This is a genomic window from Azohydromonas australica DSM 1124 (assembly GCF_000430725.1).
Classification (GTDB): Bacteria; Pseudomonadota; Gammaproteobacteria; order Burkholderiales; family Burkholderiaceae_C; genus Azohydromonas; species Azohydromonas australica.
The window spans coordinates 1-55206 of sequence record NZ_AUMO01000023.1 but is presented as its reverse complement, the minus strand read 5'-3'; the positions used below and the strand labels follow the sequence as shown (position 1 = coordinate 55206).

General features: G+C 69.6%; 56 protein-coding genes and 4 pseudogenes (1 of these 60 only partly in view). 22 read left to right on the top strand and 38 right to left on the bottom strand.

Going from position 1 to position 55206, the window contains the following annotated elements; all coding sequences use genetic code 11:
* The 14 genes from H537_RS40515 to H537_RS52210 form a co-directional block, all read right to left on the bottom strand.
* A protein-coding gene (locus H537_RS40515; RefSeq protein WP_051241555.1) for a type IV secretory system conjugative DNA transfer family protein crosses the window boundary here: on the bottom strand, positions 1–1370 show its 5' portion. 787 nt of this gene lie to the left of the window's left edge; only the first 1370 of its 2157 coding nucleotides appear in the window; the start codon lies at positions 1368–1370; the stop codon falls past the left edge of the window.
* A complete protein-coding gene (gene virB11, locus H537_RS0101850) occupies positions 1367–2407 on the bottom strand; it encodes a P-type DNA transfer ATPase VirB11 (protein ID WP_028996555.1) in 1041 nt (346 codons plus the stop codon). The genes H537_RS40515 and virB11 overlap by 4 nt, the downstream gene beginning before the upstream one ends.
* A 14-nt stretch (positions 2408–2421) precedes the next feature.
* Positions 2422–3792, bottom strand: a complete 1371-nt coding sequence (locus tag H537_RS48750) for a TrbI/VirB10 family protein (RefSeq protein ID WP_051241553.1) — start codon at positions 3790–3792, stop codon at positions 2422–2424.
* Positions 3789–4640 (bottom strand): TrbG/VirB9 family P-type conjugative transfer protein, encoded by an 852-nt coding sequence (locus H537_RS40505; protein ID WP_051241551.1) that lies wholly within the window; start codon positions 4638–4640, stop codon positions 3789–3791. Before H537_RS40505 ends, H537_RS48750 begins: the two co-directional genes overlap by 4 nt.
* On the bottom strand, positions 4637–5371 hold the full coding sequence (locus H537_RS40500) for a VirB8 family type IV secretion system protein (RefSeq protein WP_051241549.1): 735 nt from the start codon (positions 5369–5371) through the stop codon (positions 4637–4639). The genes H537_RS40505 and H537_RS40500 overlap by 4 nt, the downstream gene beginning before the upstream one ends.
* Positions 5372–5386: 15 nt before the next feature.
* Positions 5387–6097, bottom strand: a complete 711-nt coding sequence (locus tag H537_RS40495; RefSeq protein WP_051241547.1) for a TrbJ/VirB5 family protein — start codon at positions 6095–6097, stop codon at positions 5387–5389.
* Positions 6098–6114: 17 nt separating this feature from the next.
* Entirely contained in the window at positions 6115–7116 is a 1002-nt protein-coding gene (locus H537_RS0101825; protein ID WP_028996554.1) for a TrbL/VirB6 family protein, read from the bottom strand.
* Positions 7117–7131: 15 nt separating this feature from the next.
* Entirely contained in the window at positions 7132–7536 is a 405-nt protein-coding gene (locus H537_RS0101820) for a hypothetical protein (RefSeq protein WP_028996553.1), read from the bottom strand.
* Positions 7536–8564 carry a VirB4 family type IV secretion/conjugal transfer ATPase gene (locus H537_RS48745; RefSeq protein WP_156901300.1) on the bottom strand — a complete coding sequence of 343 codons (1029 nt, stop codon included), beginning with the start codon at positions 8562–8564 and terminating at the stop codon, positions 7536–7538. Before H537_RS48745 ends, H537_RS0101820 begins: the two co-directional genes overlap by 1 nt.
* Positions 8565–8705: 141 nt before the next feature.
* Complete coding sequence (locus H537_RS48740; protein WP_051241543.1) at positions 8706–10016, bottom strand: VirB4 family type IV secretion/conjugal transfer ATPase; 1311 nt, start codon at positions 10014–10016, stop codon at positions 8706–8708.
* Positions 10017–10019: 3 nt separating this feature from the next.
* Positions 10020–10358 carry a VirB3 family type IV secretion system protein gene (locus H537_RS0101810; protein WP_028996552.1) on the bottom strand — a complete coding sequence of 113 codons (339 nt, stop codon included), beginning with the start codon at positions 10356–10358 and terminating at the stop codon, positions 10020–10022.
* A 16-nt stretch (positions 10359–10374) separates the two neighbouring features.
* Complete coding sequence (locus H537_RS0101805; protein WP_028996551.1) at positions 10375–10677, bottom strand: TrbC/VirB2 family protein; 303 nt, start codon at positions 10675–10677, stop codon at positions 10375–10377.
* Positions 10674–11153, bottom strand: coding sequence for a lytic transglycosylase domain-containing protein (locus H537_RS40485; RefSeq protein WP_051241541.1), 480 nt, complete (start codon positions 11151–11153; stop codon positions 10674–10676). Before H537_RS40485 ends, H537_RS0101805 begins: the two co-directional genes overlap by 4 nt.
* Entirely contained in the window at positions 11153–11713 is a 561-nt protein-coding gene (locus tag H537_RS52210; RefSeq protein ID WP_028996550.1) for a hypothetical protein, read from the bottom strand. The genes H537_RS40485 and H537_RS52210 overlap by 1 nt, the downstream gene beginning before the upstream one ends.
* 183 nt (positions 11714–11896) lie before the next feature.
* Here H537_RS52210 and H537_RS50535 point away from each other — a divergent pair, with 183 nt between their 5' ends.
* The gene (locus tag H537_RS50535; RefSeq protein ID WP_156901298.1) at positions 11897–12550 is read left to right on the top strand and encodes a helix-turn-helix domain-containing protein; all 654 of its coding nucleotides are present in this window, start codon (positions 11897–11899) and stop codon (positions 12548–12550) included.
* An 18-nt stretch (positions 12551–12568) separates the two neighbouring features.
* On the opposite strand, the gene H537_RS0101785 is transcribed toward H537_RS50535, so the two are convergent.
* The 11 genes and pseudogenes from H537_RS0101785 to lpdA all read right to left on the bottom strand — a co-directional run bounded on the left by H537_RS0101785 (position 12569) and on the right by lpdA (position 21489).
* On the bottom strand, positions 12569–12850 hold the full coding sequence (locus H537_RS0101785) for a hypothetical protein (RefSeq protein ID WP_028996548.1): 282 nt from the start codon (positions 12848–12850) through the stop codon (positions 12569–12571).
* A gap of 479 nt (positions 12851–13329) precedes the next feature.
* Positions 13330–14373 carry an IS630 family transposase gene (locus H537_RS0101780; protein ID WP_028996547.1) on the bottom strand — a complete coding sequence of 348 codons (1044 nt, stop codon included), beginning with the start codon at positions 14371–14373 and terminating at the stop codon, positions 13330–13332.
* Positions 14374–14445: 72 nt separating this feature from the next.
* Positions 14446–14853, bottom strand: a complete 408-nt coding sequence (locus tag H537_RS40480) for a c-type cytochrome (RefSeq protein ID WP_084150299.1) — start codon at positions 14851–14853, stop codon at positions 14446–14448.
* On the bottom strand, positions 14850–15572 hold the full coding sequence (locus H537_RS0101770) for a substrate-binding periplasmic protein (protein WP_051241534.1): 723 nt from the start codon (positions 15570–15572) through the stop codon (positions 14850–14852). The genes H537_RS40480 and H537_RS0101770 overlap by 4 nt, the downstream gene beginning before the upstream one ends.
* A 49-nt stretch (positions 15573–15621) precedes the next feature.
* Positions 15622–17367 (bottom strand): PQQ-dependent dehydrogenase, methanol/ethanol family, encoded by a 1746-nt coding sequence (locus H537_RS0101765; RefSeq protein ID WP_156901294.1) that lies wholly within the window; start codon positions 17365–17367, stop codon positions 15622–15624.
* Between the two features lie 34 nt (positions 17368–17401).
* Complete coding sequence (locus H537_RS0101760) at positions 17402–18505, bottom strand: porin (RefSeq protein ID WP_051241642.1); 1104 nt, start codon at positions 18503–18505, stop codon at positions 17402–17404.
* Between the two features lie 161 nt (positions 18506–18666).
* Positions 18667–18912: a helix-turn-helix domain-containing protein gene (locus tag H537_RS54850; RefSeq protein ID WP_211234953.1), complete on the bottom strand. Its 246-nt coding sequence runs from the start codon at positions 18910–18912 to the stop codon at positions 18667–18669.
* Between the two features lie 18 nt (positions 18913–18930).
* Positions 18931–19020, bottom strand: a pseudogene (locus H537_RS56995) (AAA-type ATPase lid domain-containing protein); the annotation flags it as partial.
* Complete coding sequence (locus H537_RS56225) at positions 19017–19250, bottom strand: sigma 54-interacting transcriptional regulator (protein ID WP_028996542.1); 234 nt, start codon at positions 19248–19250, stop codon at positions 19017–19019. The pseudogene H537_RS56995 and the gene H537_RS56225, both read right to left, overlap by 4 nt.
* Entirely contained in the window at positions 19250–19756 is a 507-nt protein-coding gene (locus H537_RS56220) for a sigma 54-interacting transcriptional regulator (RefSeq protein WP_028996541.1), read from the bottom strand. The genes H537_RS56225 and H537_RS56220 overlap by 1 nt, the downstream gene beginning before the upstream one ends.
* A gap of 293 nt (positions 19757–20049) precedes the next feature.
* A complete protein-coding gene (gene lpdA, locus H537_RS0101740) occupies positions 20050–21489 on the bottom strand; it encodes a dihydrolipoyl dehydrogenase (RefSeq protein ID WP_028996540.1) in 1440 nt (479 codons plus the stop codon).
* A gap of 497 nt (positions 21490–21986) precedes the next feature.
* On the opposite strand from lpdA, the gene lipA reads away from it, so the two are divergent.
* From lipA to H537_RS0101710, 7 genes are all read left to right on the top strand, one after another.
* Positions 21987–22976: a lipoyl synthase gene (gene lipA, locus H537_RS0101735; protein WP_028996539.1), complete on the top strand. Its 990-nt coding sequence runs from the start codon at positions 21987–21989 to the stop codon at positions 22974–22976.
* A 373-nt stretch (positions 22977–23349) separates the two neighbouring features.
* The gene (locus tag H537_RS50525) at positions 23350–23967 is read left to right on the top strand and encodes an IS4/Tn5 family transposase DNA-binding protein (protein WP_084150297.1); all 618 of its coding nucleotides are present in this window, start codon (positions 23350–23352) and stop codon (positions 23965–23967) included.
* Positions 23948–24307, top strand: coding sequence for a helix-turn-helix domain-containing protein (locus H537_RS0101730; RefSeq protein WP_156901290.1), 360 nt, complete (start codon positions 23948–23950; stop codon positions 24305–24307). Before H537_RS50525 ends, H537_RS0101730 begins: the two co-directional genes overlap by 20 nt.
* Before the next feature lie 36 nt (positions 24308–24343).
* A complete protein-coding gene (locus tag H537_RS52200) occupies positions 24344–24490 on the top strand; it encodes a hypothetical protein (RefSeq protein ID WP_156901288.1) in 147 nt (48 codons plus the stop codon).
* A gap of 639 nt (positions 24491–25129) precedes the next feature.
* Positions 25130–25330, top strand: a complete 201-nt coding sequence (locus H537_RS55320) for a hypothetical protein (protein ID WP_156901286.1) — start codon at positions 25130–25132, stop codon at positions 25328–25330.
* Positions 25331–25336: 6 nt separating this feature from the next.
* The gene (locus H537_RS40470; RefSeq protein ID WP_156901284.1) at positions 25337–25939 is read left to right on the top strand and encodes a DNA/RNA non-specific endonuclease; all 603 of its coding nucleotides are present in this window, start codon (positions 25337–25339) and stop codon (positions 25937–25939) included.
* A 193-nt stretch (positions 25940–26132) separates the two neighbouring features.
* Positions 26133–26597 (top strand): hypothetical protein, encoded by a 465-nt coding sequence (locus H537_RS0101710; protein WP_028996536.1) that lies wholly within the window; start codon positions 26133–26135, stop codon positions 26595–26597.
* 143 nt (positions 26598–26740) lie between these two features.
* Here H537_RS0101710 and H537_RS40465 read toward each other — a convergent pair whose 3' ends face one another.
* A complete protein-coding gene (locus H537_RS40465; RefSeq protein WP_211234952.1) occupies positions 26741–27187 on the bottom strand; it encodes a Cif family virulence factor in 447 nt (148 codons plus the stop codon).
* A 112-nt stretch (positions 27188–27299) separates the two neighbouring features.
* A complete protein-coding gene (locus H537_RS54290; RefSeq protein ID WP_238446580.1) occupies positions 27300–28148 on the bottom strand; it encodes a cytochrome P450 in 849 nt (282 codons plus the stop codon).
* Between H537_RS54290 and H537_RS55315 the strand changes: the two genes are divergently transcribed.
* From H537_RS55315 to H537_RS0101660, 8 genes are all read left to right on the top strand, one after another.
* Positions 28068–28319 (top strand): SDR family oxidoreductase, encoded by a 252-nt coding sequence (locus H537_RS55315; RefSeq protein WP_238446579.1) that lies wholly within the window; start codon positions 28068–28070, stop codon positions 28317–28319. The two genes, H537_RS54290 and H537_RS55315, sit on opposite strands and share 81 nt — an antisense overlap.
* Positions 28320–28569: 250 nt before the next feature.
* Positions 28570–28788: a hypothetical protein gene (locus tag H537_RS0101695; protein WP_156901282.1), complete on the top strand. Its 219-nt coding sequence runs from the start codon at positions 28570–28572 to the stop codon at positions 28786–28788.
* A gap of 484 nt (positions 28789–29272) precedes the next feature.
* A complete protein-coding gene (locus tag H537_RS40455) occupies positions 29273–29797 on the top strand; it encodes a hypothetical protein (RefSeq protein WP_051241529.1) in 525 nt (174 codons plus the stop codon).
* A gap of 125 nt (positions 29798–29922) precedes the next feature.
* Positions 29923–30528: a TetR/AcrR family transcriptional regulator gene (locus tag H537_RS0101685; RefSeq protein ID WP_028996534.1), complete on the top strand. Its 606-nt coding sequence runs from the start codon at positions 29923–29925 to the stop codon at positions 30526–30528.
* A gap of 103 nt (positions 30529–30631) precedes the next feature.
* Positions 30632–31333: an SDR family oxidoreductase gene (locus tag H537_RS0101680; RefSeq protein WP_028996533.1), complete on the top strand. Its 702-nt coding sequence runs from the start codon at positions 30632–30634 to the stop codon at positions 31331–31333.
* Positions 31334–31374: 41 nt separating this feature from the next.
* Positions 31375–32799, top strand: a complete 1425-nt coding sequence (locus H537_RS40450) for an MFS transporter (protein ID WP_051241528.1) — start codon at positions 31375–31377, stop codon at positions 32797–32799.
* A 722-nt stretch (positions 32800–33521) separates the two neighbouring features.
* On the top strand, positions 33522–33668 hold the full coding sequence (locus H537_RS52185) for a hypothetical protein (protein ID WP_156901280.1): 147 nt from the start codon (positions 33522–33524) through the stop codon (positions 33666–33668).
* Positions 33669–34255: 587 nt separating this feature from the next.
* On the top strand, positions 34256–34780 hold the full coding sequence (locus tag H537_RS0101660; RefSeq protein WP_028996531.1) for a hypothetical protein: 525 nt from the start codon (positions 34256–34258) through the stop codon (positions 34778–34780).
* A gap of 85 nt (positions 34781–34865) precedes the next feature.
* Here the strand turns inward: H537_RS0101660 and H537_RS50520 are convergent, their stop codons facing one another.
* Positions 34866–35132 carry a YHYH domain-containing protein gene (locus H537_RS50520; RefSeq protein WP_238446578.1) on the bottom strand — a complete coding sequence of 89 codons (267 nt, stop codon included), beginning with the start codon at positions 35130–35132 and terminating at the stop codon, positions 34866–34868.
* Positions 35133–35312: 180 nt separating this feature from the next.
* Here H537_RS50520 and H537_RS40445 point away from each other — a divergent pair.
* Both H537_RS40445 and H537_RS0101650 read left to right on the top strand, forming a co-directional pair.
* A pseudogene (locus tag H537_RS40445) lies at positions 35313–36400 on the top strand (PDDEXK nuclease domain-containing protein).
* Between the two features lie 195 nt (positions 36401–36595).
* Positions 36596–36802 (top strand): hypothetical protein, encoded by a 207-nt coding sequence (locus H537_RS0101650; RefSeq protein ID WP_028996530.1) that lies wholly within the window; start codon positions 36596–36598, stop codon positions 36800–36802.
* Between the two features lie 264 nt (positions 36803–37066).
* Here H537_RS0101650 and H537_RS0101645 read toward each other — a convergent pair whose 3' ends face one another.
* A complete protein-coding gene (locus H537_RS0101645) occupies positions 37067–37717 on the bottom strand; it encodes an FMN-dependent NADH-azoreductase (RefSeq protein WP_028996529.1) in 651 nt (216 codons plus the stop codon).
* A gap of 119 nt (positions 37718–37836) precedes the next feature.
* Here H537_RS0101645 and H537_RS40440 point away from each other — a divergent pair, with 119 nt between their 5' ends.
* A complete protein-coding gene (locus H537_RS40440; RefSeq protein ID WP_084150291.1) occupies positions 37837–38865 on the top strand; it encodes a LysR substrate-binding domain-containing protein in 1029 nt (342 codons plus the stop codon).
* Between the two features lie 736 nt (positions 38866–39601).
* Here H537_RS40440 and H537_RS40435 read toward each other — a convergent pair.
* From H537_RS40435 to H537_RS40430, 8 genes and pseudogenes are all read right to left on the bottom strand, one after another.
* Positions 39602–40081 (bottom strand): annotated as a pseudogene (locus tag H537_RS40435) (IS701 family transposase); the annotation flags it as partial.
* A 90-nt stretch (positions 40082–40171) separates the two neighbouring features.
* Entirely contained in the window at positions 40172–41494 is a 1323-nt protein-coding gene (locus H537_RS0101630) for an Lcl C-terminal domain-containing protein (protein ID WP_169516933.1), read from the bottom strand.
* A gap of 173 nt (positions 41495–41667) precedes the next feature.
* Complete coding sequence (locus H537_RS0101625) at positions 41668–43608, bottom strand: preprotein translocase subunit SecA (RefSeq protein ID WP_028996527.1); 1941 nt, start codon at positions 43606–43608, stop codon at positions 41668–41670.
* Complete coding sequence (locus H537_RS54285) at positions 43605–45758, bottom strand: site-2 protease family protein (RefSeq protein ID WP_028996526.1); 2154 nt, start codon at positions 45756–45758, stop codon at positions 43605–43607. Before H537_RS54285 ends, H537_RS0101625 begins: the two co-directional genes overlap by 4 nt.
* A 28-nt stretch (positions 45759–45786) precedes the next feature.
* Positions 45787–47658, bottom strand: a complete 1872-nt coding sequence (locus H537_RS0101615) for an RND family efflux transporter (RefSeq protein WP_028996525.1) — start codon at positions 47656–47658, stop codon at positions 45787–45789.
* Positions 47655–48500: an efflux RND transporter periplasmic adaptor subunit gene (locus tag H537_RS0101610; RefSeq protein WP_043458013.1), complete on the bottom strand. Its 846-nt coding sequence runs from the start codon at positions 48498–48500 to the stop codon at positions 47655–47657. Before H537_RS0101610 ends, H537_RS0101615 begins: the two co-directional genes overlap by 4 nt.
* 1 nt (position 48501) lies before the next feature.
* The gene (locus tag H537_RS0101605; RefSeq protein WP_028996523.1) at positions 48502–50034 is read right to left on the bottom strand and encodes a TolC family protein; all 1533 of its coding nucleotides are present in this window, start codon (positions 50032–50034) and stop codon (positions 48502–48504) included.
* Between the two features lie 97 nt (positions 50035–50131).
* On the bottom strand, positions 50132–50863 hold the full coding sequence (locus H537_RS40430) for a SapC family protein (protein ID WP_043458012.1): 732 nt from the start codon (positions 50861–50863) through the stop codon (positions 50132–50134).
* 236 nt (positions 50864–51099) lie between these two features.
* Here H537_RS40430 and H537_RS0101595 point away from each other — a divergent pair, with 236 nt between their 5' ends.
* From H537_RS0101595 to H537_RS48715, 3 genes are read left to right on the top strand one after another with little or no spacing between them, the layout of a single operon-like run.
* Entirely contained in the window at positions 51100–52260 is a 1161-nt protein-coding gene (locus H537_RS0101595; protein WP_051241526.1) for a DegT/DnrJ/EryC1/StrS family aminotransferase, read from the top strand.
* Positions 52261–52286: 26 nt separating this feature from the next.
* A complete protein-coding gene (locus H537_RS40425) occupies positions 52287–54131 on the top strand; it encodes an O-linked N-acetylglucosamine transferase, SPINDLY family protein (RefSeq protein ID WP_051241523.1) in 1845 nt (614 codons plus the stop codon).
* Complete coding sequence (locus H537_RS48715) at positions 54128–54805, top strand: LbetaH domain-containing protein (protein WP_156901279.1); 678 nt, start codon at positions 54128–54130, stop codon at positions 54803–54805. The genes H537_RS40425 and H537_RS48715 overlap by 4 nt, the downstream gene beginning before the upstream one ends.
* Positions 54806–54831: 26 nt before the next feature.
* Here H537_RS48715 and H537_RS54280 read toward each other — a convergent pair.
* Positions 54832–55206 (bottom strand): annotated as a pseudogene (locus H537_RS54280) (IS4 family transposase); the annotation flags it as partial.

Sequence of the window (55206 nt, the reverse complement as noted above, 5' to 3'; positions counted from 1 at the left end):
GCCTCGATGGAGCGCGCGATGTGCGCCGAGTACTCGCCCATGAGCTGCCCCATGCTCTGGAAGAGGATGAAGAGCCGGATGCCGTAGCTGCGCAGGTAGCCGCTGCCCTCGGCGATGATGTCGATGCGCCCCGGCGCGGTGAACTCGTCCATCAGGAACAGGCACTCGTACCTGAGCGCCGCGTTGGCCGCGGGCTCCTCTCGCACGTTCTGATTGAGCGCGACCGTGAAGAACAGGCGCAGCAGCACGTGCCCGGCCTTGAGCTTCTGGAAGGGCATGACCGCGTACACCGTCATGCGCTGGCGGCGCAGCTCGCGCAGGTCGAAGTCGTTGGCGCTGGTGGCCGCGTCCACGATCGGGTCGGCGAAGGCCAGCAGCGGTTCGGTGAAGGTGGACACGATGCTGCCCAGCGTGTCGTCGGGCGCCCCCAGCACGCGAAAGAACGCCGCCGTGCAGTCGTAGGAAAGCGGGCGCCCCTGCTGCTCGCGCTCGCGCATGAGGCTCAGCAGGTACTCGCGCCGCGGGCGTCCGTCGCCGCCGGCCACGCGCAGCATCTGCCCGATGGTGCGCGGCATCTCGGCCTCCGGGGTCTCCAGCAGGTACAGGCCCAGCGCCACGAACAGGTCGCGCGCGTTGCCGGCGAAGAAGTTGCCGCTGCCGTTGGGGTTCTTGTCGTCGTGCACGTAGAGCGCGTGGCTCATCTCCAGCAGGTCCGTCAGCCGCAGCAGCGCATCCTCGCGCACGTAGGCCAGCGGGTTGAAGCGCACCGTCTCGCCGCGCTCGTCGAAGGGCGCGAAGCGGAACACCTTCTGCCCGTACCGGGCCCGGAAGCCCGAGGTCAGCCGCCAGGCCTCGCCCTTGGGATCGAGCACGACGGCCGAGTGGTCCCAGTGGAGCAGGTTGGGAATGATCAGCGCCGTGCCCTTGCCCGAGCCGGTCGGGGCCGCGGCCAGCACGTGCATGTCATGGGGCAGCATCAGGTACTGCCCCTTGTAGCGGCCGATGATGACGCCGCGGCCCTCGCACAGCCCGGAGCGGATCACCTCGCGCGGCGTGGCGAAGCGCGCGTCGCCGTGCAGCGGGCGCTGCCGGCGCGAGGCCCGCACCACCAGCACCGGCACGCCGACGTAGGCCAGGCCGAAGGCCGCCGCCACGGACACCACCAGGCGCTTGTGCTGCACCGGGTCGTCGCCATGCTGCTGCCAGTACCGCGGCAGGCTGTCGATGCGCGCGCGCAGCGGGTTGTTCTTGTTGAGCAGCAGGAACAGCGCGCCGGAGAGCCACACGGCGCCCAGCGTGGCCAGGCAGAACACGAGGGCCGCCAGGCCCGCCAGGAAGGCAACGCGGCGATTGATGCGAGGCTCGTTCATTGAGTGAACCTCCGCGCGAGCTCCAGCTTGCGCTGCGGGTCGTAGTGGACCTCGCGCACGTGGCGCCCGCTGCCGTCGTTGCCGAACTGCACGATCACGTCGACCGTGAGCGCCAGCAGCCGCTGGATCTGCTCGAAGCGCATGCCCGCGCCCGCCGGGGACTGCTGGATCATCAGCGCCATGCGCTCGCGGGCCAGGTCGCAGGTGCCGGCATGCACGCTGGTCATGCTGCCCGGGTGCCCGGAGGCCGCAGCGCTGATGAAGTCCAGGCACACCTCGTCGCGCACCTCGGCCACGATGATGCGGTCCGGGCGCATGCGCAGGCTGGCCTTGAGCAGCTGCTGTGCCGTCACCCTGGCCTGGCCCCGGGCCGCGGCGCTGAAAAAGAGGTGGACCGCGTTGGGATGGTGGGGCAGCAGCAGCTCGGCCGCGTCCTCGATGGTCACGAGGCGCTCGTGGCGAGGGATCTCCTCGGCCATGGCTTTCATTATGTACGTCTTGCCGCAGCCGGTGTGGCCGCTCACGACGATGGTCTGGCGCTTGTGCACGGCCAGCGCCAGGAACTCCTCGAAGCGGCCGGCGTCCTTGAGCGCCAGCAGCTCGCGCTCGAAGCCCTGGATCTCGCCCGCGTGCCTCACGACGCGCGTGAAGAGGCCCCGCAGGTCCGCCAGCCGCGGCACAGTCGTGTCGGGGCGGCGGATCGTGATGGAGGCCGTGTCGAACGCCACCGCCGGCGGCACCACGAACTGCACCCGCTCGCCGCCGGGCAGTGTGGCCGCCAGCAGCGGCGTGTCGGCGTCCAGGAGGTCCGTGGGGGAGCTGAAGGTGGCCACCGCACGGCCCAGGTCCAGGCACCAGCGCAGGTCCATGGCCGGCGCCTCGTGGCAGCTCCAGCCGGCATGTCGCGACAGCACGAACACCTGCCCCGGCCGGTTCAGGGCCACCTCCTCGACATCTTCCCGGTCGAGGAAGGGCTGCAGCGGCTGCAGCAGGAAGCGCACCGAGGCGTCGTGACCTGGCGCCTGGTAGTCCGGCATGGCGCGGCCTCCCGTCACCGGTCGCCCTGCGCGGGGCGCAGCGCGTACACGTTGTCGAAGCGGATGTCCTGGCGCACGTACACGCCCACCGTGCCGCCCTGCGTCGCGGTGATGCGCGGCGGGATGTTGATGGTGGCGTCGAGCACCTTCTCCGCCAGGCGGCTGCCGGTCTGCGCGGTGCCGCCCAGCACGACGTTGGTGCCGCCGCCGGTGGCGTCCGACTGCTTGTCGGCGATGACGATCTTCACCGCGTCGTCGATGAGCGACAGCAGCAGCGAGGCGCCGATGCGCTCGCCCCAGCGGTTCTCCACCGTGCCGCCGATGCCGGCCTCGCCCAGTGCGCCGGTGCCCGGCGCCTCCAGGTCCACCGTGATGCCGGTAGGCGTCTTGAGCCGGCTCCAGATCACGGGGATGCGCGTCTCGCCGGGCTTGATCTGCACCAGGCGGTAGTCGCCCTCGACGCGCGTGCCAGCTTCCAGCAACAGCACGCGCTGCTCGCTGTAGACGTCGCGTGGCACGATGCAGGAGACGTCGCCCGCGGTGGTCGAGATCACCCGCACGCGCAGGTTGCAAAGGAAGAAGGAGCCGCGCGTGAGCGTGAGCGCCGGGTTGGCGAGCTGGCCGGCCCAGACCTCGCGCGTGCCGCCGCCCTGGGGTGGCTGCGGCGCGTCGGGCACGGGAATGCCGCGCACGGGCGGCTGTCCTTGCGGCAGCGGTGGCGCGGGCACGCCGGGTGGCAGGGCGGGTGTGCCTGGCGCGGCGCCCAGCGGCAGCGCCGTGGGGATCATCCCGGCAGTGCCCGCCTGGCGCGCCTGGGCCTGCTGGATCATCTGGCCGAGCTGCTGCCGGTAGTCCTGCAGCTGCCGACTCGTGGTCTCCAGCGAGTCTGTCTGGGCAGTACCGCCGGGGACGGCGGCCACCGCCATGCCGCTGCTGCCGCTACCCGAGCGCAGCATGATCGGTGCGTCCCGTGGGTCGCGCGGCCTGGGCTTGGGTGGAGGCGCAGTCGCGGCCAGGCCGATGGGCCGCACCTCGTCGTCTCGGCCCGGGATCACGTCGGGCACGGTGTAGGCGCGCGGTGCCGATGAAGGGGCCGACGCGGGCGCCGCGGCGGCGGTGTCGAAAAGGCGCAATCGGGCTCCCGCGGCCACGGCCGGCTTGAGGTCGTCCTTCTTGGCCTGTGCCTGCGCCGGGGCGCCGGCCCGCTTGAGCAGCCAGTACAGGCCGGCGCTGCCCGCGCACGCCAACGCCAGGCAGGTCAGGGCCGTGGTAATGCGACGCCTGCGCGTCAGGGCCGAGCGCTGCCGGTTGGCCACGCCGATGGCGGGGATGGCAGCTTCGGGTGCCGGCGTGTCCGCGCCGGTGTCGGGGGCGGGGCTGGTCATTGGGGGCTCGCTTGCTTGAACTGGCCGGTCCTGGGATCGCGCACCAGGCGCTCCACGCCGTCGATGCCGCTGCCGGCCACCGGCGCTCGGCCCTCCAGGTTGAAGGCCTCGTTGGTGAGCTCCACCACGGCGCTGCCGTGGCGCAGGCGCAGGCGGCGCACCACGCGGTCCACGCTCCAGAAGCCGCACACCGTCGTCGGCGTGGTGGCGGCCTCGCTGCCGTCGGGCTGCACCTCGAAGGGCACGGGCAGCGGCGCGTTGCCGGGGAACTGCATGTACGTGAAGCGCCCGTCGTCGAACACCGCCCTCGGCACGATGTCGCCGCTGCCGCGACCGGTGGCCACGCTGTAGCTGCTGTTGAGCACCCGCGGGCAGGCCGACATCCGGCGCTCGAGCACTTCCGCGGGCTGCGGTGCCAGGGCAGCTGCGGCGGCCAGACGCTGCGCGGCCGCATCGGGCTGCGGCTCGGGCGGCGGGCGCACGATCAGCCGCGTCACGGCCCGCGCCGGCGAGGGCACCGGGTCGAAGCTGAAGCTGTAGCTGCGCCGGTTGGTCTTGACCGCCACGGCGTTGGCCATCGAGCTGGCGCTGGTGGGCTTGACCATCAGGTCGCTGCCGCCCTTCTCGGCCGCGATGCACCAGGCCGACTCCGGCGTGCAGTTGGAATCCAGGCCCGTGGCCGGGTCCAGCACCAGCACCTCGCCGGGTTCGAACTGCACATGGGTCGGCACCCCGCGCGAGACGCTCACATGGATGACCTGCATCGGGTCGTAGACCACCTCCCGGATCTGCTGCGCCGTGGCCGCCTGCACCAGCAGCACGGCGGCCAGTGCCGCGGGCCGCTTCACGGCTGCGTCCCCTGCGCGCCGACGGCAGGCGTGGCGGCCGTCACGATGGGGTCGGAGCGGTACGCCGTGACGACATAGCCCAGCGGGTTCTCCTGCCGGTCCTGTGGCGCCATGGGCACCTCGGGCCGGTACACGTAGTGCAACGTAGCCACGTGCTGCGTGGTTTGCGGCGGCTGCGCCCGGCCGCTGTAGGAGACGGTCTTCTCGTAGGTGACGACGATCGACTCGCTGCCGTCGGGCACGCCGCCGGCCGGGCGCGCGCTGATGATGTTGACGCGGTGCAGCTCAGCGTTCCTGCGCACCTTCTGCACACCGGCGTCACCATCGAACTGCCTGTCGTACGCCGCGAACACCTCGGGGGTGCTCATGCGCTGCACGGCGTCGTGATCGGCCTGCAGGTGGTCCCAGGAGTAGCCCTCGCGCGCGCGCACGAAGTCGCGGGCGTTGCGGATGTCGAGCAGTTCCTTGGCGGGGATCTTCCGGACGTCGGCCTTCTCCATCACCATGGAGGCCCCCGTGTACCGGTCTACCACCACGACCACCGGCACCTGCCGGGGCGGCTCGGGCCACAGGCGCGGCGCGGCATAGGCGGCGCCCACGGCGACGATGGCTGCGGCCATGACGGTGTTCAGGCGCCGCTCGAAGCGCCCCACGAGCGACTGCACGATGGCTTCCCACTGCGTGTCGCCCGGCTGCACGGCGGCGACCGGGCTTGGGTGTTGCGTGTCCATGGGCCTGGGGTCCTTTCAGTGCGCCGCCAGCGCGGGCAGCCGGGTGGGCAGGTCGAGGTTCGCGTTGGTGCGCTCCTGCAGCCGCGACAGCTCGACTTGGCGGTCGTTCTCGAGCTGCTGCTGCAGCAGCTGGATGCGGGTGGTCTCATGCGCCAGCAGCGCGTTCTCGCCCTCGATGCGGGCCTGGAGCTCGCTGACCATCTTGGGATCGGTGGTCTGGCGGATGGCGTCGATGAGGCCGTTGACGTAGCCGATGCGGCTGTTGGAGATCGTGATGGCCTGCCGCAGCAGCGCCTGCGACTCGTAGGGCCGCGCCAGCGTGGACTGGCAGGCCAGGCGCCGCTGGCCCTGCTGGTCCAGGCAGTTGTAGGTCATGGTCGCGTCGCGCAGCGCCCTGGCCGCGGCGCTCAGGCCCGCGTAGCCGTCGAGGGCCACGGCGTTGGTGCGCTGCACGGCGTCCAGCGGCACGTAGTCGTCGAGTGCCCGGTTGCGGTAGATGCCGCCGAAGCCGCGGTTGCCGGTGATGCTGTCGTAGTGCAGCTGCATCTGCCGGATCTGCTCGACCTGGTTGCCCAGCTGCTCGACCATGTGCAGGAGCTGCTGCAGGAAGTTGAGGTTGGCAACGTTGTCGTACACCGGTATGCCCTGCGGGAGCGCAGGGGTGCCGGCCAGCGCGAGCAGGCCGGCGGCTGCGGCGCGGGCGAGGCAGCGCCTGGTGGTGGCCATGGATCGCTCCTGCGGTTTCAGCCGTTGCGGCCCCGGGCCGCGATGCGCTGGTACAGGTGCTGGGCCCCGGCCGCGGCGCGCGTGGCCAGGCCCGTGCCGTGGTGCACCGTGTTGGGTGCACCGGCGCTCGGCGTCGGCGCGCTGCCGCCACGGCCCACGCGGGCGGCGACGACGATCTGCTGCACCATTTGCGCGCCCAGCTGCAGCGGCGAACCGCCGGAGAGGGCCGCGGCCCACGAAGGCGCCTGGTACAGCACCACGGCCAGCGCGGCGGTGATGATGAGGTAGGTGGAGGCGACGGCGACGATGTTGATCTTGTCGAAGTCCTGCAGCGTCATGTCCACCACCGTGGTCGTGATGTTGAGCGACACGCCAAGCACGAAGAAGACGACCCAGGTCAGGATGACCGACGACACCAGCAGCCCGAGCCACTGCCAGAAGTACTGCTTGGACTGCTCGTGGACGAGGCACATGATGGCCGCCGGCCCCAGGCACAGGCAGAAGGCCAGGCACATGCGGCTCATGGTGGCGGCTACCAGGGCGACCACCTCAAAGAGGCCGGTGCCGGTGGAGAAGAGGAGCGCACCGAAGAGGGCGGCAATGGCCTTCATTGAAAGATCGGCGGTTTTGAGCGTCTGCAGTAATAAGAGAACTGCCTTGTCGTCAAAGGCCTGCAGTGCATCCCATACGGTCTGTGCGTTTGCTGCTTCGGGGACTGCCGGAATGAATATCGTCACCATGCCGTCGCTCATGTCGCGGGCCACATCGATGACGACCGTCCGGTACACGTTGGCGATGGTGGCGATGCCAACAATCAGTGCCAGGATGAACAACTGGTGAACGATGGTCTGCGAAGCCTCGGGCACTTGCTTGCGCGCGATGGCCCAGGCCAGCTTGATGGCCTTGATGGTCACGAGGGCGGCGCCGGCGGCCGTGGCCCACGTCATCACGCCGCCGACCGTGCCGGCAACGTAGTTGTCGAGCACGGCGTCCACCTGCGCACCGTAGTAGTCGATCATTAACAACTCCTCGGGTCAGTCCTGCAGGGTCATCGGCGCGGGGCCGTCGTAGTCCACGCACTTGGCCTCGGTGTCAGGGCGCGAGCACAGGCGCCACCGGCCGCCGGTCTTGAGCACCCAGGCGCGGCCGCGCCGGTCCTGTCCCTTCAGGTAGGGGCGGCAGTCCGGGGTGATCCAGCGCAGCGGGCACTCGCGCAGCCCGTCACTGGTATCAATGACGTACGTGCTGCTTTTGAAGCTAGATCCCCAACGGTTAGGCAGGCGCGTGTTGCGGATGTCATCCGATTTCGGCCCGGGCGGGAGTTCCACGCGCCGGGCACCGCCCGGCATCTCGCGCACCGCCTCGTTTGCGATGGCTGCTGCATCGGCGCAGGAGAAGGCCACCGCGGCGGCCAGGGGCACGATCAGGCGAAGCTTCATCACGCGGCCCTCCGAAGGCGTGCGGCGTGCGGCTGCTGCACGCCAAGGACGAGCTCCCGTAGCCTGGGCAGCCACCGCTTCGGGTCGTCGCCGCACTCGGCACGCGCTCGGTCCAGGGCGGCGAGCTTCTCGGTGTCGGCCGACAGCACGGCCAGGTGGTGCTGCATGTCTGAGAGGTCGAACTGGCACACGGCGCTCTGGTCGCCCTGCACCACGAGGAATCGGTGGCCGCCGCGGTGGTGGAGGTTGGCCAAGAGGTTGAACTGCTGCTCGTTGAGCCCTAGCCCTTCGATGTAGTGCTCGCGCCTGGGGTGGGTGTCGGGCAGCAGCAGCAGCGTGGAGGTCTGGCTGGCCAGCGCCGGGCCGATGGCCGAGCCCAGCACCTCGCCGGGGGTCTGCGTGTCGTAGGCCAGCAGCCCGCCCTTCTTGCGGATCGTGCGCACGGCGTCCTCCGCGAAGGCTGCGATGTGCGAGTCCTGCACCGCGCGCCAGAACTCGACGATGAAGGCCATGAGCCGGCGTCCGTCGCCGATCACGTCCGCGAAGTACTGCAGCAGCGCGAGCATCACCGGGCCGCGGATCTCGGGCAGGTCCAGGAACCGGGTGTAGTCGATGCCGACGATCTCGGCCTGGTCCGGTGGCGGCAGCGCGCTGCCCGCACCGTCAAACACCCAGCCGTGGACGCCGCCGCGGCACCAGCGCCCGATGCGGTCCCAGATGTTGTTGCCCGCCTCGCGCGGACCGCGCGTGGGCAGGTTCTGCCGGATCGTGGTCATGCCGCGCAGGTGCGCCGGCATGCGGGACATGGCCCGCACGGCGTTCTCGATGTGCTGGCGCTCCACCGGCTGGAACGGCATGGTGGCGTCCCACAGGCAGGCGAGCACCAGATTGATCCAGGCCGCGACGCGCTCCTCGGTGGGCGTGTGCTGGAAGGGCTGCAGTCCCGTGGGCTGGCCCACCTGCATCTGCAGGTACGTGCCCCCGAGCGCGCGCACGGCGATCTCGCAGCTGCGGTCCTTGTCCAGCACCACGATTCGCGGCCGAGGGCTCCAGCGGCGCGAGAGCACCGCGATGGCCCACTGGATCGTCGTCTTGCCCGTGCCGGTCTTGCCGTAGATGCCGAACGTGCCGGGCCACTTCTGGCCGATGTTGACCTCGCCCCGGGGCGACTAGTGCAGGCTCAGGTAGAAGGGCTGGCCGGAATCCGTCATCAGGATGATCACGGCCTGGCCCCAAGGGTTGCCATCGCGCTTGCCGCTCGCGAAGCCGTGCGTGCACGCCATGGCGGCGAACACGCGCGAGGACAGGTCGGCCTCGCGCGGCTGCAGCCAGAAGTTCGTCGGCACCTGGGACCACCACGCAGCGTCGGGGATCATGTCCACCTGCGCCATCTCCAGACCGGTGGCCCGGCTGATCGCCCCCTTCACGCGCGCCGCGGCCGCCAGGGCCTGCTCGGGCGTGTCCCCGAACACGGCCTTGTTGTAGAAGAACTGCAGCATCCTGTAGCGGCCGGCCTGCACGTCGTCCATGGCGAGTTTCAGCTCGACGATCTGGCTCTCGGAGCGGTCGGCGGCGGACAGCAGGTGGCTGTACTGGCGCTGCAGCGCGTCCAGCGCGCTGCGCCGGTCGTAGAACCTGCCGGCGATGGTGTCGAGCCACTCCACCGGCACGTACAGCGCGGCGTCGAGCAGCCCGCACTCGGGTTCCTCGATGTACTCCTTGATGCCGAGCATCGCGGCGTAGCGCACCCAGTTCAGGCTGCGCAGTTCCACCAGGCCGTCACGCCCGGACACGCGCACGGCGGGCAACAGCGCACACAGCGGCGCGCGGGTGTGCCGCATGGGCTGCGTGCGGCCGTTGACCAGCAGCGACAGGAACTCCAGCACCTGCGAGAAGCGCACGCCGTCGCGCCAGTAGCTGCCCAGCAGCACCGGCTCGAAGGGCTGCAGCATGGCCAGCGCCGACTGCGTGAGCCCGTCGAGCACGTGCACGCTCTCGGCCTGGATGCGGGCGAAGTCGTCAGCCGTGCGGGGCCTGGATCCCTCCTGCTCCAGTCGGAAGGCGATGACGATGAAATGCTCGCGCATCAGGAAGGGGGATGCCGCCAAGTGTGCGTCGTAGTCGTCGTTGAGCTCGGCGGCATAGCCGTCGCCCTCGACGGGGTCCAGGCGGTCGTAGGCAAAATGCTGCGACTGGTACTCGTTGAGGGCGATCTCGCCCTCGGCGTTGAGCGTGGCCAGCAGGTGCGCCTTGGTCTCGTGCAGGTCGAGCACCACGTGCGGCTGGGCCGTCTCGAAGGGCACGGGCTTCCTGAGCCGCAGCACGCGGAAGTACCAGCCTTCCGAGCACTTCACGTCGTGCTCCGTCACGAGGCTGCCGGTGGGCAGCATCACCGAGGCGGGCATCTCGTGCCGGGCGCGCTGCCACAGGTAGGGCAGCGGCAGCTTGAAGCCGGGAAACTTGAGCCAGTCCAGGAACATGGTTCAGCGCCGCTGCTTGCGGTAGTCGATGGGCGAGTACGAACGGCAGCCCCACAGGCGCCGGTTGCTGCACCACAGCGTGAGCTGCGCGGCGATAAGCCACTGGCGCACGCGCTGGTCGTCCTTGCGCGTGATGCGGCGCAGCCACAGCAGCGCGGCGATCACGGCCGCCACGACCAGGGCCGCGCACACGTTCAGCACGGGCCACTTGAGCGCGGCGCCGACGATCCACAGCCACATGGCTGGGATGGCGCCGCCCAGCGACAGGTAGATGGCCGGAAGCAACGGGATGCCCTTGATGAGGGCGGGCCGGGTGGCGCCCTTGTGGATGCGCTCTGCCATGGCAGCCGCAGGCCGATCAACCCATGAAGTAGGCGCCGAGCGCCGCGGCGCTGCCGGCCAGGGCGCCGCCCCAGATGAGGTGCGCCACGTCGCTGAGCCGAGTGCCCTTGTTGGCAGCCATCTGGTACCCCGCCGCGGCGGCGCAGATGGTGAAGATGCCGCCTCCAACGGCCAGCGCCAGCGTGCTGCCCTGGTTGATGACGTCCAGCGCCTTGGTGCCGAAGCCGGCGTGTGCCAGGCCCGGGGCCGCCATGACGACGGCCACTTGCAACTTCAGCGCATGGTCCTTGGATGCCCGGGCAATGGAGGAGAGTTTCATGGCGACTCCTGCGGGGAGGGAACGGTGGGCATGGCGGCAACCGGTGCTCCGACGACCCGCGAGACATAGTCGTTGGAGAAGCCGCCTCTGAAGTTGCCGGCGTTGTAGCAACTCAACGCCTGGCGCAACGCCGTTTGCGGATCGCGCCCGGGGGCGCGTCTGAAGCAGTCGATCAGGACGGCCTGTGCCGCTGCCGCATTGCGGCACGCATCGAACACGGTTCGCTCGTCGAGCCCCAGGGCAGGCCAGTTCCTGACGTTGATCTGCCAGGCTCCGGCATCGAAGCTGTAGCCTTGCGCGCGCAACCAGCGTGCCGTCACGACGGCCTCGGCCAGCGTGCGCGGCTGGCGCTGCAGGCGCGCGCCATTGACGTGAATCGCCAGCGGCTGCTGCGCGGACTCGGCTCTCGTCAGGCGCAACATCGTTTTCGGATGCACGTCGGGCGCGCAGGCGGCAATAGAGGCGAGCAGGTCCATCAGGAAAGCTCCGCGCCGCATGTGGGCGACTCCGTGCCAGGCGTCGGCTGCGTGGCGAGCCAGGCGAGGTAGTCACTGTCGTAACGGAGATCGATCCAGGCACCGAACATCGTGCGGGCCTGGTCCCTGTACCACGTGGAGGTCCATGTGCCATCCGTGAACCAGACCTGCATCAGCAACTGGCCGCCCATGCCGATGTCCACGCTGCCTGCCATGCGGCAGCTGCTCGACAGCACGCGGCCGCACTCGTCCTTCACCACGTCCAGGTACTGGGGCGGACAAGCCGTCGATGGGGAGGTGAAGTTGACGCTGGCGGTATTGCTGCCGCCACCGGCCATGGCACAGGTCGGCCAGGGCTTGCCCCGCGCTGCGCGACGAAGGGCCTCGCGCACGTCAGGAATGCACTCGGGAATGGTCTGCCATGAACCCGCAATGCACAGAAGCACCTTGCATCCGTCCAACGCGTGAGCCGGGATCGGTAGGGCTGCTACAGCCAGTAGAGCCAGAACAAGGGCCGTGCGAGGACGCAGGACTGCATCCTGGAAGAAAAACCAGTTCATTCGTCGCTCCCTTCCTAAATCCGGAACGGAAATCTGAATAGGTCTTTCTTCTTGGCGGAAATGAAACTCCAAACCTGTTGAACTTGCAATGGTGGGTACTTGTGCACCTTGCAACAGGTCGTGACGCGAAGCTCAGGCCTATGGCCGCTGGCCACAATGGCGCGCGACCTACCCAGGAGTGCCATGCCTGCGAAGAAAACACCGCTTGTTACTTCTGCCACGAAGAAGATACCTGGCAAGACTGCAACGAAAAAGGCATTAGCCAGGAAGGCAGCGAAAAAGGGGCCTGCCAAGGCGGCGAAGAAGAAATCAGATGAGTCTGCAACCAAGAACCCAGCGAACAAGCCGGAATCGGATGCGCATCCGTGGCCCATGGGCGCACGGTGCATCAAGCAGCTGCTCGATCGTCACGGAGTTCCGAAGCACCGACACTCATCTCTGCTTGGCGAGATCCTGAGCGTCGGCTACGGCCAGGCGCACCGCAAGGTGACTGGCGAGGCGGCTTGGCCACTGGAGGACATCGCGAAGGTGGCGCAGCACTTCGCCGAGTCCGTGGCCGACGTGGTGGAGCTTGGCGAAGGGGACGGTTTGCAGGAAGCCGTGCTGGTGTGCGGCGCGCTTCGTGTGCCGTGCCGGGTGTGGCTCGGCAAGATCGTCGACCCTGCATATCCACCACAACTGGTGGCTGTCGGGGCACCAGGAAACTGGCTGGTGGTGTCGTCCCTGGAGAGCAGGGCCTATCCGATGCTGGCCGTGCAAAGGCTGGTGGTGCAGGCGCCCCTTGCCCCACCAAAGGAAGATATACCGCCGCGTAGCAGACCGGCCGAGCAGCATTGATACCGCCGCGGACTTCGGTCAGAAGAAGCGGTGCAGATGCTTTAGTGGTTTTTCCATGGAAAGGTCTGCCGTACCGACAGGTTCTCCCTGCGCTTTACTATCCGGACAGGCTGCCGCTTCTTGGGCGTCTATCACTCGCGCGATGTGCTCGGCGCGCTGGTAGCCGTCGAAGTACATCTGGTACGGCAGTGTCCGAATGAAGTTGCGTGCGGCTTCAGAGCGGCGCAGCAAGCGCTCGAAGCGGTCCCACTTGCCGGCGCGGGCCAGGCGCCAGGCGGCCAGCTGCGGATCCGTGCCCATGGTGTCCCACCTGCATGGCTTGCATCGGTAGCCCAGGTTACGCTTGCCGGCTTTTCCACGGGGACGCCATGGACCCGCCGACGGGACAAATTTCGGGAAACCCGGCGGCGGCATCAAGCAACAGAGAAACCCTTTACGTCAATCGCACGGGTTCAATCCTTGGCATGAATTCGACGAATGCCTCGGTGGCGCCGTTCGCCATGTCGAATCCTCGGCGCAAGAAGCACCGCTGACGTTCCAGCTCGCGTGACCGTGCTCTGGACGTAGCCTGGTCCGTTCAGGGCAGGGCCGCCCTGTTGGGGACACAGGCTCGTGGCCACGTCAAAACGATCGGGTCTGGACGCTGATGCGAAACCGCCCAATCGTTCATGCCCCGGGATCGTCCTGCGCCAACTGTTCCTTGACGGACTTGCGCGCCGGCCGAGGTGCCGCAACGACGGCGAACTCCTCGGCATTACTAACACCTGTGCAAGTAAGCCTCATGCTGAGGCTGAGGCGTAGCGGCAAGTCGGTGCGTGGAAGAAGCTCGCAACCACCCGGGGCAGCTTCTGGAGTCGATGCAAGGTGCGGTACACCGTTCGCTTGAGCTCGTCCTTGGTCCGCGCTGTCGCTTTGGCCACGCGGGCCTTCACGTGACCCCAGACGAACTCGTCGGGATTGAGTTGGGGCGCGTACCCAGGCAGGAAGAACAACTCGAGCCGCTCGGCGTTGTCCTCGACGAATTGCCTGGTCAGCTTGGAGGTGTGTGCGGGGTGTCCGTCCACCACCAGGAAGATCTTGCGGTCCATGCCCGTGATCAGGCGACGCAGGAACTCGCAGAAGACTTCGCCATTGAGCCGGCCTTCGATCGTCATGAAGCGCAGGTGACCCTTGGCGGAGATGGCTGAAAGCATGTTGAAGCCATATCGCGCGCCGGTGGCCTCGACCACCGGCGTCTGAGCTTTGGGCGCCCAGGTCGTGCTTGCATGAGGGTCTGCCCGAATCCCCGACTCGTCGGCAAACATCACCAGCGCTCCTTCGCGCTTGGCGCGTGCCGCGATCCTGGGATATTCGTGCTCGCGCCAGTGCGCCACCAGCTCGGCATCCTGCTGCCACGCCCGGTACAGCGACCGCTGCAGTGAAAAACCCAGACGCCGCTTCATCATCCGCCCCAGCGCGCTCTCGCTCAAGCTCACGCCAAAGCGGCACTGAATCAGCTCGCCGATGATCGCCAGCGTCCACAGCGCCACCTCGAAGTCGAAGTCCAGTGGTGTGTGCTCGCGCAGCAACTGCGCCAGCTCCTGCATCTGCTGTGCGCTGAGCTTGGTCGGTGCCCCAGGTATGGGCTTGGCTGCCAGCGCATCGCTGCCGCCGCTCTGATACGCCTGCAACCAGCGGTAGATTGTGCGACGGTTGATCCCCAGGCCCGCGGCGACGACTTCCGGGCTCTCGCCTTCCTCCACCCGCTTGACTGCATCCCGGCGCAGCCGCTCCAGCATGTCGTGCGGGTAGCTGCGCGCATCAATCGTCTTCTTGCAACGCATGCCCCATTTTACCAATGAGGCAATACTTGCGCATGCCTTAGTAAATGCCGGGACGTCAGCACGCCCCGATGCTCACCAGGTCGGCACGTCGTCCGCACGTTGCCGGTCGGCTGCCTTGACACGCTGGCTCTCGGCGCGAAGAAACGTCACGATCTGCCAGATCTCGGTTTCGCTCAGCGCACCGGCGAAGCCGCCCATTTGCGTATTTGGGCGGCCGTTCGTGATGGTCTGGAACATGTAGGCATCGCTGTTGGCACCTTCGGGTCCCCACGCGCCGCGGACGAGTTGGGGCCCCTTGCCACCCTTGCCGCGCGAGTTGTGACATTGCTGGCAGTTGCGGCCGAACAGATCTTCACCGAGGCGGGCTGCCTGCGCATCGCCGGCGAACGGATTGATGCGCTCCTGTGCGTGTCCTGGCATAGGTGTGGCATGAAGCGTGGCGAGCAGGAGCAAGCCGTGGAGCCAAGAAAGTGGTTTCATGGTGCTTGTGGAGGTTCGGTTGGAAAGCCGTGGCGGTGGGCCAGGCGGGCGAGCGTGCCATCGGCATCGAGCTCGGCGATGGCCATCTCGATTGCGGTGCCAAGAGCTGCTTCGGCAGCCGGCGTCACCACCGTCATCGCCGTGCGCAGTGTCGGATCGTCTGGCCCACGCCCGTTGGTGGACGGGCGCGGCTGTGCCCCGGCCACGGCCGCAGACCACACCAGGGCCGCGGCAACATCGCCGCGCGCGAGTGCTTCAAGCAGGGCGGCGTTGTTGGGGTAGGGCGATCGAGGCAGCCCTTGCACGTGCAGGTACAAGTCCGCAGGCGTCGCTGTCACGACTCCAATGGAGCTGGCCTGACGCACGAGGGCATTGGTCGGTGCGGGGCGAGCCGGCGGCGCGGCCCACATGTAGCGCAGGACGGCATAAGGCCGGCTCTGCCGCCATCGCGAAGGCTGCAACTCGTCGCCGGAAGGCACGCTGAAGAAGACGTTGCATCGGCCTTTGTCGAAGCTCTCCCTCAGGGCTTTGGGCAGGCCGCCGCGACGCGGCACATCGACCCATGCGAGCTGCAGCGGCCGCCCAAGCTTGTCCGCCAAGGCGCGAGCCAAGTCGACGTCGAGCCCAAGGTCCGGCGTGGTGGCCGATGAAAACGGCGGATGATCGCTGTCCAGGCAGGCGACCAGCGGCAGCGGCGTTGCCGCCACGCCGCTGCTCATTGCTATCGCCGTGCCGCACATGGCGAGTACGGAGCGAGCGTGCATGAGTTCACTCCGACAGGCCAAAGACCATCATCCCGCCGCCGCGGTTCTGCCGTTTGAACAACTCGTCATACACCAGCGGCCAGATGCTGCCGCCCCCCGGGCCGTAGACGATTGCCACGTACTGCTTGCCGTCCGCGGTGAAGGTGGTCGGGTTGCCATGGATGCCGGTACCAACGTTGAAGCGCCACAGCGTTTCCCCGGTGTCGTCCTTCATCGCGGAAAAGTAACCCTCGGCATCGCCTGAGAAGACCAAGCGCCCGGCGGTGGTCAGCAGGCCGCTCGTGGCGGGCGTGCTTTGCGGCCGGGTCCACGCCAGCTCACCGCTGGTGGCGTCAAACGCCTTTACACCGCCGGTGTACGGGTTGGCCTTCAAGACCTTGGACGACAAGAACCACTCGCCTCGCTTCCATTCCTGCTTCTTCGCCTGCAGATCCATGGAGCTGTCGATGAAAGGCACGTAGACATAGCGAGTCAGCGGGCTGTAGGCCGCGGGGTGCCATTCCTTGCCGCCGTCGAGCACCGGCGCGACGTCCGTGACCGGCCGGTCGTAGCGCGGTACCTTCTCGGGATTGATGATTGGGCGGCAGTTGTCGCCGAAGCCCGTGACCCAGTTGACACGTGCTATCGGCACTACCCACTGGCATTTTCCGTTGGTGCGGTCGATGGAATACAGGTGGCCGTTGCGATCGGCATGTAGCCAGACCTTGCGGCCTTTCTGGTCATCGACCAGTATGACCTCGTTGTTACCGTCGTAGTCCCAGGCGTCGTTGGGCGTGTACTGGAAGTGGAAGCGGAGCTTGCCGGTATCGGCGTCCAGCGCCAGTGTCGAGTTGCTGTACAGGTTGTCGCCCTTGCGCACGCTCGCGTCGAAGTCCGGTGTCGGGTTGCCGGCGCCCCACAAGATCAGGTTGGTCTTCGGGTCGTAGGTGCCGGTCAGCCAGGCCGAGACGCCGCCGGTCTTCCACGAATCGTCCGCCCAGGTCTTTGCGGCAGGATCGCTGGCGCTGATTGGGCGCGTGAAGGTTTGCCAGACGATCTTGCCGCTGTCAGGATCCAGGGCGGTGATCTTGCCGACGTTGCCGCCGACGTCGCCGCCCGAGTTGCCCACGACAATCAAGCCCTTGGCGACCAGCGGCATCGAGGTGTAGATGTCGCCGGTCTTGTAGTCGCCCAACTTGGCTTCCCATTCGAGGGAGCCATTGGTCGCATTCAGCGCGACCACGTGGCTGTCGAGCGTGGCCATGTAGACCTTGTCCTTGTAGACGGCGACGCCGCGGTTGACGGCTTCGCAGCACAGCCGCGGGCCCAGGTCGCCGGGCAGCGAGCGCTCATACTTCCAGATCATGCGGCCCGACGGGCCGTCGAGGGCAAACACCTTGTTCTGGCTGGCCGTGACGTAGACCCGTCCGTTGACAACCGTGGTCTGGCTGTCCTGTGCGTCGTTGACGCCGAAGGACAAGTTCCACTTGGGTACCAGCTTGCGCACGTTGTCGACGTTGATCTGCGTGAGCTGGCTGAAGCGGGTGTTCTGGTAGTCCTTGCCGTAGTGCAGCCAGTTGTTGGCGTCCTTGTCGGCGTGGCGCAGCATGTCGTCGCTGACGTAGTTGGGACGCCACTTGAAGCCGGCTTCGAGCACATCGACGCCCAGCGGCGGTTCGGCCTCCTGGGCCTGGACGGTGAGCAGCGATGCGGTGGCGCAGGCGAAGGTAAGGGCGAGGCGCAGTGCAGCGCGGAAGGTTGCGATGTTCATGGGCGTTCCTGGCAGAGGCATGCAACCGTCATGGTCAGAAGGTCTGGTTGATGCCGACGTTCACGAACGTCGTCTTCCCGCCAGGGGCGAAACTGCCGTCGGCGACGATGCTGGTTTTCAGGCTGGCCTGTGACTTGGCATCGACGTAGGCAGCCTGCACGTACAAGGTCGTTCGCTTGGACAGCGCGTAGTCGTTGCTGAGTACCAGGTTGCGCGTATGGTCCTCGGAGTGGAGCTTGTCCTTGTTGTCGTAATAGGCCAGCGTCACCGTGTTCTGCGGGTTCCATTTCCAGTCGACGCCCGCGCCGATGGCGTCGACCTTGGAGGTGCGCAACCCGTCGGCGTTGCTGTTCTTGCCTTGCAACCAGTTCAGCTTCAGCGTGAACGCGCCGAGCGGCACGGCACCGCCAAGGCCGGCTTGTTCGATGTTGCGGTTGCCGCTGGCCTGGTCCTTCATGGCCTGGTAGGAGGCTGAAAGCACTACCGGCCCATCGTAGGCCGCACCCACTGCATAGGCACTGTTGCGTGAGCCATGGCCCGGCTGTTCGCCAGGTGAGTAGAGCACGCCGAAGCTCACCGGGCCGATGGTGTTGCGGTACTGGATGGCGTTCTTGAAGAAGATCCCGACGTCGTTGTTGCTGTTGACTGCGTCCGGGCCGGCCAAGGCTTCGAGCTGGTTGTAGGCCCAGGCGTAGAGGTTGGAGAACTGCTCCTTGAAGGCACGCGGTTCGGTGTTCAGGTGCGCCAGCAACGCCGGGCCGTACTGGCGCCCGATCGTCACTGAGCCCCAGTCGCCAGACAAGCCGAGGTTGGCCTGACGGCGAAACAGGATCGTTCCGCTGCCGGCGCTGTCGCCGGTGCCGTGCAGTGCACCGGTGTCCGTGTCGAAGTGCGACTCGAGGTTGAAGAACGCTTTCAGGCCGTTGCCCAGGTCCTCGGTACCGCGCAGGCCCCACACGCTTTGGCGCAGCCCGCTGGTCTCGACGCGTGTCAGGCTGCCGCCGGCGCGGGATTTCGACTGGGTCAGCACGCCGGCGTCGACGATGCCGTAGAGCTGCACCTGCGTGTCGGCCAGGGCCGGTGCGGAGCACTGAGCGCAAAGCGCAGCCGCTGCCAGTGCTCGCTGGATTTTCTTCATGGTTGTCTCCTCAAACATATTGGCTTCTTGCCTCGTGCGATAGCGGAGGCGAGGCCGTTTGGCAGGTTCCGTGCCAGTCGATGTGCCAGGGGAAAGCGGCTTTTGCCTGCGACAGGTGTCTCAACCGGCGACAGACCGCGCGACACTTGTTTGCGACCGTGCTACAGCCGGTTGGGTGCCGTGATCCCGTATCGCTTCATCTGCCGGTAGACCGTGGCCCGGCAGATCTCCAGTTCCTGCGCCGTGGCGGTGACGTTCCACTTGTGGCGCCGCAAGGCGTGCAGCAGGCGCCCGGCGTCAAGGCCCAGCTCCTGCCCCAGTTCCGCGTCGCGCTCGGAGGCGAGGAACCGCACCGTCATGCCGCCGCTCTCGCGGCCGATCTCGGCGGGTAGATCATCCGGGGTCACCGGCGCGTCGCCCGCCAGCGCCAATGCGTAACGCAGCGCGTCGCGCAGCTCGGGGACGTTGCCGGGCCAGCGGTGGCTCGTGAGCAGAGCGAGAGCTTGTGGCGTCAGACTGCACGTGCGGCCGAGGCGGCTGGCCTCCTCGGCGAAATGGAGTGCATCAGGAGGGCCATGTCCCGGCGCTCGCGCAGCGGCGGCAGCCGCAGGACCGTGCCGGACAGTCGGTAGTAGAGATCCTCCTGGAACTGTCCCCGATCGCTGGCCACGCGCAGGTCGCGGTGCGTGGCTGCAACGACGTTGAGCTTCACCGCGATGGGCTGGTCGGCGCCCGGCGGCAGCACTACCGACTCAAAAGCACCCGCAGGAAGCGGGTCTGCAAATGCAGCGGCATGTCGCCGATCTCGTCCAGGAAGAGCGTGCCGCCGTCCGACTGTGCGATCAGGCCCGTCATGCCCTTGCTTCTGCCACCGGTGAAGCAGCCCGGCGTGTAGCCGGAAAGCTTGCTCTCTATCAGGGTTTCCGGGACCGAGGCGCAGTTGCCGGCACCCGTCTCACCTTGGATCAGCAGGCTGACTTGGCTGTCGACCGAGCGCTTGGCCTGGCTAACCAGTGTCTGCATCCCGGGATCGTCGCCGGCCAGCCGATCCGGCGTACCACGGCGTGCGCCCGCCGCAGCCGCCGGCGCGGCGCTGCGCGACGGCATGGCAGCTGCTGCCGTACCCGTGCGGGTACACGGCGGAATCACCGCCGGAAAGAAGCGTTCGTTGTGGAAGGGATAGCGGCCCGCCACTTTGCGGGCGGCGGGCGCGTTTCCGCGCGCGAGCGCCCACAGCGCGTCGAAGCCCATGTCCGCGGCGGCGCGGCGTGCGCACGTCCAGCGCCTGGGCAGCACAGACCAGCTCGCCGTAGCGGTCCGGGTAGGCGACCGGCGCGATGTCGATCACCGCCAGCCGGCTGACACAGTTGGGTGCCCGCAGCGCCATCGCCACCTTGCCGCCCATGCTATGTCCCATGATGCTCGTGTGCTCGATGCGGCGCGCGATGTCGTGCCAGTGGTGTGCGGCGCCGAACAGGCCGTGCAGCAGGAGCACGGGCGAGCCGTGCCCCTGGCTGCGGGCAAGCAGCACGCAGGGGACCATGTCAGCGCCGGGACTTGCGCGGCATGAACAGGTCCGTGATGGAGCCGTCCACGATCTCGGCCGCCATGGCTACCGACTCGGACAACGTCGGATGCGCATGCACCGCGTGCGCGAGCTCGTCGATGCCCAGGCCCTGCTCCAGCGCCAGCACCGCTTCGGCCAGCAACTCGCCGGCATGCACGCCAACGATGCCGGCACCCAGCACACGCCCCGTGCCGGGCTCGACCAGCAACTTCGTGAAGCCGTCGTCGCGGCCCGCACCCAGCGCGCGACCAGAGGCGGCCCAGGGGAACACGCCGCGCTCGTAGGCAGTGCCTTCGGCCTGGGCCTGCGTCTCCGTCAGGCCCATCCATGCCACCTCGGGGTCGGTGTAGGCGATGCTCGGGATGGTGCGCACGTCGAAAGCGCTGTCCAGGCCGGCAATGTGCTCGGCGGCGACGCGGCCCTGGCGGCTGGCCTTGTGGGCGAGCATCGGCGCACCGGCGACGTCGCCGATGGCATAGATGCCCGGCACGCTGGTGCAACAGTGCCGGTCCACCGGGATGAAGCCGTGGGCGTCGAGCTCCAGCCCGGCGGCTTGCACCTGCAGTGCGTTGCCATTGGGCCGGCGGCCGATGGCCAGGAGCACGCGGTCGTAGAGCTGGGGTTCGGCCGGTGCGGCGCGGCTCTCGAAATGCACGCGCAGGCCTTCGGGGCGCGCCTCGATCTCGCGCACGCGTGTTGCGCACAGCACGGCCTCGCAGCGCTTGCGCAGCCTCGTCTCCAGCACCTTGACGAGGTCGCGGTCGGCGCCAGGCAACAGGCCGTCGGCCATCTCGACCACGGACACGCGCGAGCCGAGCGCCTCGTAGACGGTGGCCATTTCCAGCCCGATGATCCCGCCGCCGACGATCAGCAACCGCTTGGGCACATCGGCCAGCGCCAGCGCGCCGGTGGAGTCCATGAGCCGCGGATCGTCCACGGCCAGTCCCGGGGGCACGATAGGAGAGGACCCGGCCGCGACGATGCACTGGGCAAAGCGCAGGCGGCGTGGCCCCTCGACCGTCTCGACCAGCAAGTGGGTGGGCGAGGCGAAGCGCGCGCGTCCGTGCAGCATCCCGACCTTGCGCTGGCGCGCAAGCCCCGCCAGCCCGCGCGTGAGCTTGGCGACCACCCCGTTCTTGAAGCTGCGCAGTGCGGGCAGGTCGATCTCCGGCGGCGTGAACCGGATGCCGTGGGCCTGCATCGCCTGGGCATCCGTGATCACCTTGGCGGCATGCAACAGCGCCTTGGACGGGATGCAGCCCACGTTCAGGCAGACCCCGCCCAGCGTGGGGGCCTCATCGACGATCAGCACCTGGCGGCCCAGGTCGGCGGCGCGGAACGCGGCCGTGTAGCCGCCGGGGCCGCCACCCAGCACGACGACATCGACGTCGGGAAGATCGACGGGTTCAGTGCTCATGTTCATGTCTATTCAGTCCAAAAAAATTGCTGCCATTGCACGCGTGCGGTGACGGCAGCCAAGCCGTGCGGCCCACCCTCGCGGGTTCGCAGCGAGGAGACAAGAGGGCCCGGCTTGGGTGCGCCGGGCTGGGCGACGCTCAGAGGCCGCGGCGCTGCATCGCCTCGGGGATGGGCCATCGCGGCTGCGATGCCGTTGGCGAGGCAAGCGCTCTTTTGCACGGCCCGTGCCAACGTGTTGGCGCTCGGCGGATGGAGCCTCGCGGCAAGGCACTTCAGAGGAGGGGCGTGCGAGTCCGCGCCATCGGCGATGGCCGGCAGGCCTCGCCGTACGCACGACAGCTGTCGCGTGCGCCTGCGACAGCGCGACAGCTGTCGCGCTGAGCCGGCGTGGTGTTGGCCAGAGCGGGCGAAGGGAAGGTGCGCTGGCCCTCTGGAACCGGCCTTGCGCGGCACGGGACTTGCGCCGGCTGCCGCACTTCAAACGGAGACCGACCCATGGCAAGCCAGCCTTCCCCCTACGACCCCAGGGCCAAGCAGAAAGCGCAGGCCAAGACCTCGCGCATTCCCATCAAGGTGGTGCCGGCCGAGGTGCTCAAGAAGCCGGAGTGGATTCGCGTGAAGGCGGGGTCGCCCACCACGCGCTTCTACGAGATCAAGCAGACGCTGCGCGAACACAAGCTGCACACCGTATGCGAGGAGGCCTCCTGTCCGAACATCGGCGAGTGCTTCGGCAAGGGCACGGCGACCCTCATGATCATGGGCGACAAGTGCACGCGGCGCTGCCCGTTCTGCGACGTCGGCCATGGCCGCCCGGACCCGCTGGACGTCAACGAGCCGCAGAACCTGGCGCAGACAATTGCGGCTTTGAAGCTCAAGTACGTGGTCATCACCAGCGTGGACCGCGACGATTTGCGCGACGGCGGCGCCGGCCACTTCGTGGAGTGCATCCGCAAGACGCGCGAGCTCTCGCCGCAGACGCAGATCGAGGTGCTGACGCCCGACTTCCGCGGCCGCCTGGACAAGGCACTGGACATCCTGAAGGTGGCGCCGCCGGACGTGATGAACCACAACCTGGAGACCGTGCCGCGCTTGTACAAGGAAGCGCGCCCGGGCGCCGACTACCGGTTCAGCCTCACGCTGCTGCAGCGCTTCAAGGAAGCCGTCCCCGGCGTGCCGACCAAGAGCGGTCTCATGGTCGGCCTGGGCGAGACGGACCAGGAAATCCTGGAAGTCATGCGCGACATGCGCGTGCACGGTATCGACATGCTCACCCTCGGCCAGTACCTCGCACCCAGCGGCCACCATCTGCCGGTGCGCCGCTACGTGCACCCGGACACCTTCAAGATGTTCGAGACAGAGGCCTACAAGATGGGTTTCACCCACGCTGCCGTGGGCGCGATGGTGCGCTCCAGCTACCACGCGGACCAGCAGGCCCGCGAGGCGGGTGTCAGGCCCGGGAGTGGCGCGCTCCTGCGTGCGAGGTGAAGCAGTTCTTCTGCGCGGTCCCATGGGGCACGTCGATGAACTTGCGCCCAGCAGTTCCAGCTACACCGTCACCGAAGGCTGCACGTCGGACGCCCTGGTGACGATCCCGAAACGTAAGCACGCGGTGAAGCTTGCTTTTACCCACTGATTTTTCAGCCGCCACAAGAGGTTAGCAACGCGTTGCTTGCTTTCTTCCCGGGTTCGGCGCCATGTCTCAGCCTTTCAGCTCTGTCCGGCGGAGGCTGCGATGGTGACACCCCAAGCTGTGCAGCAGAGCCAGCCACCCGAAGGTACGTAGGGTGGCTGAATCGACCAAGAACTGGACGAGAGCGCTTTCCAAGACGTGCGGCTGGGGCGGTGACTGCGAGTGCTGATGTCGCAGATGGCTCAGGGCCCGGGCCAGAGCTTCTCCCTGGTGTGCCAGGACTGGACCAACACCAAGGCAGCCTACCGCTTTCTCGGCAACGAGCGGGTCAACGAAACCGACATTCTTGCCGGTCACTTCGCAGCCACACGGGGGCGCATCGCAGCCATCAGCGACGGCCTGGTGTTGATGCTGCACGACACAACCGAGTTCTCCTACCGGCGTGACGAGGACCATGGCGTTGGACTGTTGGGGACGACCTATGGCCGTCGGGATGCCAAGGGGCGTCTTCGATATCGGCGGCACGGGGAATGCTTGCGTCGGAAACGGCAAGGCGGGATCGGGCCGCGCCGCTGCCCTGTCCCGCTGGTCCGGCGGGCCGCGGACGGCTTGGCGGCCAGACTGGCAGCCGGGTGCCCGGCCGGCGCCGCTGCCACTGCCGGCGCAGCACTGCACGAGGCGCGCGCCCGCGAGGCAGGCGCCGTCGGCATCGCCAAAGCCGCGCCGCCGGCCCGAGCGCCGGTTTCCCGGCGCCGGCGGCGCTATCGCGGCACGGCCCATCTCTCGGTCAGCGCAATGGCCCGGAGCGAAAAATGTTCAAATATATTTGAACATCATTGCAGCTAAAGAAAAAATAAAACGAATGCCCCGTGCCCCGAAGCTCACCAACGACCTGCCCGCCCCGGTCGCCAAAACGCTGCAGGAGTTGGGCGCCAACCTCCACCTGGCGCGCCAGCGGCGCGGGCTCTCGACCCGCGTGCTTGCGGCGGAGATCAACGTCTCGGTGCCGACCGTCATGACCAGGGAGGGCGGGGAGGCCACTGTCAGCATCGCCGTCTACGCCGCGGCGCTGTCCTTCTATGGCCGCCTGGAGTGGCTGCCCGACCTGATAGCGCCCGAGTTCGACCGGAAGGCCCTGCGCATCGAACTGGCCGGCATCCGGCCCAGGTCGGGAGGCAGGCGCTAGCCTGTTGCCCCGGTGCAGTAGAAAAAGGAACCAGGCATGCCTCAGAGCCCGGTGAAGATGATGCTTGACGCGGCCTTCGGGCGGCAGCATCCAGGCAGCGCCGGCGGCACGGACGCCGCGGTGCTCCAGGCGGTTGCCGAGGCGGCCGCGGCCTGGTGGATCGCGCGCAGGCCCGACGGATAGTCGCTGGCGAAGCATCTGGCCGATCCGGCGGTCAATTGCGAAGGCGACCACGAGCGAGAGTTGGCTGTCGCGGCAGCACGCTGGCTATCGCGCCGGCAGTGAAGCGCACGAGGCGGGCCGGGCCCGGTGCCGTGCGCACTCGCTGCAGGTCCTGCGCAACGCGTGCCGGTCGGGCCTTCCTCACTGCCGACGGTACCGCGGCGCAGTGGACTGCTGACCCCAGGCCCTTGCTTTTCCTCACCTCGCTGCCAGTCGGCCCGCGACCGGCCTGCCGCCGCCTGTCGCTCCTGGCGGCGCAGGCAGGGTCCACGGTGCCGCGCCGATCAACGCCACCCCGGCCATCTGCAGCGGCGTCAACACGCGGCCACACACCAGCCAGTCCACCACCACCGCGGTGGACCTGGTAGACGAACCGCAGCACGGCAAGCGCCCCCGCAGGCGGGTGACCTCGTGCAGGTGCCCGCGCGCGGCCCCCCACGCCAGCAGGGCAACGAGCCCGGACACGCGGCCTGCGACCTGGGGCATGCACGGCCGCGCCTGGTGGCGCCGAGCCGGCATGGCCAGTATGGATGCCGGTGCGTGCCTTGCCGGGCGTGCCGCCGTCGCTGGCTGGCGCAGCGGCATGTCTAGTTGAGCGCCATGAGAACGAACCTGCTTGCGGCGGCCCTGCTTGCTGCTGTCGCGCTTTCCGGCTGCGACACCCGTATCACCCAGCCGAAGACGCCAGGCACGGCATCTGCACCTCCCATCACTGCAGCGCCCAAGGCCGAGCCCGTCACCGGCTTCAAGGGGTGCCGGAAGTTCTTCCCGGGCGAGCTGCCGCGTGTGCCCGACCTGTAGGCCAGGGTGCCCCGCGACCTCTGCTACGACGCCTTTGCCGTGCTTCACTCGGGTCGTTCGAAAACGCCCATCTTTGTCGTCGAACGGCTCACTGCAGCGCAGTTGGCCGATGCCAGCGACGAGGAGCGCACGAACAAATTTTTCACCGACGCGCGACTGCCCAGTGCCGAGTGCGCCACGCTGGACGACTACAAGGGCTCGGGCTTCGACCGCGGCCACATGGCGCCAGCGGCCGACATGCCTACCGCTCAGGCGATGGCGCAAAGCTTCAGCCTGGCCAACATGGTTCCGCAGGCGCCGGAGAACAACCGCAAGACCTGGGCAGGCATCGAGGGCGCCACCCGGGCCTACGTCAAGCGCGCGACTGGAGCGGTCTACGTGTTCACCGGCCCGGTGTACCCCAGCGCCGGAGCCCAGGTGATCGGCAAGGGCAGGGTGTGGGTGCCCAAGCAGCTCTACAAGCTGGTCTACGACGCCGACACGCGCCGGGCCTGGGTGCACTGGGTTGAGAACGAGAACGAGGCGAGGGCGGGCAAGCCCATCACGTACCGGGAGCTGGTGCAGTGCACGGGGATCGAGTTCCTGCCCGGCATCTCGCCCAAGGACTGAAGCGCGCGTGCGCAGGTGCTCTGCCGGTGCAGTGGCCGCTTTGCCGTTCTGGGCCTGCCCGGCTGGCCTCGGGCCTCACGTCCGGGCCTCGTGCCACCATCGTTGCTTCCACAACGCGAGACCCCAGTCACGGGTGTGGCTGTGTGAAACAGCGTCTCACCCGTGGCGCGGCCGGGTAGCAAAGTGCCGCGCCATGTCCTCGATGCCCGACCAGCAACCCTCAAGGCTGCTCCAGACCCTCCACGGCCGGCTGTCGCGCCGCTATGGCGCGCCCGGTGTGTGCCTGCGCAACTTCCCCAGCCGCTGGCTGGTGTTCCGCACCGCGGACCTGGCAGCCGGCCTGGAAAGGCCGGTCATCGATGTCGAGCTGCCAGAGCACGACAAGGCCAAGGAGCTCGCGGAGATGGACTCCAGCGCGCAATGCGCCGTTGGCGAAGACCACGATGCGACCCTGGTGCTGATGTACCTGGCCAGGCGAGTGCGGCCGGGGCAAGACCCGCATGCTGCGCCCCCGGCGACGGTTCTGGCGATCACGGCATGGAGCCTGTCTCACCCCACGGCGTTGACCGGGCGCGTCAAGCTCGATGATGCCGGCACTCCGCTCTGGATCGGCGTGCCCGACGCGCTGCCTCGCGCCGGAAAGCGGCGCACCTGCTGACACGTGGTGCGGCCCTGGGCGCAGCGGGGAGCGTTTGCCGCTCGGCCAGCGCAAGCCTCCTGGAGGTTGGTGAGTCGCGCGGCAAGCCGCTCCCGCGGAGCCAGGACGGAGACCGCGGGGCGCAGCACCGGGGGACCAGGAGTTCAGGCGCCGCTGTCGTTTGGATCGGCGGACCAGTGCAGATGTTGCGCCTTCCAGGCGCCGCTGTGGCGCTCCAGGAACACCGAGACCCGGACGGCGGGTCCCGGTTTGTCACGCCGGTAGCGCACCCGGCCCACTACAGCGGCGGCCTCGCCGTGAATGCTGCAGGCGAGGATCTCGGTATCCAGCCCGACGATGTCGCCGGTCGCGAGGAACCAACCCACCTTGGCGAAGTGATCCTCTAGGTTCAGCGAGTCGCAGCCCGAGTGGTTGTCGAAGTAGACGAAGGTGCCCCCGTCCACGTGGAGCCGGCGCAGGGCGTCGAGGTCACGACGCAGGAAGCAACCGTTGTAGGCATCGAAGAAGCCGCGGGCGAGTTGGAGCTCGGTCTCGTCCATCACACGTGCGTTCGAAAGTTGCACCAAGGTCAGCTGGATGCGCTCGAGCACGGTGCGTGTCCCGGCCCGATTGCTGGCTCTGCCGGGCAGCCGCTCGGCAAGCCGATGTTGTAGCACCCAGCAGCCTCTTCGCTGGTACCGCGAGACGCGGCGCCGTCCTGGTTCAGTGATCACGGCGCAGCCGCAGCGCTGCTTTCAGCCCGGCAGGGCGCATGCTGAACGCATAGAGCTCGCGCACGGGCGCGCCGCCCGGACCACATACCTCCTCCAGCTCGAAGTGGCGCAGCAGCATGGCCAGCAGCATCTTCATCTCCACCAGCGACAGGTAGCGCCCAGGGCAGATGCGCGTGCCGGCGCCAAAGGGCATGACCGCACGCCGCGTCGATGCCAGCTGCCGGCTCCACTGACCGGGCAGCCAGTGCTCGGGTAGGAACGCCTCGGGCTGTTCGAAGTGCGCCGCATCCGGTCCCGCCGCACGGGTTTCCAGCATCACGCCCGTGCCTCGCGGCAGGGCCACGCCGGCCACCACCGTGTCGCGGCGCGTCTCCAGGGCGATCACGGGGCCGACCGGGTACAGCCGCATCGCCTCGGCAATACAGGCCTCGACGAAGTCCAGCTGCTCCAGTTGTGCCAGCTCGGTAGCGATGTCTGCGCCATCGAGCGCCTCGTCCACCTCGGCGCGCGCCCGGTCCGCTGCCTGCGGTTGCCGGTGCAGCAGGTACAGCACCCAGGCCAGGGTCTGCGCCGTCGTGTCCTCGCCGGCCAGCAGCATCGTCAGCACGTTGCCTCGCAGGTCCTCGTCGCTGAAGCCGCTGCCCGACTGGTCGCGCGCGACCACCAGCGCCTGCAGCAGGTTGGCCGGCTGCCGGCGCAGCTCGGGCTGCCGTTCCAGGCCTGCGCGTGCCTGGGCGATGAAGCCGTCGATGGCGGCATGGACCTGCCGCATGTCCAGCTCGAAGCGCCGGTCCTCGGCGAAACGGATCCAGTGCCAATACGGCAGCGGCGCGAGCATGCGCTTTTGCGTCATGCGAAAGAGGTCGCGCAAGTGCTGCTGCAGCGAGTCCTCGGGCGCGCCAGCGAGGTGGCCGACGTGGTCGCCTTCCTGTGCTCGCCCAGGTCCCGGGCCATCAACGGCGACGCGATCGCGGTGGGTGGCGGGGCGCCGTGCAGCATCCATTACTGAGGGTGGGCCGACACCGTACCTTTCGTGGCGGGTGTGCGGCCATTGCCCATCCCTTTCCTGGCACCTGGTCGACGCAACACCGGGACCAGGTTGCCCAGCGGCGCACAAGCGCAGCCCGACAAACCGGCGCAGGAGCGAAGCGTGACTTTGGACGCACCGCCGGCCCGCACCAGGGGGGAGGTGGAGAAGGCCCCGAGTCCAGGCCGTGCCACTTGGCTGTAACGTGGGCCGCAGACCGGACGATATGCGGTTGTCCGGATTCGAAAAGGAAACGGCGATGTCTCCTCCTTCTGACGAATCCCAAGCAGGTGCCGGCGCGTCCCAGTCCGAGCTCGCCTACGGTGGCGAAAGCTCCATCGAGGCGCTGCAACGGTTCGAGGCCGAATGCGGCTGGAGCGATGCCCTCAGGCTGTTTGCCGAATTCGGGTCAGCGACCGCGGCGGGCGCTGACGGCAACGCGAACGATTGAAGCCCATCGAGCTGCAGCGAGCCGCGCGGCATGGCAAGCCGTGAACGGCATGCAGGCCTGACCGTTCGAGACAGAGCTGTTGCATCTCGGCCTGCTGGCTCGGGCCTTGCGCCGTCCCGGTTGGACCGCCTGCGTGATCCAGCGCGAGCGGTGACGGGTTGGGCAGCCGGCAAGCGGGCACTGCACCGCGCAGGAAGGGAGCAAACGCCCGCTCTGGCCGCCCGGGAGCCATGCTACGGCCGCGGCTCTCGAAGTGGCGCTTGCGCTTTCCCGATGTCTCGGGACTGCAGGCGGCCGCGGGTGCGGCCGACCGCGCGCCACAGGCGGCAGCGTCGCGATGCTGAGGCGGCGGCCGGGCACATGCGGTTTCGCGGCGTGCGACGCCACATGGTTGGCCCGGATGGGGTGGAAGCACAGACCATGGCATGTTGCGCGGACAGCGCCGTCGTGGCGCGACAAGAAGACAGCCAAGGGAGACACGCCGATGGTCCAACCCCGCCTCGCCATGGTTGTGCTGCTTGCCGGCGCTTGCGGTGCGCCGACATGGAGCCAGGAAGCCGTCGCCGCGCGCATCGCCGACGTGGCCCTGCCCGGGGCCGCCGGTGCTGCAGAGGCTTCCCCGTCCACGATCCGGATGTTCACCGAGTCTGAGAGCGGCGGCATCCAGCGGGTCGTTGCCAAGGATGCGGCCGACGAGATGAAGGTACGGCTCGTGCGCCGGCGGCTGCGTGACATCCGCAATGCCTTCCTGCTCGGCGACGTCGCGTCCCCGTCATCACACCCGCTCGTTGCCGACCTGCCGGCGCGGCTGCGAGATGCCGCGCCGGGCCGCGTCCTGGTGGGCTACCGCGACATCCCGGCGGGGGGCGAGCTCACCTACTACAGCCGGGACGCCGGGTGGGTGAACGCGTTGCACGGCTGGTTCGACACCCTGGCGTCGGACCCCAGCGCCGACGCCGTCGTGGCTCATCTTCCCGGGCGTCGTCGCCCCGTCCCATCCTCCAGGTAGCGCCGGGTCGCCACGACGCCTGTCCAGGGCTGCGCAGGCTGGGCATCGCCGGTGCGCAGGCCACTCCTTGCCCTTGCAATGCGCAGGAATATGATAATCATCATATTTGGCGCTACACTGCCGCCATGGACCGCCAGCCCAGCCGCAAGGAACTGACCCACGAGCGCATCGTCGAGACGGCCGCGCGCGCCATCCGCCGTGCCGGCTTCCAGGGCGTGGGCGTGGCCGACATCATGAGGGAGGCCGGCCTAACGCACGGCGGCTTCTACGCGCACTTCGACTCGCGCGACGCGCTGCTGGTGGAGGCACTGGAGCGCGCCGGGCGCGACAGCGCCGCGCGCATGGCCCAGGCGACGGCACCTCGCCGCTCGCGCGGCGCCAGTCCCCTGCGCGCGCTGGTGGAGAGCTACCTGTCCGAGGTCCACCTGCGTGCCACCGAGCAGGGCTGCCCGGTGGCCGCGCTGGCCAGCGAGATGCCGCACCAGGCACCCCAGGTACGCGAGGCCGCGGCTCAGCGCGTGCACGCCCTCGTCGCCCTGGTGCAGCAGGCGCTGCCCGCCGCAGCGCCCAGGGGCAGCGCCGAGGCCGTCGCCAGCCAGCTGGTGGGCGCGCTGCAGCTCGCGCGCGCCCTGGGCGACAACGCGCAGGGCAAGGCCCTGCTGACGCGTACCCGCCAGGCGCTGCTGACCCAGTTCGATGCCACCACGCCCTCGGCAGACGCCATGAGCTGAAACCCTTTCCCGCCACCACCGCCGGTGGCGTCCATCGGCTGCCCCGAAATATGACGATCATCATATAAATGGGTGCTTTTCCCTTTCGTCCCAAGGACCTGCCATGAAGCTCGACAACGCCACCGTCCTCATCACCGGCGCCAACCGCGGCCTCGGCCTCGCCTTCGCCCGGCATGCGCTCGCGCGCGGTGCGCGCCGCGTGCTCGCCGGCGCGCGCGACCCGCACAGCGTGACGCTGCCTGGCGTCGAGCCTGTGCGTTTGGACGTGACGCGGCCCGAGGACGTGGCCGCCGCAGCGCAGCGGCATGGCGACGTCACGCTGCTGATCAACAACGCCGGCATCGCCGAGCTCGGGACCTTCCTGGCCGAAGACGGCGAGGCGTCGGCGCGCCGGCAGATGGAGGTCAACTACTTCGGTCCGCTGCGGCTGAGCCGGGCCTTCGCGCCGGTGCTGGCGGCCAGTGGTGGCGGCGCGCTGCTCAACGTGCTGTCCGTGGCCAGCTGGGTGCACGGCATGGACCTGGCCGTCTACGGTGCGACCAAGGCCGCGGCCTGGGCGCTGACCAACGGCCTGCGCCACGAGCTGCGCGCGCAAGGCACGCAGGTGCTCGGGCTGCACATGGGTTTCGTGGACACCGACATGACCCATGCCATCGAGGCGCCGAAGTCCAGCGCCGACGACATCGTGCGTCGCGCCTTCGACGCCCTGGAGGCCGGCGCCGAGGAAGTGTTGGCCGACGACCTCACACGTGCGGTCAAGCAGGGGCTCTCGGCCGAGCCCGGCATCTATCTGCAGCCGCGCTGAGGCCCGCGTCCCCGCGCATTCCAGCTATCCGAAGGATCGCCATGACCGCCCGTACCCAGCCCGCCCCGCTCGTCCACCCACCCCCGGCCACCCGCGCCGCGGCACCCTGGCCGGTGTTCTGGGTGGCGAGCATTGCCGTGTTCCTGGTGTCGCTGGACACCACGATGCTCTTTGCGGCCTTCCCGGCGCTGCGCGTGGCCTTCGCCGGCGCCTCGCCGGCCGAGCTGTCGTGGGTGCTCAACGCCTACACCGTGGTCTTCGCCGCCATGCTGATCCCGGCCGGCGGGCTGGCCGACGCGCACGGGCGCAAGCGCATCTTCATGCTCGGCGTCACGCTGTTCCTGGCTGCCTCGGCGGCGTGCGGCCTGGCTGCGAGCGTGTGGTGGCTGGTGGCCGCGCGGGTGCTGCAGGCGGTGGGCGCAGCGCTGCTCACGCCCGCGTCGCTGTCCATCGTGCTGGCGGCCTTCCCGCAGGACAGGCGCGCCGTGGTGGTAAGCCTGTGGGGCGCGGTGGGCGCGCTGGCGGCGGCGGTGGGGCCGAGCCTGGGCTCGCTGGTCATCGACGGCGTGGGCTGGCCCTGGGCCTTCTACCTGAACCTGCCGCTGGGCGCGCTGGCGCTGTGGCGCGGCGCCCGGCTCATCGCGGAGTCGCCGCGCCGGCCGGGGCAGCAGCGGCTGGACGGCGTGGGCATGGCGCTGCTGATCGTGGCCGTCGGCGCCGTGGCGCTGGGCATCGTGCAGGCTGATGCGCCCACGTGGAGCCATGCCGACGTGGCGGCGGCCATCGGCGTGGGGCTGGCATCGCTGGCGGGCTTCGTGGCCTGGGCGCGCCACACGCCGGCGCCGCTGGTGGACCTGGCGCTCTTTCACCACCGCACCTACCGCTGGGTCAACGTGGCGACGCTGGCCTTCGGCGCGGCCTTCGCGCTGATGTTCTTCGGGGTGTTCTTCTACCTCACCGCGCTGTGGCACTACCCGCTGCCGCGTGCCGGGCTGGCCATCACGCCGGGGCCGCTGCTGGTGATGCCCACGGCCATCGTCACCGGGCGGCTGGCCGCGCGGCTGGGCCACCGGCCCTTCCTGGCCGGCGGCGCACTGCTCTATGCGCTCAGCGGCGCGTGGTTCCTCACGGTGCCGGGCCTGGAGCCGGCGTACCTGACGCAATGGCTGCCGGGACTGCTGCTCAGCGGCCTGGGCGTGGGCATGGTGCTGCCTTCGCTCACGGCCGCCGCGGTGAGCCGGCTGCCCAGCGGCCACTACGCCGTGGGCAACGCGGTGAACCAGGCCACGCGCCAGGTCGGCTCCGTGATCGGCGTGGCGCTGACGGTGCTGCTGGTGGGCCACGCCGGCGTGCAGCGCGGCGACTTCTCGGGGCTGTACGTCCTGCACATCCTGCTGGCGCTGGCAACGGCCGCCTGCTGCCTGGCGGTGGACACCCGCCCCGCCGCGGCGGTGCCTGCGCGCTGAGGGCTGCGCAACGGGGGCTTCGGTGCCCGGGAGCGCGCTCCGTCGCTGGCACGCGCTCGGGTTCGTCCCGTCGGACCCGGATGCCAGCGCGGGTCGCAGCACGCCGGCACGATCGCGCCCATCGTGACGTCAGGCACGGCGCCCGGGATGGGTGCGCGTGCACTGCATGGGGCGGGCCATGGTGCCCAGGGGCCTGGGGAAGGCCCGAGCGGGGCAACCCCGACAGGGCAAGTCAGCACGGCAGCGCACGGCCCGTCCCCCTACGATGCTTTCAGGCCCGCTGCTGGCGCCGCTCTCGACAACGCTCCACCGTGCCAGGGGGTGCCATGGCTGGCGCGGCAGCGGCTCATGGACCCGGGACGGCTTCTCGCCAAGCTCTGCCACCTCATCCGCACCGACGATGAACAACCTCCACACTGCCAGCGTCCGCGCTGATCGGACCCATCCCGAGTACGCGAGGGCGTTTGCCGAGCTGGAGTGGTTGGCCATGCGAGGGCAGCTGACGCTGGCGCAGCTGCGACGCGAGGTCCGCGTCCTGCGCGAGCGGTTCACGGGTGGACGGCCGGTGGTCTTGTGCATGCCGCGCCAGCAGTGCTGAAGCGGGACCAACGCAAGCAGCGTCAACGCGCCGGCCGGGCAATCCGTTGAACCGGCAAGGGTGCCAGCGCAACCAGCGGAACTTGCGTTGGTGCCCAGGACGACGACGTACAAGGAGGCTGCAATTGAGCAAGGGCAAGCATGGTGCGGTTGCTGCAGTGACGCTGGCGCTGGCCATCGTGTCGGCCGTCGGACTGGCGGCCATAGGCGTCGCAGGCGAGGACCACGTGGCGGCGATAGCGGCCCCGGCCACCGCCCGGTCGCTGCGCTGAGCCGGAGCTGCGTGGCGGTGCCGCAGCGCCGCCCATGGCGCATGGTGTAGCCCCGCACATTCCCTTTCGGGAAGGCTAGGGCGAAACTGCCTGTTTTTGAGGCAGCGTTGCGTGGCGCCTGATGGATCAATGACTTGGCTGCGCCGCGGGCAGGTACGCCACAGGGTTGTCCACAGCGGCAGGGGGTAACTTGCGAGGACGGCGCAAGAGCGCCGGTTCAGCGCGCGGCGAGCACCCGCAGCGCATGCGCGCTACGACCCGGCGCGACTGCGCCGGTTTGTGCAGACGTTCAGGCAGGCCATGCCGCCCCGCCTGCTCGATGGACCCACCGCTGGAGCCCGTGGGGTTCCTGGCTGCGGTGCTGGCCCTGCCGTCCTGCGCCGGTCTCCCGTGCAATGCCGGGTTGACCTGCCGCCACGGCTGCTGCCATTTCGCCCACCGCGACATGGCACGGCGGGCCGTGGAGAGCTCCGGCGCACGGTAGCTGCGGCGCCGGCGGCGTTCCTGCGCAAAATCAGCTTTCGTCGAACCGCAAACGCTTCGCCAGCCAGCATCTGCAGCGAGGACGGCGACGCAAGGAGAAAAGAATGGCCCGAAACCGCATTGCCGCCCTGCTGCTGCTCGCTGGCGCGCTTCCCGCCTGGTCGCAGGCCGCCGATGCCGGGCGCGTTGCCGAGGTGGCCCGGCGCGGCACGGAGGTCATGCCGTTTGACCTGCAGGCAACGCTCCACATCTTCACGGAAACGGGCGACGGCGGCGTGCAGCGCGTGGTGGCTCGCAATCGCGGCGATGCAGTGCAGGCGCAGTTGGTGAGGCAGCACCTGCAGCAGCTGCGCGGGCAGTTCCTGCGTGGCGACTTCTCGGGACCGGAGCACATCCACGGTGCCGGCATGCCGGGACTGGCGGCGCTGAAGGCTGCAGCACCAGGCAGCATGGCCATTGCGTACCGCGAAATCCCGGATGGTGCCGAGCTGGTCTACCGCGCTCAGGACCCGGCGCTGGTTGGCGCGCTGCACCAGTGGTTCGCGGCCCAGGTGTCGGACCACGGCTCCGATGCAGCAGTGGGGCACCATGACGGGCACCACCACCACGACATGCCGGCTGGCAAGTAGCGTCAAGCAGCCCCCCTCCTGTCCCGGGCTGTCCTGCCGGTTGCAGTGGCCGCCTCGATGACCGTCCCCGGATCCTGGCGGCGGGTCAGCAGCCCGCGTAGTTCTTGCGGCCGCTGCTCGTGATGGTGTAGGTCCCACCGCGGGGGCCGACGTGGCACGCAGGCGATCCGGACGGGGCGGGCGGGCCAGCGGTTCCCTGTCCAGTGGCGGATGCATCGCGCAGCCCGCTGGGCGGTCGTGATGGGGCGGCCTGCCCGCGGTGGCAGTGGTAGTCGCCGGTCTTGCGGTCATGGTGGCAGCCTTCGGCATTCAGGCCGCCGCCGTGCGCGGCTGCGTGCGACGAGACGGCCATGAAACCCGCCATGGCGAAGCCGATATCCCTTTCATGTTCTTCCCTCCTGCGCCCTGACGCCCCACCTTGCCGGCTCCCCGGTTCACGCTGCGGATCCTGGCATGGCAGCGACCCCGGCCAGCGACTGTCAACGCGCTGGGTACGATCGCGGTGTTTCTCGACCATGGATCCCCAGGAAGCATGCCGCGCAAGCCACCGGCGTCCGCGCAGAACGCCACCAGCAGCCCGATCGCTGCAGACATCCGCCAGCTGATCTGGGAGGCCCGGGCCGGGCTGGCGGCCACGCTTAACTCGGCGCTGACGCTGCTGTACTGGCGCATCGGCCACCGCATCCGCACCGAGGTGTTGCAGGGCAGCCGCGCGGGCTATGGCGAGCAGCTGGTCGCAACGCTGGCCCGCGAGTTGGAGGCCGAGCACGGCCGCGGCTTCAGCGCCAAGAACATGCACCACATGCTGCGCTTCGCGGAGGTTTTCGAGAGCGAGGAGATTGTCTACGCACTGAGTAGACAATTGAGCTGGACCCAGCTGCGCACGCTGATCTACATCGACGACCCGCTCAAGCGGGACTTTTATCTGGACATGTGCCGCAGCGAGGGCTGGAGCACCCGCACCCTGCAGGGTCGGCTTGACTCCATGCTGTTCGAGCGCACTGCGCTGTCGCGCAAGCCCGACGAACTGCTGGCCACCGAGCTGGCAACGCTGCGCGAGGAGGGCGAGATGAGCCCGGACCTCGTGCTCAAGGACCCCCCTACATCCTGGACTTCCTGGGACTGCAGGACCGCTTCCTGGAGAAGGACCTGGAGGATGCGATCCTTCGCGAGCTGGAGAACTTCCTGCTGGAGTTGGGCGCGGGCTTCACCTTCGTGGCGCGCCAGAAGCGGCTGCAGATCGACAACGAGGACTTCTACATCGATCTGCTGTTCTATAACCGGCGCCTCAGGCGCCTGGTGGCCATCGAGCTGAAGCTCGGCGAGTTCAAGGCGGCTGACAAGGGCCAGATGGAGCTGTACCTGCGCTGGCTGGCCAGGCACGAACAGGAGCCGGGCGAGGCGCCGCCGCTGGGCATCATCCTGTGCACCGGCAAGAAGCGCGAGCAGATCGAGCTGCTGGAACTGGACCAGACCGGCATCCACGTGGCCGAGTACCTCACCGGGCTGCCGCCGCGGCAGCTGCTGGAGCAGAAGCTCCATGAGGCGATTGCGAAGTCCAAGGCGCGCCTGGACAGGCGCTCGGCGAAGTCGTTGCCGCAGGAGGACGACCCGTCGTGACAACTGCTGCCGCGGCCGATCGGCGCCAGACAGCGGTGCCGCCTGAAAAACGTTGATCCTGCATCCGCTTTCGCGTGATGACCGTCGAGTTGCCGACCTGCGCGGGAGGCCCGTCCCGTGTGTCGGAGACGGCCTACACATCGTGGAGGTGCTGGCTGGCTGCCCGATGAATGGCTGCCGCACACACTGCTTGGCATGAGCAATCCCTGGCTGAAGAAGAATCCTTTCCTGAGCATGTGGTTGAGCGGTGCCAACGCGGTAGCGGGTGCGGCACAGGGCCGCGCAAGGAGCAGCGTGAAAAGGAGCGCCGCCACCGCCACGCGCCAGATGACCGAGGCCATGGTGACTGCCTGGTCGACACCATTTGCCGCGTCGAAGCCGCGGCGCAAGAAGCGCCGCTGATCTGCAGGCTCACGTCGCGGTGTTTTCGATCAGGCCTGCTCCATTGGAGCCGTGACCACGCTGCCGGCGACGCGGGGTTGGTGGCCACGTCAGGACGAAAAGGCCGCGACGCTACTGCTATACCGCCCTGACAGTCATGCCGCCAGGGCTAGCCATCCACGTGGTGGACGCAGAAGAGGAACGGATCGAGCGTCGGCCAGATGAATCCCAGCGGGAATCGTCGCCAGGACTGGGGACGTGCTCATCTGCGCAGTCTCACCCGGCTCAGGCGCGCAGGGCGGCTTGCGGCTGGTTGGCCGCTTTGGCCGTGTGGGCCGCGATGGCGGCATCAGCCTGGGCCATGGCCTTCGCGCGGGTCTCCTCGCCCATGGCCAGACCTTCGGCACGCACGATGCGCACGTCGGTGATGCCCAGGAAGCCGAACACGGCCCTCAGGTAGCTCTCCTGGTGCTCCATCGCCTCCATTGCCGGGATGCCGGCGTACTGGCCGCCGCGGGTGGACACCACGATCACCGTCTTGCCGCCGGCCAGACCTTCGGGCCCGCTGGCCGTGTAGCGGAAGGTGCGGCCGGCCTGCGCGATGCGGTCGATCCAGGCCTTGAGCTGGCTCGGGATGCCGAAGTTGTAGAGCGGCGCGCCCACCACGATCACGTCAGCGGCCAGGAACTGGCTCACCAGGCGCTCGGACACGGCGTTCTCGCGGCGCTGGGCGGGCGTGAGCCCGGGCGCATCGCTCGCCAGGCGAAAGCCGAGCGAGTCGGCATCCAGGTGCGCAGGCGCGTCGGCCACGAGGTCGAGGACCTCGACGGTCGTGCCCGGTTGGGCCGCCTGCCAGCGCTCGACGGTGCGCCGCGTCAGCTCACGCGAGGCGGAAGCGCCCGCGAGCGGGCTGGAATCGATGTGCAGCAGTTTCATGGCAACTCCTTGTCGGGTCCGAGCCATCCTCGGCTCGCTTGACGACAAGTGTCGAGGCAGAACGATCAAGCGATAAGGCAGCAAAATCGTGCCTCACCGTTCCACTGGCAGGACAATCCATGCAGGATCTCAACGACATGCTTTTCTTCGCCGAGGTGGTGGACCGCGGCGGGTTCGCAGCCGCCGGCCGCGCACTGCATGTGCCGAAGTCGCGCCTGTCGCGCCGGATCGCCGAGCTGGAAGAGCGGCTGGGCGTGCGCCTGCTGCAGCGCACGACGCGCAAGCTGTCGCTGACCGAGGCCGGGCAGGTCTACCACCGGCACTGCGTCACCGTGCGCGAGCAGGCGCAGGCCGCCGACGAGGCCCTGGCCAGCGTGCGCGCAGAGCCCAGCGGCACCGTGCGCATTGCCTGCCCCGTCACGCTGGCGCAGACCACCGTGGGTCCGCTGCTGCCCCGCTTCCTGGCCGCGCATCCGCGGGTGCGGGTGGACATGCAGGTCAGCAACCGTGTGGTGGACCTGGTGCAGGAGGGCGTGGACATCGCGCTGCGCGTGCGCACCGTGGTGGAGGACAGCGCTTCGCTGGTCGTGAAGAACCTCGGGACCACCCATGGCATCCTGGTCGCAAGCCCGCAGCTGCTGCAGCGCTTGGACACGCCAGCCGAGCCCGAAGACCTGCGCGGCCTGCCCACCGTTGCGATGTCCGCCGCGGACGGCGTGGCGCGCTGGAGCCTCGTGGGGCCGCACGGCGAGTTCTTCGAGCTGGTCCACCGTCCCGCTTACACCGCCGACGACCTGCCCACGCTCAAGTTCGCGGTGCTGCAGGCAACCGGGATCTGCGTGCTGCCCGACTACCTGTGCACCGACGAACTGCGCGATGGCCGGCTGGCGCCGGTGCTGCCCGGCTGGGAGCCGCCGCCAGCCCGCGTGCTGGCGGTGTTCCCTTCGCGCCGCGGCATGGTGCCGGCGGTGCGGCGGCTGCTGGACTTTCTCGGTGAAAACATGTCGGGCGAGCGCATCGTGAGTGAAGCTCATGTGACCGTCGCCGCTGCGCAGCGGCCGGCCGCCGGCGCACCTGGTCGGGCCGGGCGTGGGGCAGCCAAGCCATCACGGCGCCGATGCCGTCGGCGCGCACCGCCTGCTCCGTGACCCAAAACGCTTCGGCCGGCGTGTGCGGCTGCACCACCAGCACGTGGGCTTCGGAAATGCCCCAGGCCCGCCAGCCGGCCATAAAGGGCTGGTGCGGCGCGCCGATGACCAGCACCTGGCGGTCGGCGCCGCAGACCGAGGACACCGAGGGCAGCAGCAGCTGCACCTCGGCCAGCGAGTACTGGGGTTGCAGCAATTCCGTTGCGCAACCAACGGGCCAGCCGCCACCAGGCAGCTCGCGATCCAGCGCGGGGAAGCCCGTGGCCACCACTGAGCCGCCAGGGGGGCTGAGCTCGTCTCCCCGCCACAGCACCGCGGCGATGCCGTCCGGCAGGCCCAGCACCCCCGCGGCCCGTGATGGGCCGGATGCGGGCGAGGGAATGGATGCCGGTGTCATACACTTGATGATACTGTATAAAAACACATGCAATTGGCGTTCCTGTAGATGCCGCTGCATCGATATCGGCGGCACGGGGGATGCTTGCGTCGGAAACAGCAAGGCGGGATCGGGCCGCGCCGTTGCCCTGTCCCGCTGGTCCGGCGGGCCGCGGACGGCCTGGCGGCCGGGCCGCCGCCGCTGCCGCTGGCGGCGCAGCGCTGCACGAGGCGCGCTACCGCGAGGCGGGCGCCGCCGGCACCGCCGAAGCCGCGCCGCCGGCCCGAGCGCCGGTTTCCCGGGCCGGCGGCGCCATCGCGGCACGGCCTATCCCCCGGCCAGCGGAATGGCCCGGAGCCATCGAGCTTCGTCAGCGACCCAGTCTGCTGGCAGGTACAGCGCTCGATCGATGAAGGCGTAGCCCCTGGCACCCGAATAGCCCAAGAACACGCCGACTTGGCAGTTCTCGATGCGGCCCGCGGTGCCCGAATACTGGCGCTGCAAATCTGCGCTCTTGTGGCCCTTCTTCACAAAGCCCGTCTCGTCGAAAACCAGCACGCCGTCGGGATCGGCCAAGTGCTCGATCACGTAGCTGCGCAACACGTCGCGCAGCGTGTCAGCATCCCAGCGCATGCGCGCCAGAAAGTCCTGCACGCCGTCCGGCGAGGTGTCCCCAGCGGCCTCGACCAGATGCCAGCCGTTCTTGCGCTCCAGCGGCGCGAGCAACCCTTCAAGATAGGACCGCGCGCGCCGGCGCAGTTCAATGCGCCCAAAGCATGGAGCAATCTGGCACTGCAGTTCTTCCCACTGCAGTGCCCAAGCGCTGAATCGTGCGTCCATGGTCAGGTCCTCGCATGACGAGTCCAGACCCTGGCGCAGCAAGCCGGCTTCCTAAAAGCCCGGCTGTAGTACTAGCGCGCCGGCCCCTGCTCACTGCCCTGCGCGAACCAGGCGCAGGCGGCGGTTGCCGTTAATGACGGCGGGTCCTACCTGGCCCTCATTGAAGTCCACTACCCATGCCATCGATGCACCAGCCGGTGAGGAAGTCCAGAACGTGGAGGACGTGCTGGGAAAACGAAGCCGGTTGATCGCTGGGGCTGCGCAGGTGGGTTGCACCAGCGAGGCCAGCTCGTTACGGTTGGGCACGCGCCAGTCATCATGGCCGTGGCCCGCACCCGCGGCGTCCGCGTTGACTGCGGCGGCGCGACCAAGGGCAGCAGCAAAGCTGGCATGAACGGTGGGCGTGCCGGTGCCGCAATCGGTACCCGACTGGCCGTCGGCACAGCGCTGCCACATCAGCCCGGTGCGGGTGTCGGTGACGGTGCCATTGCCGTGGTCAACGTAGCGCTGCGCGTTGTCGCTATCGCACTCGTCGGGCGCTGCCGTGCCGCCGCGCACCAGGCGTGTATAGGTGAGGTTTCTGGGGCTCAACTTGGTAAACGGTTCCGTAAGGCCAACGCCGAACGAGACTATCCAGGCAGCGCGGTTGTCCACTGCATAGCTGTCTGTCGTCCAGAAATCGCCAGCCAGGGTACTGGTGAAAAAGGTGCGGTCGATCATTGGTGCCGTGGTACCGGCGTCCACCAAGCTGAGCAATTCCTGTTTGGTGGGAAGGCGCCAGCCCGTGGTGAAACCACACAAGGCAGTTGCATCCGCATCATGGGCCTGTGCGTTGGCATCGTTCCACGTCGCCGTGGCCGGTGCGCTGGGCGCCCAGGTCAGGCCCGTGACGTTGTCGGTGATGCAACCAGCGGCATCGCGCGTGTACGAAAAGCCCAGCTTTCCATCGGCCGCAGCCACTGCAGTGGTGGCGGTAAGTGAGCGCGTGTCACGGCCGCTGGCACCATCCTGCCCAGGCAGGTCGGTCGTGGCGCAGTCGGTGAGGGCCCCGGCCGCGTTCAGGCAGCGCGTGATGCCGGTGTCGTTGAGCCCGCCGGGGGCGTTGTTGACGATCAGCCCTTCCATGCGGTAGGGCTTGCCGTCCCAGAGGACGTCGATCGCGAAGCGCTCGTTCGCCTCCACCGCCGTGTTGAGGCAGGTCTGGACGTCGATGGTGCCGGTGCGGCCGCCGGCGGCCACCTGCAGCGTGCCCTTGGCCACCGCCACGAAGTCCGCGCCGGCCTCGCCGCAACTGCCGCCGGCGCGGGCGAAGCCGTCGGCCGGGTCCGTCGTGTGGGTACCCAGCTCCACGGTGTCGGCCTGCAGCGAGAACGGGCCCACGAAACCCTCGGGCAGCGTGACCTGGAAGCGCACGGGCGTGCCGGCTAGCGCGGGCTCCGACGCCAGGCTGATGGGCGGCTTGGGCTGCGGCGAGCTGCCGCCGCAGCCGGCGAGGATGGCGAGCACGATGCCGCTGAGCGCGAAGGCGGCCGACGGCACGCGGGAAGGAAAAGGCGCGGCGGCGTGGTGACGGGAGGGCATGACGGTCATCCTGAGGTAGTGGGAGGCAGGGTGGTCGTGGAAGAGGGGGCGGGGGACGGCGGCGCGCTGGCCAGCCGCGACACGCCGCTGAAGGAAAGTTGCTGTTCGAGCTGGACTTCGCGCTGCGCCAGGGCACGGCGGCGGCGGCGGGCCTGGGCCTGGGCCAGCGCCTGCGCCGCGGCGACCAGCGGCGCCAGAAGTGCGCGGCCCGCGCCCACGGCGTGGCAGGCGGCGGCAATCGTGCCAATCTGCTCGCGCAGCAGCCGGTCCTGCGGCGAGGCCGCGCGCACGAGGGTCGCGGACGTGCCGGCCGCCTCCGCCGCGCGGCAGGCCAGGGCCTGTTCCGCGCGCCGGCTCTCCAGCGGCTCCTGCAGCAGCACCGACACGCCTGCGTGCCCCGGCGCGCCGGCCAGGCGTGCCAGCGCCGCCGCCATGCCCGTGGGCCACGTGGCCACCGCCACGGCAGGGTTGGCTTGCCAGGCGCTCCAGGCCTCGGTCTGCGCCGCGCTGCGGGTCACCAGCAGCACGGCGTGTCCGCGTTGCAGTGCGCCGCGCAGGGCCTGGTCGATCAGCGACCGGCTGTGGTCCCCGTCCCGTCCCTGCAGGGCCTGCATCGGCCAGGTACGCAGCGCCCTGGCGGCGTCGGGTACCAACAGCCGGTAGGTCTGCCACAGCTCGTGCCGCAAACCGGCGAGGCACGGCGCTGCGCCGCCCAGGGTCTGGTAGCGGTTGAAGAAGCCTTGCACGCTGGTGCGCTCGATGGTGCGTGCCGGCGGCGAGGGCTCGCGTCCCTCGTGGGCCTCGACGGCCTGGGACAGGCCGAACCAGCCCACGCCCGGCGGCAGCCGCTCCAGCAGGCGCTCCGCCGTGAACTCGACGCCCTGCTCGCGCAGCACGTAATGGACGCCGCGCTGCAGATGCCGGCGCACGTACAGCGCCTGCGCCACCAGCTCCTGCCGCCGCTCCGGTGCGCGCCACAGCGGCGGCAGCGAGGCTGCGAACGCTTCCAGGCGCTCGTGCCCGCGGTCCGTGAATGCCACGGCACCGTCCGCACCGGCTCGCCAGTCGTCCTCGCCGAGCGAGGCGGCGAAGTCTCCCGCCAGGCGCGCGGCCAGGGGCAGCTGCAGTCCGTCGTCGGCCACCGACAGCACCAGCGGCGCCAGCGCCTCGTCGGCCAGCACGCTGTCCAGGTCGTCGATGAGCGCCGTGTGCAGCCCGCGCGTCAGCAGGCGCGACGGGCTGCTGGCCAGTTGGCGCAACGCCCAGCGCAGCCGCGCGTGGACGCCGCCGCGCAGCCGCAGGTCGCGGCAGTGGTCGGTGATGAGCCGGCGCGCCGTGGCGTAAACGACGTCGGCCCGGTAGGCCGCCAGCAGCTCTGCGGGCGGCGTGTCCGCCACGGCACAGTCCACGCTCACGCCGCACCGCGCGTACAGCGGGCGCAGCGCGTTGGCCGCTTGGCGGGCCGCCGTGTCGCTGGTCACCACGACATGGCAGGGGCGTCCGCTCCAGCCAGCCAGGATGGCCGCCAGCACCAGCACCCGGTGCCTGGTGGCGGCGCCTTCAACGGCCAGGGCCTGCCGCTGGCCCAGGGCCCAGGCCTGTCCCAGCTCGTCGCTGCTCGCCCGTTGGCCCAGCGCGCGTTCGCAGGCGCGGGCCAGCCAGGGCAGGGCCTCGGCGTGGGCTCGCGCCAACGCACTGTGCTCGCCCCGCACGGCCGCGCGGCGGCACGCGGCGCGTGCCTGCTGCAGTTGCCAGGTGAGTTCGTCATCGCTGCATCCGGCCGTGTCACTGCACCACAAGGCCTGCAACGCCTCGGCGTGGCACTGCGCCTGCCTGGCCGCCAGGCCGCGCGAGAAAGGCAGGTGATGCCACCAGGCGCCGTGTGCATCCGCGCGGGCCGGCGTCCACCAGCGCTCGGCGGCGGACGGGGCGGCTGCGGACGTCACAGGTCGTACCTCGTCTGCAGCAGTTGCCGCAGCGCGGTCGTGGCGCGCGCGAGCAGCGGCCGCGACGGCAGCTCCAGGCGCAGCACCCCCGAGAGCCCCTGGTAGGCCGCTGCGGAAACCTGCCACTGGTCGGCGAACTCCGCATGCATCTCGAAGAAGGGTTCCGTGGTCGTGGTGCCGCTGGCGTCATCGGCACGCACCGGCACGTTGCCGCCGCCGAAGAAGCCCAGCGCGGGCGACACCAGGCGCTCGCGCCTATAGGGCAGCAGGGTGAGCTGCCCCACTTCCAGCGTCTGCCCGGGCTGTGTCACCAGGCGCAGCTCGCCATGCAGGTCGTGCAGGCTGAACAGCTCCGCAGCCTCGGGCTGCGACAGCACGGCCGAGAAGCGCAGCCGCGAGCGGTCCACCACCTCGCCCAGGCTCTGCCCGCGCTCGATCCAGGCGCCCACGCGCTCGTGCAGCGCGGGTGCGACCCATTCGCCGTCCTGGGCGGCACGGAACTCCAGCCGCTGTGCCATGCCTTCCAGCTCGGCGAGCCGCTGGCGCAGGTCGGCGATGCGGCGCTCCAGCGGCCCCACGTCGGCCGGCGCGCGCAGCAGGGCCTGGCGCGCCATGGCCTCGTGCTCGGCGACCTGCAGCCGCGTGGTCGTAATCGCCAGATCCAGATCCGGGTTGGACAGCCGCGCGATCAGCTCGCCCGCGCGCAGCGTCTGCCCGTGCCGCGCCGCCAGCTCCACCAGGCGGCCCGGCGTTTCGGTATAGAGCACCATGCCGTGCTGCGCCTGCACCACGCCCGGCAGCCGCACCCGCTGCGGCAGCGGCACGACCGCGATGCCCAGGTAGCCCACCAGCCCCAGCACCGCCACGGCAGCCACGGCCCGGCCGCGGCCCCGCTGCAGCGCCGGGCCGGTGAGGTACGCCAGCAGCTTGCGCAGCGGCATCACCACCAGCGCCACGGCAGTGGTGGCGGCCATCACCAGCCCGACCGCGAACCACTGGTCCAGCACGAACATCACGATCGAGACCGAGACGCTGATGCGGTAGATGAAGGCCGACGCACCGTAGACCGTGAACCAGCTGCGCTCGGTGCGGTCCGTGGCCGGCTCGGCCGCCGTTCTCTGCCCCAGTACCCAGCGGCTGCCGTAGTACAGCCACTGCTGCTGCGCCTTCTGGTAGAGGTTGGGCATCTCCACCAGGTCGATCAGCACGTAGTAGGCGTCGAAGCGCACCAGCGGGTTGCCGTTGAACAGCAGGCTCGACACCGAGCCCACCACCATCACGTTGAAGGCCAGGCTGTTGAGTAGCCCCTCGCCGGTATGGGCCCAGACCAGCGCGCCCAGCGCCGCCAGGAAGAACTCGGCCAGGATGCCGGCCGCCCCCACGTGCGCCCGCTGCCACTTGCTGCGCATGGCCCAGCTCGCCGAGGCGTCCACGTAGGGCAGGGGCGTGAGGATCAGGAACATCACGCCCAGCGTCGGCACCTGCCCGCCGTAGCGCTTGCAGACGAAGGCGTGATTGAGCTCGTGCAGCACCTTCACCAGCGTCAGGCTGGCGTACAGCCACGGCAGGTTGGACAGTGCCAGCAGGCCCTGGCCATGCTGCGCCAGCGCCTCGCGGTGCTGCAGCGCCGTCAACAGCCCGGCCAGCACCACGGCCGCCCACACCAGCCAGGCGCCCGGGCCCGTCAACAGCCGCACCAGCGGCAGCAGCCGGTCGAGCAGCCGTTCGGGGTTGAGCAGCGGCACCCGCACGAAGAGGAACGACATCCACTTGCCGAGGGCCTCGCGCTGGCGGTTGCGCTGCCCGCGCTCGTAGATCGCCTCGTGGTGCGCCCCGCCGTGGAACTGCAGCAGGTTGGACAGGTGCAGTTGCGACAGCAGCCGCACCACCTCGTCCTGCCCCGGCGTCTCATGGGGGCAGGCTTGGGCGAGCTCGCGCCAGACCTCGTCCACCGTGCGCTCGGTCGTGAGCGCCTTCAGGAAGGCCCAGGCCTGCGGGCGCACGCGGAAGAAGCGGTGCGAGTAGGCGTCCTCCAGCACCATCCAGGGCTCGCCCCGGTAGCGCTGGTACTGCACCTTGACCGTGGGCAGCAGCGCCACGCGGGCGTCGGCCACCTGGTACCAGGAATCGCTGAAGGTTGCGCCGGCCATCGTTGTCTCTACCGCTCCCGCCGCACGTTCACCACCACAGCGCCAGGCGCACGGTGTCCACCAGGCGGTGGGTCAGGATCCAGGCCACGTTGCGCTCGCCCGCATCGATGCGCACGGCGCCGCTCATGCCGGGGCGCCACCACGCCTCCGGGGCCGTCGCCAATTCCGCGCGCACCTGGAAGTGGTTGCCCTCCTGGCCCTTGGTCTGGGCCACCGGGACCACGGCCGTCACCTTCAGCGGGATGGCCTGGTCGGTGCGGCCCACCAGCACCAGCTCGCCGGTGGCCCCGGGATGGACCTGCGCCGCGTCGCGTTCGGACACCTGCACCACTGCGTACAGGCCCTCAATGCGTGCCACACGGTAGAGCTTGTCGCCCTTGCGCACCGGCGCACCCTGCAGCTCCTTGCGCTCGCCCTCGACCACCACGCCGTCGAAGGGCGCCAGCTGCACCGCCTGCGCCAGCATCTCGCCCACGCGCGCCAGGCGCGCCTGCGCCTGCGCCGCGCGGGCGGAGGCGATTTCCAGCTCCGCCAGCGCGCCCGCCGCGCGCGCCTTGTCGGCCTCGGCGGTGTAGCGGTTGAGCTCGGCGCGCGCATCGGTCTCCTGCTGGCGCAGGTCACGCGTGTCCAGCGTGGCGAGCACCTGCCCGGCGCGCACGGCGTCGCCGGCGCTGGCCCGCGCTTCCTCGATGCGGCCGTCGAACTGCGCGCTGAGGATGCGCGTGCTGTCGGTAGCCATCTGACCGCTGGCGTGGATGCGGTAATCCCAGCTCGCAAGCAGCGCGTACACCACGAACAGCCCCAGCGCCACAGCCAGCGCCTTGAGCACGGCGTGCTCGGGGCCGAGCCAGCTGCGCAGATGCGCCAGCACGGCGTCGCGCAGGCGCAGCGGCCAGGCCCGCTCTCGCGCGTGCAGCACTTCCAGCCACGGCAGCATGAGCTCCAGCGCGGACTGCAGCGCCTGGGCCAGGCCAGCGCCAGGCGCATCGCCGCTGAAGCCCAGCAGCAGCACGGCCTGGGCCGGGTCCTCGCCCTTGCTCAGCGGCAGCGACAGCAGGTGCACATCGTCCAGGGCCTGCTGCAGCAACGCGTGCGCGGCCAGGGCGCCTGCGGGTGCGCCGCGGGCCAGGCTGACGGGCGTGTCGTGGTCCAGCGCCTCGTCCAGCGCGTCCTCGGTCAGCACCACTTGCTGGCTGCGCCGGTCGAAGCGCTCCAGGTGGCTGATCGCCACGGCTTCGATGCCGGTGGCGGTGCGCCAGCCCAGTACCACCTGCGAGGCGCCGCAGTGGGCGCTCAGGGCGTTGACCAGGGTCAGCGTGGCGCTGCCGAAGCGCTCGCACTGCATCACCTGCGCGCTGAGGTCCAGCACGCCGGCCAGATCGGCGCCGGGGCGGGCTGGCGTGGCCTGCGCCGTGTCCGCCGGTACGGCCGTCGCCAGGGCGGGTGCCGTGGGCAGGTCGGCCACCAGCTGGGCACGCAGCAGCAGCTCGTTGAGCTGCCCGCGCTCGCGTTCGTCCAGCTGCAGCAGCGCCCAGCCGCCGGGCAGCCGCGGCAGCCGCACGCAGGCCCACCATGCGCTGCGGCCGTCGGGCAGCCGCCTGGGACAGGCGGCATGGCCCTGCGCCTGGGCGCGGGCCGTCAATGCGTCGAGCTCGTCCTGCCAGGCGGCCTCCTGCGCCTGGTCCGCGCCCTGGGCGCCGGCCGAGCGGCCCAGCACGGTCCAGGGCCCGTCCCGCTGCTGCAGCAGCCAAGCCGCCTGGGCCCGGCACAAGCGCTGCAGGCTGTCCGCGAAGCGTGTCCAGTAGCCCTCGCTTCCCGGCGTGAGCGCACGCAGCGCCTGGAACGAATCGATGACCTCGCGCGCGCTGGGCGCCGCGGCGGCCGCCGCTTCCGCGCTCACCGGGCGGCTCCGGGCACTTGCAGGTAGCCCTTGACGCCCGAGGGCACCCGGGCGTCGGCGTTGGCGAAGCGCACGCGCAACTCGACCAGGCCGCTGGCCGGGTCCACGGCGGGTGACACGAAGGTCAGCTCGCCCTTCACCTCCGGCAGGCCGAGCGCGGGCTCGAAGCGCACGGGCAGCGTCGTGCCCGTGCGCAGGCCGCGCGCCACGGCGGCGGGCACGTTGGCGCGCAGTTGGCATACCGACGCGTCCACGAGCTGCACCACGGCGTCTCCCGGCTTGGCCCATTCGCCGATCTCGATGTCGATCCGCGTCACGACGCCGCCCACGGGTGCCAGCAGCTGCCGCAGCTGGCGCTCCTGCTCGGCGCCCTGGAGCTCGATGCGCTCGCGCTTCTTCTGCGCCTGCAGCTGCGCCAGGCGCGAGCGGGCTGTCACCACGTCCAACTCCACCCGCGCGGCCTCCTCGCGGCTGACCGCACCGCGCGTGCCCTGCAGCTTGCGCATGTCCTCGTGCAGCGGCTCGACGATGCGCAGCCGCTCCTGCGTGGCCTGCATCTCGGACTGGTCTTCGAGCACCACCTTGCGGCGCTGCTCCTCGGTGGCCTGCATGCGGTCGTCCAGCGCCAGCAGCGCCTGGCGCGCTTCCACCCGCTTGCCCGGCTCGACCAGCACGCGCGAGACGATGCCCGGCACCGGCACGCTGAGCGTGAGATCGTGGCGCGGGTAGACGATGCCGACGTACTCGGCAGCCAGCGCCTGCTGCGACGTGGCCGCCATCCAGGCCAGGCCCAAGCCGGCGGCCAGGCGCGCCCAGACCCCGGCTCGCATCGGATGTTGCATATCAATCCTCCAGGCGCACATCGTGTGTGCTCAGCAGCGTGCCTTGCGCCATCTGCAACGCCACACGCGCCAGTGCCAGCCGTGCCTGTGCATCGGCGTGGCGCAGCCGCGCTTCCAGCGCCTCCATCTCGCGGCGCAGGAGGCGGTTGAGTGGTGCGATGCCCACGGCGAACTGCTGGCGCTCGGCTTCCAGCGTGTCCTCGCGGGCCTGTACTTCGGTACCGGCCTGTGCCAGCTCCTGCTGCGCGGCAGCGAACTGCGCGCTGCGGCTATACAGGTCGTTGGACAGCGCCTGGCGCACGGACGAGCCTTCGAGCTCGGCCTGCTCGATCTTGAGCGTCTGGGCCCGGTACTGGGCCTCGGCGCGCGGGTCGTGGCCGAAAGGCATGTCCACCGCCACGCCGACATACCAGTCGGGATGTCCACCGCGCATGGCGTCGCGCGTGGATTCGCTTGGCCCGTAGGCCAGGCCGTTGGTGCTGTAGCTCATCTGCAGGTCTACGCCCGGCTTGCGGCGGTCGTTGGCAAAGCGCAGCCGCAGCTGGGCCTGGTCGCGGCGCAGCTGGGCCATGCGCCACGCCGGCCAACTCTGCAGCGCGGCGTCCAGCGGCACCTCCGGCACGGCGGACGCCACGGCGTCCTGCGGCGGCACGACCAGGCGCCAGCCCTTGTCCTCGGGCGGCAGGTCCAGCAGCGTGCGCAGCCGCGCCTCGCCTTCGGCCACGGCCTGCACGCCGCGCGCGAGGTCGGCCTCGCGGTTGGCGACGGTGGCCAGGGCCTCGGCCTGTGCGCCGGGCGCCAGGCGGCCGCCGTTGACGCGGGCCTGCACGTCGGCCAGCAGCTCGCGGGCGTTGTCCAGCGACTGGCTGCGGATGGCCTGTGCCGCGTAGGCGCGCTGCAGCTGCCAGAACGCGGTGAGGGCCTCGCCGCCGATGCGATGGAGCTGCTGGCGGTACTGCCAAGCGGCGATCTGGCGCTCGGCGTCGGCCACGCGCAGATCGGTTTCGACCACGTCGCGCCCGGCGCCGCGCCACAGCGGCTGGCGGATGGTGAGCACCAGTGCGGCGGTGCTCTCGCGATCGCTGCGGGCCAGCGGTGCCGCGGCAATCACGTTGTTGATCTTCTGGCTGGTGCGCAGGCCCAGCGACAGCTCCGCGCCGGTGGGCGCGCGCATGCGCACGCCGGTTTCCGCCGCGCGCACGCGCTCGTCCAGCGTCGTGATCTGGCCGAACAGCGCCGCGAGCTGCTGCTCGATGGTGCGCTGCAGGTGCCGGCCTTCGATACGGGCGTTGACGTACAGCGACGGCCGGTACAGGCCCGTCTCGGCCTGGAAGCCCTCATCGGCGATGCGCGACTGCAGCCGCGAGTAGCTCACGTCGGCGTTGTGCACGAGCGCCAGCTGCAGCAGCCGGCTGGGATCGAGCTCGGGCGGCAGGGAAGTTGCGGCCGCACCCGGGGCCTGCGCGCTGACCATGCAGGGCAGCACGGCGAGCACGGCGGCCCGCCCGAGTCGCAGCAAACGCGGGAAAATCATGACTACTGGGGCAATGGCTGCCACGGCTAGCATAAAAAAATGCCGTGCCCCCGCGTGCGGCACGCGGGGGCGCGGCAGGCAGGCCGCGGCCTGGGAATCAGTTGGCCGAGGCCGGAGCAGCGGCGTTGCGCTTGTCCTTCAGCGTCATCAGGCGCTCGATCTGGGCCAGCGAGATCAGCTGTGCGTAGATCGCGGGCAGGTAGCGCTTGGCACGCAGCTCCAGGAAACGGTCGTCGGAGAGGTTGTTGAGCCGCTCCTCGTTGATGACGTAGCAACCGGCAATGTTCTTGACGCGGTCGTTCTCGCGCACGCGCATGTTCAGCGGCGTGAGCATGTTGTTCTGCGCCAGGAACTTGGCGAACTCGCGCGTGAGCGCGTCCATCTGCTGCAGCTCCGACAGGTAGCGCTTGACGTTCTCGATCACCTGCGTGGGCTGGCCCTTGTCGTCGAACAGCGCGGCACCCTCGGTGTCGCTGACGAGCTCGCTGGCCTCGTCGATGCAGATCGTGAACTGGCCTTCCTGGTCGGTGCTGGCCAGCGCGAAGGGGTAACGGCGGATGATGGCCGGCACGTAGGAGGCTTCCCACTTGCCGCCTTCGCCCACGAACAGGTTCTCACTTGCGTCCAGGCCCAGCAGCGCCACCGGGCGGAATTCGTCCTGTGCCTTGTCTTCCAGGAACACGATGGGGTAGACGGCCGAGGCGCGCGCGAACTCGTGCATCGTCACGTAGGCGATGTGGAACTGCGACGCAAAGCTGAAGCCGTTGATCTCGCGGATCTTCTTCTGCGCATGGCGCTCGCGATTGACGGGGACGACTTTTTCGAACATGAGTACTCCGGGCAATGAAAATGTGTCAACGACAGGTGGTAGGCGCCGTCCGGCGCACCACCGCAGTGTGAGGTGGCGACTTCGCGGTATTGCGTGGCTGCCTCGGCAGCCAACCCACACGGCCGTAGGTGCGTTGGAGAAATCCTTCGCACCCGGCCGCCCTGTGTTGGCGACGGAGGCACTGTAGCCGCGAGCCCGCCGTTAAGATCACTAAGTAATGCGGCCAATTTCTCGCTATTTCCCACCGGCTGCGATTTAACGTGTCCATTCCGCTGTCCCGACCCGACTTGCCCCCCCTCGATGCCCTTGTTCCGATGTTGGAAGACATATGGGAAAGTGGGGTCTTGAGCAACGGCGGTCCCTATCATCAGCGCTTCGAGCAGGCGTTGCGCGAGCAACTCCAGGTGGAGCATGTGAACTTGTTCGCGAATGCCACCTTGGGCTTGATCGCCGCGCTCAAGGCACTCGGCCTCCAAGGGGGAGAGGTGGTCACGACGCCGTACACCTTCGTGGCGACGGCCAACGCCCTGCGCTGGGCCGGGCTCACGCCGGTGTTCGCCGACATCGACCCGCACACGCTCAACCTCGATCCCGCCGCCGTGCGGGCGGCCATTGGTCCGCGCACGGTGGCCCTGCTGCCAGTTCACACTTATGGTAACCCTTGCAACCATGGGTCCATGGCGGACCTGGCCGGGCAGCATGGGCTCAAGCTGGTGTATGACGCCGCGCCGTGCTTCGGCGTGCGCGCGGGCGGGCGCAGCGTGCTGGCCCAGGGGGATGCGTCCGTCGTCAGCTTCCACGCCACGAAGGTGTTCAACACCTTCGAAGGCGCGGCGGTCGTGTGCGCCGACGCGCGCGTGAGCGAACGGCTGGCCCGCCTGCGCAACCATGGCCTCGATCCTCGGACCGCGGTCGAGGAGCCCGGCCTCAATGCCAAGATGAGCGAGTTCAACGCGGCGCTGGGCCTGCTGCAGCTGGAGCGCGTGGCGCAGGCGATCGAGTGCCGTCGCGAGATCGACCGCCGCTACCGGCAGGCCCTGGGCGGTGTCTCAGGAGTGGAATGCCTGGCCCTGCCCGCGGGCGTGGAGCTCAACCATGCCTACTTCCCGATCTTCGTCGGCGCGGGCTATCCGTTGGGCCGCGACGCACTGTACCAGCGGCTGCAGGACCATGGCGTCGATGCGCGGCGCTACTTCCATCCCCTGGTCTGCGAGCTGCCGGCCTACTGGCGCGCGCCGGTACGGCAGGATGAGCTGCCGGCGGCGCGCCGCCGCGCGGCCGAGGTGGTCTGCCTGCCCATCCATCCGGCCTTGACGCAGGCGCAGCAGGCCTTCGTGATCGACCTCATCGTGCGCCCGCACGCTGCGCCCGCCGTGCGGGCCGGGGCGCCGGCGTGAGCGCCTGGCCCCCGCCCGGTTCCGGGATGGAAGCTGCCGCCCTCGGCTCGGCGGCCCAGGCGCGGCTCGCGGTGGTGCGGCAGTGGCGCCTCCAGGGACACCTGGAGCGGGCCCAGGCCCTGTGCCAGCAGTTGCTGACCCGGCAACCCGCGCTCGGGGCCGCATGGCACGAGCTTGGCCTCATCGATCGCGCGGCCGGACGCCATGGGCTGGCCGCGCAGCGCTTCGCGCACGCGGCACGCCATGCTCCCAGCGACACGGTGCTGGCCGACCTGGGCGCGGCGCTGCTGGCCACGCGTGAGCATGAGCGGGCCGCCGCGATCTGGCAGGACCTCGTGGCGCGCAACCCGGACGCCGCCCCCCACCATGCCAACCATGGCGTGGCGCTGGCCCGCCTGGGGCAGCTCGGCGAGGCGGTGGCCTGCTACCGGCGCGCGCTGGCGCTGGACCCCGCGCTGCCGGGTGTGCGCAGCAACCTCGCCAGTGCGCTTCGCAATCTCGGCGATCCGGAAGGCTTGGCGCTGCAGGAATACGAACGCGCCCTGGAGACCGCGCCGCACGACCACCGGCTGCGCAGCAACTGGCTCTATGCCAGCAGCCACCAGTGCGACCTGTCGCCGGCCGAGCTCTACCGCCGCCACCGCAGCTACGGCCTGGCTCTGGCCGACGTGCCGCGCCTGCCCGAAGTGCGGCCCGACCCCGCGCAGGCGTCCCGGCGTCGCCTGCGCATTGGCTTCGTGTCGGCCGATCTGCGCAGCCACGCCGTGGCCTTCTTCATCAAGCCGGTGTGGCAGACCATCGACCGCTCCCGCTTCGAGGTCTGGGTGTATGCCAACAGCCCGGTGCAGGACGAGACGACCTCGGCCCTGCGCGCCCTCTCCGATGCCTGGTGCGAGGCCCATGCCCTGAGCGACGAAGCGCTGGCAGCACGCATCCGGGCTGATGGCATCGACGTGCTGGTGGACCTGTCCGGCCACACGGCAGGCAACCGGTTGCCCGTGTTCGCCCGCAAGCCCGCGCCGGTGCAGGCGAGTTGGATCGGCTACCCGTGCAGCACCGGCCTGCCGGCCATCGACTACCTGTTCACGGACGCCTTCATGGCGCCGCCAGGCGCGGTCGATGAAAACTTCGTGGAGAAGCTGGTGCGCCTGCCGGCCGCCGTCTGCTTCCAGCCGCCGGCCTGGGCGCCCGAGGTCGGCCCGTTGCCCGCGCTGTCCCGAGGCCATATCACTTTTGGCAGTTTCCACCGGCCCGCCAAGCTCACCGAACGCTCTCTGGCGCGCTGGGCCGCCGTGCTGCAGGCCGTGCCCGGTGCCGTGCTGCTGCTGGGGCCCTGCGACGATGCCGAGATGCAGGCGCGGCTCCGGGCGCGCTTCGAGGCCCACGGTGTCGGTGCCGAGCGGCTGCGCCTGCATCCGCGGCGGCCGCTGGCGGAATACCTGGCGCTGCACGGCGAGATCGACCTGATGCTCGACGCCTGCGAGTTCTCCGGCGGCACCACCTCGGCCCACGCAGTGTGGATGGGCGTGCCCGTGCTCACGGTAGCCGGCGAGGCCATGCCCGCGCGGCAGAGTGCCACCATCCTTCACCACCTGGGACTCGGCGGCTTCATCGCCGCGGACGAACATCGTTTCGTCGAGCGGGCCGTGGCGTGGGCTGCCGCGCCGCACGAACTGGTCTCGATTCGCGCCACGCTGCGGCAGCGCATACGGTCGCTGCCGTTGCTGCAGGATCACCTCGTCACCCGGGGCTTCGAGCGGGCGCTGGCCTGCGCGTGGCAGCGCTGGCGCGACGGCCTGCCGGCGGCGGCCATGACCGTCAGCGCCGACGCCACCCGCTGCGAAGTCCACGAGACTGCCCAAATGCCATGACATCGGCTGCCTGGAACATTCGCGCGCTTGCCAGTCTGCCGGTGGCGGCCGTGGACGAGCGCGTCGTGCTCATCGGTGCCGGCGCGCTGGCGCGCGACATCGTGGAGGTGGCCGGCGTCGCTGCCTTCTGCGGCGTGTACGTCGATCCCCGCTTCGAGAGCCCGGGCCTGCCCGGGCTGCCGGTATTCCGCGATTGGGCGGCCGTGCGCACCGTGGCCACGCACTATGCGCTGGGCTTCCTGGACACCGCCCAACGCCCGGCGGCGCATGCGGCCGCCGCGGCGGCCGGCCTGCTGCCGGCCTCGCCCATGGTCTCGGCGCGTGCGGTCGTCTCGCCGCTGGCGTCGCTGGCGCCCGGCTGCCTCGTGGGCCATCACGCCGTGATCGGCGCCTGCGTGCGCCTGCATCACGACACGCTGGTGATGCACAACGCCGTCATCGGCCACGACTGCGAGATCGGCGACAACACCGTCGTGCTGCCGGGAGCCTGGATCGGCGGTTATGTGAGTGTCGGTTGTGGCGGCTTCATCGGGGCCAACAGCGTGATCTCGCCGCGGCTGCGCCTGGGCCGCAACGTGATGCTCGCGCCCGGCGCCGCGTGCCTGCGCGACGTGCCGGACGACATCCTCGTGATCGGCAATCCAGGCCGTTTCACGTCGCGCCCGACGGCCTGAGAGCCACCCCTTTCAAGGTCAGTTCCTCAGTCAACTCGGCCGCGGGCCAGAACACGCGCTGTCGCGACATGGCGAGAGGCTTCGCGGTGCGTGACGTAGTTTTTCTTGGCCGCAGGCTTGGCCGCGCGGCGATGGCGGCGCAACTGGGCGGGCTGGACATGCGCCGCAACGTCCAGCAGCGCCTGCGCCAGTGCCGCAGCATCAAGCTGCTCATAGGCGAGCCAGGCCTGCGGCTCTACAGCCACGAGCATGCCCGCGTAATGCGCACGGACCTCGCTGGCCAAGTAGTACAGCGAGACATCGTCCACGTCGGTTAGCGCGCTCGCATGGCGCGCGTACACAGCCGCCTGCAGCACCGCGAGCACGTTGTACGCCAGCACCGCCACGCCAAAGGCCAGCAG

Bases quoted from the DNA above. Each gene is read 5' to 3' on its own strand.
- H537_RS40495 (WP_051241547.1), bottom strand. From the start codon at position 6,097: ATGGCCACCACCAGGCGCTGCCTCGCCCGCGCCGCAGCCGCCGGCCTG.
- lpdA (WP_028996540.1), bottom strand. From the start codon at position 21,489: ATGAGCACTGAACCCGTCGATCTTCCCGACGTCGATGTCGTCGTGCTG.
- H537_RS40430 (WP_043458012.1), bottom strand. From the start codon at position 50,863: ATGTTCGAAAAAGTCGTCCCCGTCAATCGCGAGCGCCATGCGCAGAAG.
- H537_RS0101605 (WP_028996523.1), bottom strand. From the start codon at position 50,034: ATGATTTTCCCGCGTTTGCTGCGACTCGGGCGGGCCGCCGTGCTCGCC.
- H537_RS40485 (WP_051241541.1), bottom strand. From the start codon at position 11,153: ATGGACCTGCTCGCCTCTATTGCCGCCTGCGCGCCCGACGTGCATCCG.
- H537_RS40425 (WP_051241523.1), top strand. From the start codon at position 52,287: ATGGAAGCTGCCGCCCTCGGCTCGGCGGCCCAGGCGCGGCTCGCGGTG.
- H537_RS55320 (WP_156901286.1), top strand. From the start codon at position 25,130: ATGAGAACGAACCTGCTTGCGGCGGCCCTGCTTGCTGCTGTCGCGCTT.
- H537_RS48715 (WP_156901279.1), top strand. From the start codon at position 54,128: ATGACATCGGCTGCCTGGAACATTCGCGCGCTTGCCAGTCTGCCGGTG.
- H537_RS0101610 (WP_043458013.1), bottom strand. From the start codon at position 48,500: ATGCAACATCCGATGCGAGCCGGGGTCTGGGCGCGCCTGGCCGCCGGC.
- H537_RS52200 (WP_156901288.1), top strand. From the start codon at position 24,344: ATGCCTCAGAGCCCGGTGAAGATGATGCTTGACGCGGCCTTCGGGCGG.
- H537_RS0101820 (WP_028996553.1), bottom strand. From the start codon at position 7,536: ATGAAGCTTCGCCTGATCGTGCCCCTGGCCGCCGCGGTGGCCTTCTCC.
- H537_RS0101810 (WP_028996552.1), bottom strand. From the start codon at position 10,358: ATGGCAGAGCGCATCCACAAGGGCGCCACCCGGCCCGCCCTCATCAAG.
- H537_RS40440 (WP_084150291.1), top strand. From the start codon at position 37,837: ATGCAGGATCTCAACGACATGCTTTTCTTCGCCGAGGTGGTGGACCGC.
- H537_RS48740 (WP_051241543.1), bottom strand. From the start codon at position 10,016: ATGTTCCTGGACTGGCTCAAGTTTCCCGGCTTCAAGCTGCCGCTGCCC.
- H537_RS40455 (WP_051241529.1), top strand. From the start codon at position 29,273: ATGGTCCAACCCCGCCTCGCCATGGTTGTGCTGCTTGCCGGCGCTTGC.
- H537_RS0101685 (WP_028996534.1), top strand. From the start codon at position 29,923: ATGGACCGCCAGCCCAGCCGCAAGGAACTGACCCACGAGCGCATCGTC.
- H537_RS0101760 (WP_051241642.1), bottom strand. From the start codon at position 18,505: ATGAAGAAAATCCAGCGAGCACTGGCAGCGGCTGCGCTTTGCGCTCAG.
- H537_RS52210 (WP_028996550.1), bottom strand. From the start codon at position 11,713: ATGAACTGGTTTTTCTTCCAGGATGCAGTCCTGCGTCCTCGCACGGCC.
- H537_RS50525 (WP_084150297.1), top strand. From the start codon at position 23,350: ATGTCGCAGATGGCTCAGGGCCCGGGCCAGAGCTTCTCCCTGGTGTGC.
- H537_RS0101765 (WP_156901294.1), bottom strand. From the start codon at position 17,367: ATGAACATCGCAACCTTCCGCGCTGCACTGCGCCTCGCCCTTACCTTC.
- H537_RS0101650 (WP_028996530.1), top strand. From the start codon at position 36,596: ATGAGCAATCCCTGGCTGAAGAAGAATCCTTTCCTGAGCATGTGGTTG.
- H537_RS54290 (WP_238446580.1), bottom strand. From the start codon at position 28,148: ATGCTCGCGCCGCTGCCGTATTGGCACTGGATCCGTTTCGCCGAGGAC.
- H537_RS0101645 (WP_028996529.1), bottom strand. From the start codon at position 37,717: ATGAAACTGCTGCACATCGATTCCAGCCCGCTCGCGGGCGCTTCCGCC.
- lipA (WP_028996539.1), top strand. From the start codon at position 21,987: ATGGCAAGCCAGCCTTCCCCCTACGACCCCAGGGCCAAGCAGAAAGCG.
- H537_RS50520 (WP_238446578.1), bottom strand. From the start codon at position 35,132: ATGGCCGTCTCGTCGCACGCAGCCGCGCACGGCGGCGGCCTGAATGCC.
- H537_RS0101710 (WP_028996536.1), top strand. From the start codon at position 26,133: ATGTCCTCGATGCCCGACCAGCAACCCTCAAGGCTGCTCCAGACCCTC.
- H537_RS0101825 (WP_028996554.1), bottom strand. From the start codon at position 7,116: ATGATCGACTACTACGGTGCGCAGGTGGACGCCGTGCTCGACAACTAC.
- H537_RS55315 (WP_238446579.1), top strand. From the start codon at position 28,068: ATGGACCTGCCGCATGTCCAGCTCGAAGCGCCGGTCCTCGGCGAAACG.
- H537_RS40450 (WP_051241528.1), top strand. From the start codon at position 31,375: ATGACCGCCCGTACCCAGCCCGCCCCGCTCGTCCACCCACCCCCGGCC.
- H537_RS0101770 (WP_051241534.1), bottom strand. From the start codon at position 15,572: ATGAGCAGCGGCGTGGCGGCAACGCCGCTGCCGCTGGTCGCCTGCCTG.
- H537_RS56220 (WP_028996541.1), bottom strand. From the start codon at position 19,756: ATGGGCTTCGACGCGCTGTGGGCGCTCGCGCGCGGAAACGCGCCCGCC.
- H537_RS50535 (WP_156901298.1), top strand. From the start codon at position 11,897: ATGCCTGCGAAGAAAACACCGCTTGTTACTTCTGCCACGAAGAAGATA.
- H537_RS0101660 (WP_028996531.1), top strand. From the start codon at position 34,256: ATGGCCCGAAACCGCATTGCCGCCCTGCTGCTGCTCGCTGGCGCGCTT.
- H537_RS54285 (WP_028996526.1), bottom strand. From the start codon at position 45,758: ATGGCCGGCGCAACCTTCAGCGATTCCTGGTACCAGGTGGCCGACGCC.
- virB11 (WP_028996555.1), bottom strand. From the start codon at position 2,407: ATGCCGGACTACCAGGCGCCAGGTCACGACGCCTCGGTGCGCTTCCTG.
- H537_RS0101780 (WP_028996547.1), bottom strand. From the start codon at position 14,373: ATGCGTTGCAAGAAGACGATTGATGCGCGCAGCTACCCGCACGACATG.
- H537_RS0101785 (WP_028996548.1), bottom strand. From the start codon at position 12,850: ATGGGCACGGATCCGCAGCTGGCCGCCTGGCGCCTGGCCCGCGCCGGC.
- H537_RS48750 (WP_051241553.1), bottom strand. From the start codon at position 3,792: ATGACCAGCCCCGCCCCCGACACCGGCGCGGACACGCCGGCACCCGAA.
- H537_RS40480 (WP_084150299.1), bottom strand. From the start codon at position 14,853: ATGAAACCACTTTCTTGGCTCCACGGCTTGCTCCTGCTCGCCACGCTT.
- H537_RS0101805 (WP_028996551.1), bottom strand. From the start codon at position 10,677: ATGAAACTCTCCTCCATTGCCCGGGCATCCAAGGACCATGCGCTGAAG.
- H537_RS0101680 (WP_028996533.1), top strand. From the start codon at position 30,632: ATGAAGCTCGACAACGCCACCGTCCTCATCACCGGCGCCAACCGCGGC.
- H537_RS40500 (WP_051241549.1), bottom strand. From the start codon at position 5,371: ATGGACACGCAACACCCAAGCCCGGTCGCCGCCGTGCAGCCGGGCGAC.